The 57671-nt window shown below is 45.3% G+C and carries 32 protein-coding genes (1 of these 32 cut by a window edge); 22 read left to right on the forward strand and 10 right to left on the reverse strand.

The genetic code is table 11. The features are described from left to right. Together ppk1 and JT717_RS08440 are read right to left on the reverse strand one after the other, a co-directional pair. Positions 1-1984 carry the 5' portion of a polyphosphate kinase 1 gene (gene ppk1 / locus JT717_RS08435; RefSeq protein WP_240347889.1) on the reverse strand. The gene continues 140 nt to the left of window position 1, outside the view, so 1984 of the gene's 2124 nt are visible here — the first part of the coding sequence; its start codon is at positions 1982-1984; its stop codon lies beyond the left edge, outside the window. Between the two features lie 255 nt (positions 1985-2239). After that, a complete protein-coding gene (locus tag JT717_RS08440; protein ID WP_205509761.1) occupies positions 2240-2686 on the reverse strand; it encodes a YqgE/AlgH family protein in 447 nt (148 codons plus the stop codon). Positions 2687-3042: 356 nt separating this feature from the next. On the opposite strand from JT717_RS08440, the gene rpmB reads away from it, so the two are divergent. The 4 genes from rpmB to ftsY all read left to right on the forward strand — a co-directional run bounded on the left by rpmB (position 3043) and on the right by ftsY (position 5009). Next, on the forward strand, positions 3043-3279 hold the full coding sequence (gene rpmB, locus JT717_RS08445; protein ID WP_081155212.1) for a 50S ribosomal protein L28: 237 nt from the start codon (positions 3043-3045) through the stop codon (positions 3277-3279). A 24-nt stretch (positions 3280-3303) separates the two neighbouring features. Continuing rightward, a complete protein-coding gene (gene rpmG, locus JT717_RS08450) occupies positions 3304-3486 on the forward strand; it encodes a 50S ribosomal protein L33 (protein WP_038107717.1) in 183 nt (60 codons plus the stop codon). An 89-nt stretch (positions 3487-3575) separates the two neighbouring features. Further along, entirely contained in the window at positions 3576-3749 is a 174-nt protein-coding gene (locus JT717_RS08455; protein ID WP_205509762.1) for a DUF4295 family protein, read from the forward strand. A gap of 300 nt (positions 3750-4049) precedes the next feature. Beyond that, positions 4050-5009, forward strand: coding sequence for a signal recognition particle-docking protein FtsY (gene ftsY / locus JT717_RS08460; protein ID WP_205509763.1), 960 nt, complete (start codon positions 4050-4052; stop codon positions 5007-5009). 121 nt (positions 5010-5130) lie between these two features. Here the strand turns inward: ftsY and JT717_RS08465 are convergent, their stop codons facing one another. Then, positions 5131-5616 (reverse strand): hypothetical protein, encoded by a 486-nt coding sequence (locus JT717_RS08465; RefSeq protein WP_205509764.1) that lies wholly within the window; start codon positions 5614-5616, stop codon positions 5131-5133. Positions 5617-5936: 320 nt separating this feature from the next. Between JT717_RS08465 and rimO the strand changes: the two genes are divergently transcribed. The 7 genes from rimO (at position 5937) to JT717_RS08500 (ending at position 17932) form a co-directional block, all read left to right on the forward strand. Beyond that, positions 5937-7244 (forward strand): 30S ribosomal protein S12 methylthiotransferase RimO, encoded by a 1308-nt coding sequence (gene rimO, locus JT717_RS08470; protein ID WP_205509765.1) that lies wholly within the window; start codon positions 5937-5939, stop codon positions 7242-7244. An 809-nt stretch (positions 7245-8053) separates the two neighbouring features. Further along, entirely contained in the window at positions 8054-9535 is a 1482-nt protein-coding gene (locus JT717_RS08475; protein ID WP_205509766.1) for an aldehyde dehydrogenase (NADP(+)), read from the forward strand. A 275-nt stretch (positions 9536-9810) separates the two neighbouring features. Beyond that, entirely contained in the window at positions 9811-10812 is a 1002-nt protein-coding gene (locus JT717_RS08480) for a 4-hydroxyproline epimerase (RefSeq protein ID WP_205509767.1), read from the forward strand. Positions 10813-10988: 176 nt separating this feature from the next. Next, a complete protein-coding gene (locus JT717_RS08485; protein WP_205509768.1) occupies positions 10989-12236 on the forward strand; it encodes an NAD(P)/FAD-dependent oxidoreductase in 1248 nt (415 codons plus the stop codon). 246 nt (positions 12237-12482) lie between these two features. Beyond that, on the forward strand, positions 12483-13310 hold the full coding sequence (locus JT717_RS08490; RefSeq protein ID WP_205509769.1) for an SMP-30/gluconolactonase/LRE family protein: 828 nt from the start codon (positions 12483-12485) through the stop codon (positions 13308-13310). A 78-nt stretch (positions 13311-13388) separates the two neighbouring features. Further along, positions 13389-14984: a bacillithiol biosynthesis cysteine-adding enzyme BshC gene (gene bshC / locus JT717_RS08495; RefSeq protein ID WP_205509770.1), complete on the forward strand. Its 1596-nt coding sequence runs from the start codon at positions 13389-13391 to the stop codon at positions 14982-14984. A 524-nt stretch (positions 14985-15508) separates the two neighbouring features. Next, positions 15509-17932 (forward strand): TonB-dependent receptor, encoded by a 2424-nt coding sequence (locus JT717_RS08500; protein ID WP_205509771.1) that lies wholly within the window; start codon positions 15509-15511, stop codon positions 17930-17932. 122 nt (positions 17933-18054) lie between these two features. Here the strand turns inward: JT717_RS08500 and JT717_RS08505 are convergent, their stop codons facing one another. The 7 genes from JT717_RS08505 to JT717_RS08535 all read right to left on the reverse strand — a co-directional run bounded on the left by JT717_RS08505 (position 18055) and on the right by JT717_RS08535 (position 26880). Further along, positions 18055-18915, reverse strand: coding sequence for a DUF6929 family protein (locus JT717_RS08505; protein ID WP_205509772.1), 861 nt, complete (start codon positions 18913-18915; stop codon positions 18055-18057). A gap of 35 nt (positions 18916-18950) precedes the next feature. Continuing rightward, the gene (gene purE / locus JT717_RS08510; protein WP_255552930.1) at positions 18951-19454 is read right to left on the reverse strand and encodes a 5-(carboxyamino)imidazole ribonucleotide mutase; all 504 of its coding nucleotides are present in this window, start codon (positions 19452-19454) and stop codon (positions 18951-18953) included. Between the two features lie 38 nt (positions 19455-19492). Continuing rightward, complete coding sequence (locus JT717_RS08515) at positions 19493-19894, reverse strand: four helix bundle protein (RefSeq protein ID WP_205509773.1); 402 nt, start codon at positions 19892-19894, stop codon at positions 19493-19495. 98 nt (positions 19895-19992) lie between these two features. Continuing rightward, positions 19993-21321, reverse strand: coding sequence for a TolC family protein (locus JT717_RS08520; RefSeq protein WP_205509774.1), 1329 nt, complete (start codon positions 21319-21321; stop codon positions 19993-19995). An 88-nt stretch (positions 21322-21409) separates the two neighbouring features. Next, entirely contained in the window at positions 21410-24502 is a 3093-nt protein-coding gene (locus tag JT717_RS08525; protein ID WP_205509775.1) for an efflux RND transporter permease subunit, read from the reverse strand. Positions 24503-24510: 8 nt separating this feature from the next. Next, positions 24511-25563 carry an efflux RND transporter periplasmic adaptor subunit gene (locus JT717_RS08530; protein ID WP_205509776.1) on the reverse strand — a complete coding sequence of 351 codons (1053 nt, stop codon included), beginning with the start codon at positions 25561-25563 and terminating at the stop codon, positions 24511-24513. Positions 25564-25758: 195 nt separating this feature from the next. Beyond that, positions 25759-26880: a 5-(carboxyamino)imidazole ribonucleotide synthase gene (locus JT717_RS08535; RefSeq protein ID WP_205509777.1), complete on the reverse strand. Its 1122-nt coding sequence runs from the start codon at positions 26878-26880 to the stop codon at positions 25759-25761. Between the two features lie 424 nt (positions 26881-27304). Between JT717_RS08535 and hppD the strand changes: the two genes are divergently transcribed. The 11 genes from hppD to JT717_RS08590 all read left to right on the forward strand — a co-directional run bounded on the left by hppD (position 27305) and on the right by JT717_RS08590 (position 57578). Then, the gene (hppD, locus tag JT717_RS08540; RefSeq protein WP_205509778.1) at positions 27305-28432 is read left to right on the forward strand and encodes a 4-hydroxyphenylpyruvate dioxygenase; all 1128 of its coding nucleotides are present in this window, start codon (positions 27305-27307) and stop codon (positions 28430-28432) included. A gap of 636 nt (positions 28433-29068) precedes the next feature. Continuing rightward, positions 29069-30253: a L,D-transpeptidase family protein gene (locus JT717_RS08545; RefSeq protein WP_205509779.1), complete on the forward strand. Its 1185-nt coding sequence runs from the start codon at positions 29069-29071 to the stop codon at positions 30251-30253. Between the two features lie 523 nt (positions 30254-30776). Then, positions 30777-33467 carry a 4-alpha-glucanotransferase gene (locus JT717_RS08550; RefSeq protein ID WP_205509780.1) on the forward strand — a complete coding sequence of 897 codons (2691 nt, stop codon included), beginning with the start codon at positions 30777-30779 and terminating at the stop codon, positions 33465-33467. Positions 33468-33608: 141 nt separating this feature from the next. Beyond that, positions 33609-34637, forward strand: coding sequence for a dipeptide epimerase (locus JT717_RS08555; protein ID WP_205509781.1), 1029 nt, complete (start codon positions 33609-33611; stop codon positions 34635-34637). Positions 34638-35023: 386 nt separating this feature from the next. Beyond that, complete coding sequence (locus tag JT717_RS08560) at positions 35024-37630, forward strand: hypothetical protein (RefSeq protein ID WP_205509782.1); 2607 nt, start codon at positions 35024-35026, stop codon at positions 37628-37630. A 7-nt stretch (positions 37631-37637) separates the two neighbouring features. Beyond that, positions 37638-38732, forward strand: coding sequence for a hypothetical protein (locus tag JT717_RS08565; RefSeq protein WP_205509783.1), 1095 nt, complete (start codon positions 37638-37640; stop codon positions 38730-38732). Beyond that, the gene (locus JT717_RS08570; RefSeq protein ID WP_205509784.1) at positions 38729-39280 is read left to right on the forward strand and encodes a hypothetical protein; all 552 of its coding nucleotides are present in this window, start codon (positions 38729-38731) and stop codon (positions 39278-39280) included. The genes JT717_RS08565 and JT717_RS08570 overlap by 4 nt, the downstream gene beginning before the upstream one ends. Further along, on the forward strand, positions 39270-46283 hold the full coding sequence (locus JT717_RS08575) for a carbohydrate binding domain-containing protein (RefSeq protein WP_205509785.1): 7014 nt from the start codon (positions 39270-39272) through the stop codon (positions 46281-46283). The genes JT717_RS08570 and JT717_RS08575 overlap by 11 nt, the downstream gene beginning before the upstream one ends. A gap of 39 nt (positions 46284-46322) precedes the next feature. Continuing rightward, positions 46323-47120, forward strand: a complete 798-nt coding sequence (locus tag JT717_RS08580; protein ID WP_205509786.1) for a hypothetical protein — start codon at positions 46323-46325, stop codon at positions 47118-47120. Between the two features lie 41 nt (positions 47121-47161). Beyond that, on the forward strand, positions 47162-57259 hold the full coding sequence (locus tag JT717_RS08585; protein ID WP_205509787.1) for a LamG-like jellyroll fold domain-containing protein: 10098 nt from the start codon (positions 47162-47164) through the stop codon (positions 57257-57259). Beyond that, positions 57237-57578 carry a hypothetical protein gene (locus tag JT717_RS08590; RefSeq protein WP_205509788.1) on the forward strand — a complete coding sequence of 114 codons (342 nt, stop codon included), beginning with the start codon at positions 57237-57239 and terminating at the stop codon, positions 57576-57578. The genes JT717_RS08585 and JT717_RS08590 overlap by 23 nt, the downstream gene beginning before the upstream one ends. The last annotated feature ends 93 nt before the right edge of the window (positions 57579-57671 follow it).

The raw sequence follows: 57671 nt of genomic DNA on the forward strand, positions 1-57671 counted from the left end.
GCGCATACCGGTTACTCAATTCATTGTCCAAAATTCTGGCTTTTACATTATCACTGAGTTGTATTTCCAGGATATTTTTCAACACTTTCTTAATATTCTCGTCAAAAACCGGGCAGGTAGCTTCTACACGATGGTCCAGATTGCGCACCATCCAATCAGCCGAAGATATATATACCTTTTCAGCTCCATTATTATGAAAAATAAATACCCGGGCATGTTCGAGATACTCATCAATGATGCTGATCGCCTTCACGGGTTTCACGAATTTTTTATTTTCCGAATACATACAGAAGATCCCCCTGATGATGAGTTTTAATTCCACCCCAGATCTGGCGGCTTCGTAGAGTTTCTCAATGAGGGTTTCATCAGACAGGGAATTCATCTTTAATGTAATACCCGCCGGCTTTTTTTCTTTGGCATGTTTAATTTCCCGGTTGATCAGCTTCACCAGTTCTTTGCGCAGATCGGTAGGGCAGGGGATGATCGTTTTGCAAGCCTTTAAAAAATGCATGCCCTCTTTCGGCTTTTCCAGGAAGTTGAAGATCCGGTTCACATCGGCCATAATATGCCGGTCGGAAGTAAGCAGGCAGTGATCGCCATATACAGTAGCGGTCTTTTCGTTCAGGTTGCCGGTGCTTATAAACCCGTAATGAATGGTATGATTATTCAACCGCTTTTTAATAAGACAGGCTTTGGCATGCACTTTCAGATCAGGTATACTGATCAATACTTTTACGCCTTCTTCTTCCAGCCTTTCTTTCCATTCCAGGTTGGCTTCTTCATCAAAGCGCGCCCGCAGCTCAAGCATCACAGTTACCTGCTTGCCATTGCGCACAGCATTGATGAGGGCATTGATCACTTTTGAGTTGCTGGCCAGCCGGTAGGCCGTTATTTTGATGACCGTAACGTCGGGGTCAATAGCAGCTTCCCGCAAGAGGTCAATGATGGCATGAAAAGAGTGATACGGGAAATTGAGCATGATATCCGTTTGCAGCACTACATCCGTAACCCGCAGGGCGCTTTTCAGCATGGGATGTACGAATGGCCGCTTGCGGTGGCCTTTCTTCTCAAATACGTCGGGAAAATCCATAAAGTGCCGGAAATTATGGATGCGGCCGCCGGGTATGAGGCTGTCTTTCCGCGAGAGATTCAGTTTGCGGATCAGGTAATCGAGCAGACCCGGATCCATATTTTTATCAAAAACAAAACGCACGGGTTTGCCCTTACGCCGGTTCTTGACCCCTTTTTCTATTTTTTGGATCAGGGTCGTGGAGATATCGCTATCCATATCGATCTCGGCATCCTTGGTCACTTTAAATACCCAGGAAGCATAGCGATCGTAGCCGAAATAGGAGAAAATGCTTTTCAGATTGAACCGCAGTACATCTTCCAGCAATATAATATGATGTTCACCCGCAGGGGAGGGCAATTGGATGAAGCGGCCATTGGCTTTGGCTGGAATTTCAATAATCGCGTATTTTCTTTTCAGGGAGCCATCTTTCCGCGACAGCACCACCCCCAGGTAAATTGATTTTTCGCGCAGGTAAGGGAAATGCGGAATACTTTCGATCATGAGCGGAATGGTATTGCTGCGCACTTCTTCTTCAAAAAAGCTTTGAACAAACTTCTGCTGTTCTTTATTCAATGATCTTTCAGTGATCAAAAAGATCTTTTCTTTTTCCAGTTCACGGTGCACGCCTTCCCAGATGCGGCTGAACTCGGTCTGTTGTTCCAGTACGATCTGCTGAATTTCATCGAGGATCTTGCCGGGCGCCACTTCCATGTGCATATTCTTCTTTCCTACCAGGGTCATCCGTTTGAGCGTGGCCACCCGAACGCGGAAAAATTCATCGAGATTATTGGAGAAAATGCCCAAAAACTTGATCCGTTCACGCAAAGGCACACTGGGGTCAGCGGCTTCTTGTAATACCCTTGCATTAAAAGATAACCAACTTATATCCCGGGCTATTGTTTTACGTTTCATCTGGTTGATCATATTTGTTTTGGCAGGAATCCCCTGATTCTCGGTTTAAACGTTAAATAATATATTTAATTTCTATGCCTGGATCATTTCTTCATACTACTGGGTATGAAGATGTTCTGCCAAAGGTGAGAAGCTTGTAAATTAAAATTAAATTAAGGAATTATTAAATCGAATGCTGACCTGCCTTTGTAAAAGGGCTGAAAGGTACCCGGTTTACCAGGCGGGTAGGTAAGGATCGTTTCCGTGATGATTCTGCTAAATAGAAAAAGGGTCACCGGCTTCCAGCACTTCCCAGCTGCCTTCAGCAATTTCTTGCTCCAGTTCCCGCGGGTCCCAGCCACAGTAACCGAGCAGGATCCTGATGTCTTTTTGAGTAATTGTATGGTTATCAATATATTTAACAGCCGATGTAAAATTTCCGCCAAGGTAGATCGCGCCGTCCACCTGTTCGCCGCCATCAATCAGGTCGGGGCGCTGATGAATAAAGAACAGGTGCTCCTGGTCAACCGGCCCGCCCAGATACAAGGGAAAAGGGGGAACATTTTTAAACTCCTCGAGCTCGTTGAGCCTCCTGGGATATTTTTGATTAATGATAAAACCCATGGCGCCCTTTTCGTTGTATTCGGTTATAAATATCACCGCATTTTCGAAAAAGGTATCGTTCAGCAGGGAGGTGCTTTTAATAAACAGTCCGGGTTTCATATAACGAAGATATTTACTTTAGGGCTGCGCCCATAACAAAGATCAGGCAGTTGCGTACAGCCCGGGCTCATGGGCGAACAAAAGCGGTAAGCAGCCTCGGCAGGTGAGGGGCAATGCGGGGCTTAGCTCAAATAACCGATGATAGTTCGGCTAAAATGCCGGTACGGGAGATTTTTACGGTGCCCGGGAAGCAACTTGGGCGATCGAAATGTGTATAACTCGCCCAATTTTAATAAATTGCAGATTTCCAAGCCTTACATATCCACACATGTTGAAAAAACGGCAAAAAAAGTTTGGTAAGAGTTTGTGAATTCCATAGATTTTCCGACCTTTGCCGTCCTAAATTTTTATGCGTCATGGCAAGAGTATGTCAGGTGACAGGTAAAGTTCCAGTAACAGGACACAAAGTTTCGCATTCCAACATTAAAACCAAACGTAGGTTTTTACCGAATTTGCAAACAAAGCGTTTTTACCTGGCCGAAGAAGATAAATGGATCACCCTGAAGTTATCAACTGAAGGTATTCGTACGATCAACAAAAGAGGTTTGATGCCCGTAGTTAAAGAACTGCGCGCCAAGGGTGAAAAAATCTAATTAACTTTTTAAAGAGTAATAACAATGGCAAAGAAAGGTAACCGAGTTCAGGTAATATTGGAATGTACTGAGCACAAAAACAGCGGACAGCCTGGTACCAGCCGGTATATTTCTACCAAGAACAAAAAGAACACTCCTGAGCGTCTGGAGTTGAAAAAATACAACCCGATCCTGAAAAAGGTAACGGTTCACAAAGAAATTAAATAAATAGCCAATTTGCTGGTGTGCTGATGTATAACAATACCGTTATTTCATTATCACATTATCGAATTATCACATTATCAAATTAGCAAGTCATGGCAAAAGCAGCTTCGAAAAACGCGAAAACCAAGGATGCTAAAGCAGCAGCCGAGGCAAAAAACTGGACTAAAGTAATCCGTGCTGTACGTAGCGAGAAAACAGGTGCATACACCTTTAAAGAAGCTATCGTGCACAAAGACAAGGTTAAAGATTACATGGCCGGAAAATAATCCCGGTTCAACAAGATATTATTTAGGTTAGTATAAGTACCTGATTTTTTAAGAAGCTTTCCGATCGTGATCGGAAGGCTTTTTTGCTTTGCTGTATAGGAACTGCAGGTTTCAAGTTTCAGGTTGCAGGAACAGGGCAGCAATTACCATCTGTACGCCCAAAAACCGTCGGCAAGCGCAGCAGATGTAACCTTCCGCATTAAGGGCCTGGCAACCGCTAACCGGAGTCCCGTAACAACACCTTGACCGTTTGATGTTTCGCGACCACAAAACATTTATCTTAGCCTTAAAATCAGGAAAATGAGTTTTTTCGGGAAGTTGTTTGGCAAAAAAGAAAAGGAATCGCTCGATCAGGGATTACAGAAAACCAAGGAGGGATTTCTTTCAAAGATCACCAAAGCCATTGCCGGCAAAAGCACCGTTGACGAAGAGGTTCTCGATAACCTCGAAGATGCCTTGGTGAGTGCCGATGTAGGCATCGACACCACGGTACAGATCATTGAAAGGATCGAACAACGCGTTGCCAAGGACAAATACCTCAATACCAGCGAGCTGAACCGGTTATTGCAGCAGGAAATAGAAGCCGTGCTTGTAGATGCTCAGGAAAATAAGAGCTACAATTTTAATACTGAACTGCCCGCCAAGCCATTCGTGATGCTGGTGGTAGGCGTGAATGGAGTGGGCAAAACCACTACCATTGGTAAACTGGCCTATAACTTCAAGAAGGCCGGTAAATCAGTATTACTCGGCGCCGCCGATACCTTCCGGGCCGCTGCGGTTGACCAGCTCACCATCTGGAGCGAGCGGGTAGGAGTTCCCATCGTAAAACAGGCCATGGGTTCTGACCCTGCTTCTGTGGCCTTTGATACCGTTCAAAGCGGTTTGGCCAAAGGGGTAGATGTGATCATTATAGATACAGCCGGCCGCTTACACAACAAAGCCCACCTGATGGATGAACTCGGCAAGATCCGCCGGGTGGTTCAGAAACTGATCCCGCAAGCGCCGCACGAAGTAATGCTGGTGCTGGATGGTTCCACCGGTCAAAACGCCCTGGAACAGGCGAAACACTTCACTGCCACCACCGATGTATCGGCGCTCACCATTACAAAACTCGATGGAACTGCCAAAGGCGGCGTGGTGCTGGCCATTGCCAACCAGTTTAAAATACCCGTGAAGTTTATTGGCGTAGGAGAAAAGATGGAAGACCTGCTGGTGTTCGACAAACACGAATTCGTTGACAGCTTGTTTAAGTTGGGATAAGGCAAAATAACAATTAGCTGATGTGCTGATTTGCTGATGTGCTAATAGAAGTAACTTATATAAACAGAAAGCGTCCAACCGGTTAGCCGATGGACGCTTTTTTAATTCGTTTTCAGGTCTCTTAGAACGTAAACTTAAAGCCGATACCACCCCAGGCGCCTACATACGCACCATTGAGGAATTCGATGTATGGGTTAACATCCAGGCTGATGGCAATAGGAGCGCCGTTGATCTTATAGTCAAGGCCCAACACGCCGTCAACCCCGAAAGAAGCATCTCCATCATCATAATAATCATCACCATGACGATGCCAGCGTTCGTTGTAAACACCAAAGTGAGCACCCGGACCGGCATACCATTTTAAACCGGGAGCGCCATTAATATCGCCATGAAACTCATATAAACCGGTAAAACGGAAACCATGATCCCAAAAAGAAAAGATACCTTCCAGCGCCCGGTCGTCACGGATAAAATGTTTTACAGTTAAAGCACCGGGCCAGAATTTAACACCAATTGCGGTACGATAATCAGATCCCATGGACTGAGCCTGGGTTCGGGTAACGGTCAAAACGGCCAGTAAACTTAGTAGAGCAACGATTCTTTTCATAATATCTGTGTTTGGTCGTAAACAATTTTAAAAACTATGCCAAAACACACCAGCCATACAACAAGTCTAACGCCCTCAGTGTCAGCAACTTTTTTTCAAAAAGCCACGCAATATTACAGCTAAACAGGTAAACCACAAAAGCATTAACAATTATTACCATACCTGCAAACGATCACAAATTTCAAATAACACGTACCAGCGGTTGTGAATAAGGGAATTGGTACGTTAAACGAAGCACAGGGAATTTTTTGGGGCTTTTGGCTTCTTTGTCCATTGCCACTTGCCCATTGCCCGTTGAAATAGTACCTTTGCGCCCTTATATGAAAGTTAGATCCCATAAAAAAGACAAGGTTAATATCATTACGCTGGGCTGCAGCAAGAACATGGTCGACAGTGAAGTATTGAGCGGCCAGCTCCAGGCGAATGATATCGAGGTGATACATGAGAATCAAAGATCAGATCACAATATTGTAATTGTTAATACCTGCGGCTTTATTGACAAGGCCAAGGAAGAATCAATCAATACCATTCTCGACCAGGTTGAACTGAAACGCCGCGGTAAACTCGATAAAGTATATGTTACCGGTTGTTTGAGCGAACGCTATAAGAATAACCTGGAACAGGAGATTCCCGAAGTGGATGCCTTTTTCGGTACCATGGAACTGCCCCTGATCCTGAAAGCATTTGAAGCGGATTATAAAGCGGAATTGCTGGGCGAGCGCTTACTGGCCACACCCACCCATTATGCTTACCTGAAGATTTCTGAAGGCTGTAACCGTACCTGCTCTTTCTGCGCCATTCCATTGATGCGCGGCCAGCATATCAGTAAACCCATTGAAGAGCTGGTGAAAGAAGCCGAAGGCCTGGTAAAAAAAGGCGTAAAAGAAGTGATGCTGATCGCCCAGGAACTGACTTACTATGGCCTCGACATTTACAAAAAACGCATGCTGGCCGATCTGATGAACCGCCTGGCCGATGTAAAAGGCCTGGAATGGATCCGGCTGCATTATGCTTACCCCTCAAAATTTCCATTGGAAATACTGGACGTAATGCGGGAGCGGGATAATATTTGCAATTATCTGGATATGCCATTGCAGCACGCCAGCGATAATATGCTCAGGGCCATGAAACGGCAGATCACCCAGGCAGAAATGAATGAACTGATCAGCGCCATCCGTGAAAAAGTACCTGGAATTGGTTTGCGCACCACCCTCATCGCCGGTTTCCCCGGCGAAACGCGAGACGATGTGGAGTCGTTAAAAGCATTCCTGCAACAACACCGCTTCGACCGGGCGGGGATCTTCACCTATTCGCACGAAGAAAATACCACAGCTTACGCACTGGAAGACAATATTCCGCAGGAAGAAAAAGAAGCGCGGGCACAGGAGATCATGGAAGTGCAGCAGGAGATCAATTTTGAAAAGAACCAGGAGAAGATCGGTAAAGTATTTAAAACCCTCATCGATAAAAAAGAATCGGGCCGTTACCTGGGCCGCACAGAGTTCGACAGCGTGGAAGTAGATAATGAGGTGATCATAAACAGCACCAGGAAGCTGGCGATTGGTGAATTTGTAAACGTTAAGATCACCAAAGCATACGATTTCGATCTGGAAGGGGAAGTCGTCTAATGTGATAATTTGATAATGTGATAATTCGATAATGAAATACAGTGCTTACGTTTAAAGCCCTGTACCCTGAAACTTCCTCCCTGCAACCGGTAACTGTAACCGGCTACCAGCAACCGAATTACCACAAAGTTGTATTGCCGCCCCTTTTAATACGCCCTACCTTCGCATTGACAATTGGATATTGAACAATCAATCGTGCGATCTGTACGGCCTTATCTTTCTCAATCCTTATCAGCATCTATTTTTCTGACATTTATAATCGACTCAATGGGAGCAATGGCAGATGCCGGCAGTTTGGGCAACCAGGCTGTACGGTATCATCGTGGATAATCAGGTAGTGCGACTATGATTTACTGAAGACTATCCACACTGGCAGGCATACAACCTCTTGTGCCTGCCATTTTATTTAACAGGTGTTTTAGCGGTGCTAAATCCGTTTGCAGTCCTAATTAATTAAACAAATGTGACATACCATTAACAAAAAAATATAATAAATAGCTATGTAAAATGTACAAAATCGATTAATAAGCCATTAAATTTGAAATAGGTTAATACGCTTTGTTCAGTATTAGTAGCAGCTCTCGATCAAGAGGGTTTAGGTTCTGATTACCATATGCTGTCAGCAGCATATCCGGAGTTCATTAACAGGGAAAGAAAGCTTCACTTTCTTTCCCGTTAAATCCGGACCGCCGGCCAATCTTCCGATTAACAATTATTACCAATTTAGTTTCAATATTTCACGCAGGTATATCGGTTAAAGGAATGTATAATACCTTTGTAACCCGATACAACGGTAAAACACTTGATATATGTTTAAAGACGCAACCATACAGGAGATAGACCAGGTGCTGATCAATGCATGGCAGGCCTTTCGTCAATACCGGAAGTATTCATTAAAGGAGCGGGCCCGATTCATGCGCACCATTGCTACGGAACTGGAAAATGCAGGTGATGAGCTCATCCAGACCGCCATGCGGGAAACGAACCTGCCTGAGGCGCGTTTACGCAACGAAAGAGCCCGTACCATGTATCAGCTGACCAGTTATGCCGATGCCTGTGAAAGAGGCGAATGGCTCGAAGCAAGGATCGATACGGCAAATCCGAATAAAACGCCCCCCAAACCCGATATCCGTAAAATGCTGATCCCGCTGGGTCCCGTAGTAGTGTTTGGCGCCAGTAATTTTCCATTTGCTTATTCCACTGCAGGAGGTGATACGGCCTGTGCTTTGGCAGCCGGTTGCCCGGTGATTGTAAAAGCACATCCCGCGCATGCCCAAACATCTGAACTGGTGGCCCAGGCTATACTCAGAGCAGCAGAAAAATCAGCGCTTCCCAAAGGCGTTTTCGCACATGTGCACGGCGCCTCCCAGGAAGTAGGGAAAGCACTTGTTACGCATCCATATACGAAAGCCGTTGGCTTTACCGGTTCTTATTTAGGCGGCAAAGCTTTGTTCGACTGGGCCAACCAGCGCAAAGAACCCATACCGGTATTTGCTGAAATGGGCAGTGTGAATCCCGTGTTCCTGTTACCTGAGAAGTTAAAACAATCCGCGGCTGAGATAGCGAAATTATATGCAGGTTCAATTACATTAGGCGTTGGGCAATTCTGCACCAACCCGGGTTTGATCTTTGGTATAGAAAGCGCAGAACTGCAGGAATTCATAACAACCCTCGGCAACGAAATAAAAGCGGTTAGTCCGGGCACCATGTTACATCCCGGCATTTCAAAGAACTATTCGGAGAACAGAGCGCGCGCCCTCTCGCAACAAAAGGTAGAGACGGTAGCCGTAAGTGATGCCCAGCCTGCCGAGAACCAGGGCATACCTACCATCGCCTCGGCCAGTGGTGAAGCGTTCCTGAACAATCCCATTCTGCACCAGGAAGTGTTTGGTCCATATTCCCTGGTTATCCGCTGCAAAGACCAGCAGGAATTACTGGAAGTGGTTCGTCACCTCGAAGGCCAGTTGACCGCCACCCTGATGGCTACCGAAAATGATATCGTGCAGCATGATGAACTGGTAGAAGCCGTAAAAGATATCTGTGGCCGCTTTGTCGTAAATGGCGTGCCTACCGGTGTTGAAGTATGTTTAAGCATGCACCATGGCGGTCCATTCCCCGCTACCACCGATTCGCGCTTTACTTCGGTTGGGGCAGACGGTATTAAACGTTTTGCAAGGCCGATCGCTTACCAGAACTGGTCAGACAATCTATTGCCGGATGAATTAAAGAACAGCAATCCTTTGGGGATCTGGAGAACGGTGAATGATGAAGTAACGAAAAGGGGTTTTTAGTTTATAGTTTCTTGTTTATAGTTTATTGTTCTTCCATTTCAAACTCTCAGGCGAAAACTGTTGCAACCTAAAATTTAAGGCTGATGGTTTCGCGGAGATTTGAAAGCGCGGCAGCAACCATAAACAATAAACTATGAACCGTAAACAAGTATTGCCGTTTTTTGCGGCCAACAAAAATATTTCCGCGATCAATTTTTTATTACTTTGATGCGTGTCCAGCGAATGTGCTTAGGAGTAAGTCATTCAGGATGAACGCATGACAAACTGTGGGCTTCATGAAAAAAACGTTTTTCTGTATCGATGCGCATACCTGCGGCAACCCGGTTCGCCTGGTAGCCGGTGGAGGGCCTGTACTCGAGGGTAAGAATATGAGCGAAAAGCGCCAGCACTTCCTGAATGAATATGACTGGATCCGCAAGGGATTGATGTTTGAGCCCCGCGGCCATGATATGATGAGCGGCAGTATCCTGTACGCGGCCCATGATCCGCAAAATGATATGGCCGTGCTCTTCATTGAAACAAGTGGTTGCCTGCCGATGTGCGGTCATGGCACCATTGGCACCATCACCATTGCCATAGAAGAAGGATTGATCACACCCAAAGTACCCGGCACCGTTCGCTTAGAAACACCGGCCGGACTGGTTTTGATCAATTACAAACAGGAAGGAAAAAAGGTGAAAAGCGTTAAGCTGACCAATGTGCCCGCTTACCTCGCAGCAGAAGGATTGAAGGTGGTGAGTCCTGATCTGGGTGAACTGACCATCGATGTAGCTTATGGCGGTAATTTTTATGCGATCGTAGACGTACAGCCGAATTTTAAAGGACTGGAACACTATGGGGCCGACCAGTTGATCGCCTGGGCCCGTGAATTACGCAAACGAATAAACGCACAATACCAATTTGTACACCCGGAGAACCCGACCATTAACGGCTGCTCGCATATTTTATGGACCGGCGCCGTTATTGACCAGCATGCAACGGCGCGAAATGCGGTGTTTTACGGCGACAAGGCCATTGACCGTTCTCCCTGCGGAACCGGTACATCGGCCCGGATGGCGCAATGGTATGCCAAAGGACAATTGAAGAAAGGGGATGCCTTTATACATGAAAGTATTATTGGCTCGCAATTCGTGGGGCGCATAGAAGAGGAAACGACGGTAGACGGCAAAGCAGCCATTCGCCCCAGTATAGAAGGCTGGGCCAAAGTATACGGCTACAATACGATTACTATTGACCCCGAGGATGATCCGTATGCGTATGGGTTTCAGGTTATTTAAGAATCTGTTGAAGTATTAATGGATGGCGTTCAATATATGCAGTAAGTTACCGGTCTCCGCAACTGAGTTATAAGCAGATGGATGAGAGGTTTATCCGCATTAAGGGGCCTGGCAACCGGTAACGCACCATCTGTTATTTTATCATTCACTCTATACTTGATCACTAAATACTTCACATGAGCAAACAGGTTACTATTATTGGCGGCGGCGTTATAGGTCTTTGCTGTGCTTATTACCTGCAAAAAGAAGGTTATGAAATAACCCTCATTGAAAGAGGTGATATTACCGATGGCACTTCATTCGGGAACGCAGGTTATGTATCACCCAGCCATTTCATTCCCCTCGCTTCACCCGGTATTGTAGCCCAGGGCTTACGCTGGATGCTCAGTTCAACCAGTCCGTTTTACATTAAGCCCCGCCTGAATCTCGACCTCATCAGGTGGTTGATGACCTTCTGGAAACAGGCGAACGCCCAAACGGTAGCTAAAAATATTCCCCCGTTAAATGATATTCTGCAATTAAGCCGCGAGCTCACCAGTGATATTAAAAATGAATTGGGCAATCGTTTCCGCATGCAGGAAGTGGGCTGTTTCATGCTGTACAAATCGGCCGCTATAGAAAAACATGAAATAGAGCTGGCCAAACAGGCATCGCAGCTGCAAATTGAAACCAAAATATTGAATGCACAGGAAGTGCAGGCCATGGAGCCGGATGTACAGGTAGATGTAAAGGGCGGCGTGTTATATCCTATCGACTGCCATCTGCACCCGGGTGATCTCATGCGCACGCTGAAAGAGCATCTGCTGCGGGCAGGTGTAAAACTGCAGTTGAACACTACCGTGACCGGCTTTGAAAAAAAAGGGAATTCGGTTACAGCCGTCATTACAAATAAAGGGAAGTTCGAATGTTCTCAGCTGGTGCTGGCCAGCGGATCATGGCTGCCCGTGGTAAGTGAAAAACTGGGCGTTTCTATTCTGTTACAGGCGGGCAAAGGATACAGTATGACGTATGAGAACATGCAGCGGAACCTGCGCTATCCGGCTATCCTGGTAGATAAAAGAGTGGCGATGACCCCAATGGGCGCCGACCTGCGGATGGGTGGCACCATGGAGATCAGCGGGCTCAATTCTCCCTTACTTGAAAAACGCGCACAGGCCATTTATAACGGCGCCAAAGCCTATTATCCGGATCTTCCGGTTGCCCTGATGCCGAAAGAAAAGATCTGGTACGGATTACGTCCACTTACACCCGACGGATTACCCTATATAGGACCACATAGTAAATACACTAATCTGGTGATCGCCGGCGGACATGCCATGCTTGGTCTCTCCCTGGCCGCCGCTACCGGTAAACTGGTAGAAGAACTCGTTGCTAAAAAGAAAACCACCATAGATGTAGCTGCTTTCAGACCGGAAAGGTTTTAAGAAAAGACAACGAGGCATAAAGGCAAGAAGGCAAAGAGTTAAAAGCCCAAAGGCGTACAGGCCTTAATCAAAAGGCAACGAGGCATCGAGGCAATAAGGCAGGATGCATAAAGTTATTTCCATGGGCAGAAAGGTTACAATGCATAATGTCAAAAAGCAAGTGCCAGCTACTATCGCCTTTAATTACAAACGTTTTTAACCTATCAACTTTTCAACTAACTTTATGCCCCTTAAAACAAGCCTCATATGAAAAGATACTTTCTTGCAGCTGCATTCCTTGTTACCGCAACCATCAGCCATGCCCAGGAACATCAACTGGTTAAAATATGGGAGACAGACACCCTGCTGAAAGTGCCGGAGGCCGTATTATACGATGCAGCCAATAAAGTGCTTTATGTAACGAATATCGACGGCCAGCCCTGGGACAGGGACAACAAAGGTTCTGTTGGTAAAGTAGGGCTCGATGGAAAGATCATTACCGTTGATTGGGTAACTGGTTTTTCGGCGCCCAAGGGTATGGGTTTGTATAAAAATAACCTGTATGTGGCAGATGTAGATAAAGTAGCGGTGATCGACATAAAAAAAGGAGTGGTTTCCCAAACCATTCCGGTGGAAGGCGCCCAGGGCTTAAATGACATTACCATTGACAAAAAAGGGGTTATCTACGTATCCGATTCCAAGAATAAAAAAGTACATCGTATCGAGAACGGGCAGGTAAGCACCTGGCTCGATAATCTGAAAGGGCCCAACGGCCTGCTCTTCAATAACAATGATCTGTTCGTACTGGATGCGGGTGGTTTGTACAAAGTGGAAAAAGACAAATCCTTAACCAAACTCGCTGACGGTATGGAAGGCGGTACGGATGGAGTGGAACATGTAAAAGGAAAAGATTATATCGTCAGCTGCTGGGCCGGCACTATCTGGTATGTAAATGGCGATGGAACCAAGCAAAATCTCCTGGATACCCGCGACAAAAAGATCAATACGGCCGATATAGGCTATGATGCTAAAAACAGGATCATATATGTTCCTACCTTCTTCAAAAATAACATAGTGGCCTATGAACTAAAGTAGCAATGGAACGTTAAAATTGACGATCAGTTATGGCAATCGTGCCGTTGATAGTACTTTTATGTTCGCATTCGCTTATTTATGGATTGTAACTCTACTAATTTACCATTCGAGCAGACCGGTTTTTTTTCAAAGATCATCATTGATTATCTTAACCAGTCGTCAACTTTACAGCCTTTTTACAAGTACCCGGCTTCTGTGGAAGGAATTGCAATGGCCATACAGGCCCGGCAATCAGTACAGCCCGACCGCAAACTGCTGGTAACCGAATTGCAAAAACAATATACAGGGCTCAATACTACGGCCCTGGTGCAGCAAAATATTCAACAGTTATTACAACCCAACACCTTTACCATTACCACGGCGCATCAGCCGGCCATTTTTACCGGTAACCTGTATTTTATTTATAAGATCGTACATGTTATCAGGCTGGCCGAAAGACTGAAAAAGGAATTTCCGGCCAACCATTTTGTGCCGGTATTCTGGATGGGCAGTGAAGATGCCGACCTCGATGAGTTGGGTCATGTATACATGGGTGGTGAAAAACTGGTTTGGGAAACAAAACAAAAAGGCGCAGTTGGCCGCATGAATACCAGGGGGCTCGATAACCTGATCCACCGGATCGAAGGAGAGTTATCTGTGCAGCCTTATGGTAAAGAACTGATCCAACTGCTGCGCAGCTGCTATCTGGAAAGTGCCGATATACAAACAGCCACCTTCAAACTGATAAACGCCTTATTTGCTGAATATGGTTTGATCGTTGTGTTGCCCGATAATGCCAACCTGAAAAGGGTGATGGAAAATGTGTTCCGCGAAGACCTGCTGCAACAAAAACCGGCCAGTATAGTAGGGAAGACCATTGATAAGTTATCAGAAGAATATAAAGCGCAGGCCCACCCTCGTGATATTAATTTGTTTTACCTGAAGGATGATATTCGCGAACTGATCGAATATAAGCAGGAAAAATACGAAGTAAGAAATACGGAGCTCAGCTTTACCAAAGATGAGATCATGGCCGAGCTGGTCAATCATCCGGAAAGGTTTAGTCCGAACGTGATCCTGCGTGGCCTGTACCAGGAAATGGTGCTGCCCAATATTGCCTTTGTTGGCGGTGGCGGTGAAACAGCCTACTGGCTTGAATTGAAAGAGCTCTTCGAACATTATCAAACGCCATTCCCGGTACTGATCGTACGCAATTCTTTTTTGATCGTAGAGAAGAAATGGCAGGAAAAGATGCAGAAGCTGCAGCTGCAGCCCAAAGATCTTTTTCAGCATTCACAGCAGTTGCTGACCATGCTGGTAAGCAGGCATAAGAATGGAGAACTGAAATTGAAGAAGGAAGTAGAAGCTGCGATCCATGTTTATGAGCAGTTAAAGAACAAAGCTGCGGCTATTGACCAGTCATTGACACAGCATGTAGAAGCTTTACAGGCCAGAACGCTGAAGCCTTTACAGGAGCTGGAAAAGAAATTACTGCGGGCGGAAAAGAAAAAATACGAAGCCGAGCAACGGCAGATAGAAGCGCTGCGGTCGGCCTTATTCCCCCGCAACGGATTACAGGAACGTATCGACAATTTTATGCCCTGGTATGCACGCTGGGGCCGGGACTTCATTAAAATAATCTACGAACATTCGCTCACGGTAGAGCAACAGTTCACTATTTTGGAAGAAAGCTAAGATCAGTTGCCGGTAACCAGTTACCAGTTACCGGTTACCAGTTACCGGTAACCGGCAACGCCTCTCTAAAACCATGAAACTTCCACTTTATCGTTAGTGTAATTTCCTGGTAACCGGTACCCGGTAACCGGCAACGCCTCCCTAAAACCAGGAAACATCCCCCTTATCGTTAGCGTAATTTCCTGGTACCCGGCAACCGGTAACCGGCAACGCCTCTCTAAAACCATGAAACTTCCACTTTATCGTTAGTGTAATTTCCTGGTAACCGGTACCCGGTAACCGGCAACGCCTCCCTAAAACCAGGAAACATCCCCCTTATCGTTAGCGTAATTTCCTGGTACCCGGCAACCGGTAACCGGCAACGCCTTCCTTAAACCATGAAACTTCCACTTTATCGTTAGCATAGTTTCCGGCAACCGGCAACCACAAACAATTTTCTCTTTGCGTAAACAGTTTTCCCGATTCTGCAAAACAAACGCCAGGAGCGCCTGTAATTTTGCGCCCACAAAAGCGTGTACTCCTTTATGAAGCAGTTTTTTTTATTGGTATTTGGTATTATAGTAGCGATCACAAACAGTTTTGCCCAGAAAAGCACCGGTTCCATCAAAGGAACGGTAACCACCTCAGATGGCAAACCCGCAGAAGCCGTTTCCGTACAAATAAAAGGTAAACGCCGCGGCGATATTACCAACGAAAAAGGTGTTTTCGAGATCCTCAAACTGCAACCAGGCAGTTATACCCTTACTATTTCCTTTACCGGTCACCAGGACCTGGAACAACAGGTAGAAGTGGCAGCCAGTCAAACCGCCACCGTTTCTTTCCGGCTGACAGCCTCCAATAAGGAATTACAGGAAGTGGTAGTCACTTCCGGTCAAAACAAATTCGCTAAAAGATCAAGCGGTTATGTAGCCCGCCTGCCGCTGGGCAACCTCGAGAATCCCCAGGTATATAATGTAGTGCCTAAAGAACTCTTACAGGAACAAATGATCGTTAGCTTTGATGATGCCATTAAAAATGCACCCGGTGTTGACAGATTATGGACATCTACAGGCCGGGCAGGCGATGGCGCCGGTTATTTCTCCATGCGTGGTTTCAGCGTTCAACCCACTATGATCAACGGGATTGCCGGTTTAACCAATGGTGGCCTCGATCCGGCCAATATGGAACGGATAGAGACGATCAAAGGCCCCTCCGGCACTTTGTTCGGCAGCAGCCTTATCTCTTTTGGCGGACTGATCAACATTGTTACGAAAAAGCCCTACGACTCAACCGGCGGCGAAGTATCTTACACCGGCGGCAGCTATGGTTTGAGCCGTTTTACAGTAGATTATAACACGCCGCTCAATAAAAGCAATACCGTTCAATTCAGGGTCAATGGCGCTTACCATTATGAAGGCAGCTTCCAGGATGCCGGCTTTAAAAGATCGGTATTTGTAGCTCCCTCCATTGCTTACCAGGCGAACGACCGGCTTTCATTCCTGTTCAATACAGAATTCTTTACATCGGAAGGCACCAACCCGCTGATGGTATTCCTGAACCGTACGCGGCAACTGGAATACAGGACACCGCAGGAGCTGGGCATGGATTACAAGCGCAGCTTCACCAGCAACGATATCACTATTAAAAACCCAACCCTGAACCTGTATGGACAAATGAATTACAAGTTGAGTGATCAATGGGTTTCACAAACCAGTGTATCGCGCAGTGTACGCCAGTCAGACGGCTATTATCAATATGTAATGTTCAATACACCTGCCGGTGGCGACACCCTGCTGAACCGCTTTATCAGCAATCAGAACGGTGTGGGTACTTCTACAGATATCCAACAGAACTTTATCGGTGATTTCAGGATAGGCAAATTACGCAACAGGGTAGTGGCTGGTATCGATTTCTTCAGCGTACAAACCCAGAACAACAGCACGGCCTATATCACTTTCGACCAGGTACATTCAACCCGCCTGAGTGATGCTCGGTACGGTCAGTTAACCCGGGCGGCAGTAGATGCCAAACTGGGACAAAACACCGCACCTACCAAATCATGGACCAATGCACAAACCTACAGCGCTTATATTTCCGACGTTTTGAATATCACCGAACAGCTCGCAGCTATGGCCAGTGTGCGCATCGATTATTTCGACAACAAGGGTTCCTTTAACGCAAGCAACGGCAGCACGCCTTTGCCCAATTCAAAATATGATCAAACATCCGTATCGCCGAAACTGGGTTTGAGTTACCAGGTAATACGCGACAAGGTCTCTCTTTTTGCCAATTATATGAATGGATTCCGCAACGTAGCGCCGGTTACCCAACCACTGGAAGAATATTCAGGCACCTTTAAACCACAACAGGCCAACCAGCTGGAAGGTGGTGTAAAGCTCGATCTGTTCAGTCATAAACTAAGCCTGAGCGCCAGCTATTACGAGATCACGGTGGATAATATGACCCGCAGCGAAGCGGTGATTAAAGAGGGTATTTCTTATAATGTAACCGTACAGGATGGATCACAGGAGAGCAAGGGGATCGAGTTGGATGCGATTGCCAATCCATTTCCCGGCTTAAATATCGTGGCTGGTTACTCTTATAACGACAGCCGGAACAAAAAGACCGATATCAATATCGTTGACCGGCGTCCAAACAGCGCAGGCCCCCGGAACCTGGCCAATGCCTGGATCAGCTATACCCTGCTGAAAGGCAGTATCAAAGGTCTGGGACTGGGCTTTGGCGGTAACTATGCCAGTGAGAATATCATTACCAACAGCCTGCTCACCGGACAATTTGTAATTCCTGAATACACGATATTAAACGCCACTGTATTCTACAATGCAAAAGCATTCAGAGTGGGCGTGAAGGTTGACAATCTTACCAACGAGCAATATTACAGAGGTTGGTCAACCGTTGAGCCGCAAATGCCCAGAAGGGTATCGGCCAGTGTTGCATTCAAATTCTAGATTTAGTTCTTACGTATAAAAAAAGCAGCATCCCGTTCCGGTTCGGCCAGGACGGGATTTTTTTATTACACAAAAAAGCCGTCCCAATAACAGGAACGGCTTACTATTTACATATAGAAGTATTATTCTTTTACCCGCACAACAAAGATCCCATTGCTGCCACGTTTGTCGGCTAAGAGGTATAACTTAACCCGCCTGCTTTTTTCAGACCGGATACATACCGACTGCATATTGTAACCCGAAAAACCATCGTTTGTTTCATTTAAATGGAACAGTGCATTCACCTTCATTTTTTTGCGCACCACTTTCCGGGAAGCGTTCTCAATAACGGCCAGATAACTGTCACCGGTTGTTTGATGTTCTTTGTCGGTGCTTTCCGAAAGCAGCGTTACTACCAGCCAGTCATTTTTGTAAGAATAGGAGAGACCCGATAAGCCTACCACCTGGTTAGGCGTTTGCGGCAGATCGAAACTGATGGTGGAGATCTCCGCTTTCTCCTGGTTCTTCCAGAATTCAGCATCGGTAACAATGATATGATTTTCCGGCGAAGTTTTGTGATCGCGGTTACAGAGCACCAGTTTACCCAGCACAATAGCTGCAGATTCGATATTGATAATACCTACCGTTTCTTTCAACCGCTTGTAGAATACAGAGATATCGTACTCTTCTTTGGTGTAATCATCGAGGTTCACCAGGATGGCTTTGTGATGATTGTCCTTTATATCGAAACCCAGTACCAGCAGCCGGGGAATGCTATTCACCTCAATGATGGTAGTTGCTTCGAAATCGGATTTGCTGCCCGGAAGGATCTTGGGATCATTGTATGTCAGCAGTTGATGCTTCGCCTGGGTTTGCCATTTTTTGATGGCGATCATTTCACTGGCATCATCATTAACCAGGTAGAGGATATCATTAAAATATTCGACATTTGAGCCATTGGGCAAATCCTGTATTTCTCTATAATCGAGCAATTTGAGTTTCATACCGTGCGCAAATTACAAGGATGAATCATAAATCCCTAATCAAATTTATTTTCCCAACCTTGTTTTTTCAGATTTTCTATCTTAATCAATACTTCTTCTTCCAGTTTCTTTTTATAGGCTGCTACCTGATTTCCAATCGTTTCATCGAATGAACCAATGATGGAAGCAGCAAGGATACCTGCATTTTTAGCAGCATTCAGGGCTACTGTTGCAACAGGTATGCCATTTGGCATTTGTAGTATCGATAATACTGAATCCCAGCCATCTATTGAATTAGATGATTTAATGGGCACCCCGATCACAGGCAATGGGGTCAATGAGGCTACCATTCCCGGTAAATGGGCGGCGCCGCCGGCTCCGGCAATGATCACTTTCAATCCTCTTTCACGGGCTTTTGTAGCATATTCCATCATCCGCATAGGTGTACGATGCGCTGAAACCACTGTCAACTCAAAAGAAATTCCCAAACTCTTCAGTACATCCGCTGCCGCCTGCATAACAGGCAGATCGCTATCGCTGCCCATGATTATACCAACCAAGATGGTTTGTGGTTTATGGTTTATTGTTTCTGGTTCTTTCACTTCTGTCTGTCTTTAAATTTTAAACCTTTTGTTTCGCATGAGTTTAAATACATAATAAAGGCCGCAATCTTTTTTGTAAGGAGGTCTGTTTCTTTATAGAGATCAGAAAATTCTTTTTCGCTGATGTACTTGTCATCAAAACACCGGTAAAGCTGTGACTTTAATTCGCCGCACTCTCCTTTGGAAATACTTTGAGCATTTATAAACTCCAATCGGCTGCTGCGCTCAAACCCTTCAGCTATATTATCCATAATGGAACCAGCTGCTGCCTTCATCTGCTCCGCAAATCTGAACTCTCGTTTCAGCCTCAATCGTTCTGCTATCAGCGATATATTTGAATATAATTTTCTGGCTAATTGCCAGATCTCGAGATCTTCAAACCTGTTAACAGTAGCCATGTACTCAATGATTTAGGTATAAAATGCCAGGCCTAAACCATTTTCAGTCCCGAAAATAGCGCAGTAAGAACAATAAACCAAAAACCATAAACCATAAACTAGCGAAGCAAATCCCCCCTTAACCGTAACAATTCTGTTTCCGCCAGTTTGGTATTATACTGCGCGGCATACAGCCGGTTACGGGCGTCTTGTAAACTGAATTGTGCTTCGCGCAATTCCAGGTAGGTAGATACACCTTGTTTGAATCGTTCGAGGGCAATGGCCACATTTTCTTCGGCCAGTACTATATTATCATCTTCGAGATCGAGCAGTTTCTTTTGCAACTCATAATCTTTATACGCATTGCTCAAACCCACATCAACCAGTGAACGTTGCTTTTCATAATTGATGGTCTGGTATTGCACATCGAGCTGCGCCTGTTTAATAAGCCTGCGGGTATTGAATCCATTCAGAATGGGAACGGTTAAGCCAAATCCGTAATTAAGCCCTTTGTTCTGGTTGAACTTGGGTTGGTTCTGGTTCACCACAACGCTGTTATTAAGAGAGTTGAAATTGTAGGCAGAATTGAACGAGAGGGTAGGCCACAAGCCGGCTCTTTGTTCTTTAACCATGATGTTTGCAATATCAATACTTTTTTTCGCCGCCAGCAGGGAAGGGTTCGTTTGCTCAAACTGCTGGGCAAATTCACCATACTGTAACGACATATTGATGGGTATGCTATCGGCTACTTCATACACAGAACCTGTTTTAAAACCGATCAGCTGGCTCAGATTATCACGCAGCTGTGCAATGGTCGTGAGCTGCGTTAACTGGGCCGCCTTTTGCGCATTATAGTCAACCCGCGCCTGCAGCAATTCCGGTTTGCTGCCCAGTCCCACCGACAATTTCCGATCGGCCAGTTTAACCCGTTCTTCGTTCAGTGACATTTGTTCTTCAACCGCTTTCAATTGCAGTTTCTGGCGAACGATATTGAAATAGTTGTTGATCACTGCCGCCACGCTGTTCACGATCTGCGCTTTCACCGTCAATGAACCGAACTTCTCCATTTCCATCAGGCGTTCGCGGGTGGCAAACATGCGCATACCGTCGAACAGGGTCCAGCTAAGGTTAACAGAATAGTTCATATTGGTGGTGCGAACGCCGTTGCGGGTAACCGTACTGTCTTTACCGGTGCTGCGGCTGGCAAACCGTAATTCCTGGTCATTGGTGGTCCAGATCGCGTTCGCCTGTCCGTTCAATTGCGGCAGGAAAGCGGCGAATGAATAGTAACGGTCCAGCGCATAGGATGTAGAATCGTTGCGGGTGAGTAAGATGTCGTAATTATTTTTCAGCGCAGCAGTTATTGCATCCTGTAAGGTAAGCTGCTGTTGTGCATTTGCCAGTAGGAAGCCAAACAGGCAAATGATCAGAATCGAAATATATCTCATATTTACCAAAACTGTTTGAGGTGTTGGAAGCTGTTACAGGTTACAAGTTGCAGGGATCCTATGTAACCTGAAACCTGTAACCTGTATTTTACGCCCTGTGTCCTTCCTTATCATCCATGAGCTCCAGTTCGCTTTTCTTTTTCCTGCGCGACAGGTACGAATAAATAGCCGGGATCACATACAGGGTTAAGACCAGCGAGAACATGATACCACCCACGATGACGATACCCAGCGGAATACGGCTGGTGGCCGCAGCACCCAATGACAGGGCGATCGGTAAGGCGCCCAGGGCCATGGCGAGGCTCGTCATGAGAATGGGTCGCAAACGCGCGCTTGCTGCTTCTATCACTGCATCCCGCTTAGATAAACCAGCCAGCTGTTTCTGATTGGCAAACTCCACGATCAGGATACCGTTCTTGGTCACCAGGCCTATCAGCATGATCATACCGATCTGCGAAAAGATATTCAGGGTTTGACCGAAGAGCCATAGAGACAGTACGGCGCCGGCGATCGCCAGCGGTACAGTTACCATGATCACCAGCGGATCGATAAAACTTTCGAACTGGGCCGCCAGTACCAGGAAGATCAATGCCAGCGCCAGCATAAAGGCGAACATGGTATTACCTGAGCTTTCTGCAAAGTCGCGGCTGTTACCAGCCAGGGAAGTGGCAAAAGATTCATCGAGCAATTTACCCGCTATATTCTGCATGACCTGGATGCCTTCACCCAGGGTATGCCCCGGGGCCAGGCCCGCAGAAACGGTGGCCGATTTATACCGGTTAAAGTGATAGAGGGTAGGCGGGGTGGTTTGCTCCCGCATACTAACCAGGTTGTCGAGCGAAATGATCTCGCCCCGGTTATTACGTACATAAATATTCTTCAGGTCGGTAGGGTCGTCCCGTTCATTACGCGCCACCTGGCCGATTACGGTATACTGTTTACCGGCGCGATAGAAATAGCCTAACTGCAGGTTACTGAGCGCCAATTGCAGGGTTTGCGAAACGTCGGCCACACTAACCCCCAGCTGACTGGCTTTAATGCGGTCGATCTCGATGCTTACCTCCGGTTTGTTGAATTTCAGGTCAACATCCACCCCCTGGAAGACCGGGCTCTTATTGGCCTCTTCCATGAATTTAGGCAGCACTTCGGCGATCTTATTAAAGTCATTATTCTGAATGACGAACTGTACTGGCAGCCCGCCCCGGCGGTTTACTGAAATCGTCTGCTCCTGAATGGCAAATGCTTTGCCTTCGGAGAATTTACCCAGGTTCCGGTTGATCATATCCACGATCTGTTGCTGCGACCGCTCCCGTTCGGTAGGTTCAGAAAGGGTGGCTCTTACAAAACCGGTATTGGTGGCGCCCGAACCGCTGAAACCGGGGGCTGTAACGGTAAGCACGGTTTGGGCTTCGGGTACGGAATCCATCACAAACTGCGCCAGCCGGTCAACATATGAATCCATATAGTCGAAAGAGGTACCTTCCGGTGCAGTCACCTGTAAACGGAACTGGCTGCGGTCTTCCATGGGCGCCAGCTCTGACTGTAAGCCACCGCCTATGAATACGATGATGGATCCGCAGATGGCTACAATTACCCAGGCGATCCAGCGAAAGCGCATAAATCTTTTCAGCGAATTGAAATAGCCATTCTCCATCCAGCGGAAGAAGGGTTCTGTTTTATGGTAGAACCATCCATGTTTATGCACATTGCGGGTGAGCTTTACGTTCAATACCGGCGTTAAGGTAAGTGATACCACGGCGGAGATTAATACTGCACCGGCCACCACAATACCGAACTCGCGGAACAGCCGGCCCACGAAGCCCTGCAGGAAAACGATGGGTAAGAAGATAATGGCCAGGGTAATGGAGGTGGCTATGACCGCAAAGTAAATTTCTTTTGACCCTTCCCGCGCAGCCTGGTATTTGTTCATTCCTTCTTCCATCTTTTTAAAGATGTTTTCCGTGACCACAATACCATCATCCACCACCAGACCGGTTGCCAGCACAATACCCAGCAGCGACAATACATTTATCGTAAAACCGCTCAGGTACATGATAAAGAAGGCGCCGATCAATGACACGGGGATATCGATCAGAGGACGGAAGGCGATGAGCCAGCTGCGGAAGAATAAATAAATGATCAATACCACCAGTATCAGTGAGATGATCAGGGTTTCTTCCACCTCGGAGATCGACTTCTTGATGAACTTGGTTTGATCGAGGGCAATACCCAGCTTGATATCTTCAGGTACTTCTTTTTTCAACTGCTCGAGCCGGCGGTAGAACTCGTTTGAAATGGCTACGTAGTTGGAACCGGGCTGAGGGATCAGCGCCAGCGCGATCATGGGAATACGGCTTTCCTTCAATATCGTTTCTTCATTCTCGGGCCCTAAAACGGCTTCAGCCACATCCTTTAACCGGATGTCGCTGCCATTGACGTTCTTTATGATAACATTATTGAAATCTTCTTCTGTGAACAGGCGGCCGAATGTGCGAATGGTGAGCTCTGTCTTGTTACCGGAAATTTTACCCGAAGGCAATTCAACGTTCTCGCGGTTCAAGGCAGTCTGCACATCTCCCGGCGTTAATCCGTAAGCGCTTAATTTGGCCGGGTTGAACCAGATACGCATGGCGTATCGCTTCTCGCCCCAGATCTGTATGGCACTTACGCCCGGAATCGTTTGCAGCCGTTCTACCAGCACATTGGTGCCGTATTCAGTAATCTCCAACTGGTTTCGGGTATTACTTTGCACGGTCATGGAAATGATGGCATCTGAACTCGCATCTGCTTTGGCCACTACGGGCGGACTGGGAAGGTCATCCGGCAAAGAACGCTGTGCCTGTGACACTTTATCCCGCACGTCATTGGCAGCTGCTTCAAGGTCAACGCTGAGATCGAACTCCACGTTAATGCTGCTTACCCCCTGGCTGTTGGTAGAAGTGATATTTCTAACACCCGCAATACCGTTGATGGCTTTTTCGAGTGGTTCTGTTATCTGTGATTCTACTATCTCTGCATTGGCGCCGGGATAGCTCGTACGTACACTTACGTTAGGCGGGTCAATGGCCGGGTAATCACGAACCCCCAGGAAGGTAAAACCGATCACCCCAAACAACACAATCATGATGTTCAGTACCGTTGCCAACACTGGTCGCCGTAAACTCAGTTCTGAAATGTTCATGAAAACGCTTATTGTACTTTGGTTAATTTAATGTTGCTTTCAGGACGTATTGCCAACAAAGCCGTGGTTATTACTGTATCTCCTTCCTTCACGCCATCTAACACCTGTACATATGAAGAATCGCGAATGCCTGTGGTAACTACTGTAAAATCGGGCTTACCACCCTTATAAACGATCACCCTTTTGTTGCGCGCCTGTGGTATTACCGCCTGCGAAGGAACAATGAGTGAATGATCGTTCTTGCCTAATTGCAAAGATACTTTAGCAAAAGCACCTGGCACCAGCAGGCTGTGTTTACCCTGTACTACCGCCCGCACTTTTAAAGTACGGGTATTTGCCTCGATGTTCGATTCAGTAGCAAGGATGGAAGCGGTGAACTTATTGTCACTGCCTCCTACGGTAAAATTGACCAGCCTGCCTCTGCGCATGGCTTCGCTGTATTTCTCCGGCACGGAAAATTCCATCTTCAACTGGCTTACCTGGCTGATGGTGGTAAGCAGGGTAGTGGGAGTAATATAAGCGCCATTGCTGATATTCTTCAAACCAATGCGGCCGGCAAAAGGGGCACGCACCTCGGTTTTATTGATGTTCACCTGGGTCAGTTCTATATCCGCTTTCAGATTGCTTACTTCCAGTTCGCTCAGATCATACTCCTGCCGGCTGATCCCCTGGATATCTAACAGGCCTTTCTGGCGTTCCGCCGTTTTTTGTGCGATCTGCAGCTGCACCTGCAGCTTTTTAAGCTGGGCCTGCAGGTCGCCATCAAACAGCTTTACCAGCAAAGTTCCTTTTTGTACATAACTTCCTTCGGGAATGTTTAACCATACCACACGGCCCGAGATCTCAGGACGGATCTCCGTTACTTCAAAAGGGAGCAGGGTACCGGGAATTTCAAGGTTTTCACTCAGGGATTTGGTTTTAACGATAAATGCTTCTGCCTGGATGGGACGGTCGCCTCCGGGGCGGCCTGCAGCAGGCGCATTACCTTTTTTCTCATTTTTGCAGGAAATAAAAATGAAAGACAAAAGAATTCCAATTACAATCCGGCTTTTACGGTTCATCTGGTAGTTATAAAAGTTTAGTTGGTGTAAAACGATAAACGGCAAACGTGAAAAAAGATCCTATCAATCAGTAAGCCGTTAACAGGAAAGCATTCTTTCACTATTGCCGTCAGTGGCTATGTTTCACGCCCGCAAAATTACTCTTTTACTGAAGGTTCAATATTAAAAAGAGATGAATGGCAGGCAGAACGGATCTTAACTTACTACTTTTAATATGTTTTTAATCCTGTTCGCTTTATACGTCAAATCCTGTTTATCCTTACTGACGATAGTTACATGCCCCATCTTGCGGCCAGGTTTGGTTAGTTTTTTACCATAGAGATGAACGAATACATTATCCATTTGCAAAACCTCTTCCAGCCCCTCGTATTTTGCCTCGCCTTCAAAACCGTCGGCGCCTACCAGGTTTACGATGGCAGCCGGTAAAATATGGTCTGCATTGCCTAAGGGGTACTGCAACATAACGCGCCACAACATATCAAATTGTGAACTGTAATTGGCTTCTATAGTGTGATGGCCACTGTTATGAACCCGGGGCGCTGTTTCGTTCACAAATACATCGCCCTGTTTGTCGACAAATAATTCAACCGCAAAAATACCCGGGCTTTTGAGGCCTTTTACTACAGCTAATGATATAGCTTCTACCTTCCAGAGTGTTTTTTCAGTGAGTTCGGCCGGGCTTAACTGGTAATCGAGCAGGTTGAGGCGATTATCAACAATCATATCAACCGGTGGGTATAAAGCGGTTTCCCCTTTATCGTTCACTGCAATGATCTGTGATATTTCGCGGTGAATGGTGACCATTTTTTCCAGTACTGCCGGTGTATCGAAACCTTTGTTGAGGTCATCAGCCGTTTTCAGCAATTGAACCCCGCGGCCGTCATAACCGCCAATGCCCACCTTATGAACTGCCGGCAGGAAAGCGGCATGGCTTCTCAGTTCAGCCAGGTTCTGGGTGATAACAAAAGAAGAAGTGGGGATCTGGGCTTCTTTATAGAACTCTTTTTGTAGAATTTTATTCTTAATAGTGCGAAGGGCCGCAGCGCGGGGATACACCCGAACCCCTTCCTGTTCCAGTTTTTCCAGGGCTTCGTCGTTTACCGATTCAATTTCAATGGTAATAGCATCCAGTCCTTTCCCGAAATTGTACACATCATCAAAATTGCGGATATCCCCTTTTACGAAATGATGGCATAAATGGGCTGCGGGACAATATTCGTCATTTTCGAGCACAAATGTTTCTACGGGATAGTTGGCTGCGGCCTGTAAAAGCATTCTGCCTAATTGACCGCCGCCCAGGATACCAATTTTTTGCATGCTTAGAATTTAGTTAAGCGGCAAAGATAAGGAAGTCACGAGGAGGTTTCAGGTTCCGGGTTGCAGGTTACGGGAATACAAAGGTACCGGTTACCAGTTGCCGGTTGCCAGGCCATTTATTGCAAAATGCCTGTCTGTATTCAGGCTGCAATTACATTGAACCCCGGTATCCGGTACCTGGAAACAGGTAACCAATCTTTCCCAATTTCCCTATCTTTGCCTAATACTCAATGCAGTATAATTCTGATGCAACCCGACTACCCGCATAAGATTTTTAATGACAAACGCATGGGCTATTGCCTGCTGATGGAAGCATTGGCGATGGACAGTCATTTATAGGTTACCCCCACTTACAGCTCTATTCCCTGCTGCAATTGCTGAAATTGTACGGCTGGTTTTATTCTACCAATTAAACTAAAATACCATGTCAAAGACATTGACGGCGGCTGCGCCGAACACGCAAACCGATTTTTTACCACTCGAAGGAACCGATTATGTAGAATTTTACGTCGGCAATGCCAAACAGGCTGCCCATTTCTATAAAACCGCTTTTGGCTTTCAATCCCTGGCCTATGCTGGTCCCGAAACCGGCGTAAAAGACCGCGCCAGTTATGCCATCAGGCAAAACAAGCTCACTTTTGTATTGACCACCCCGCTCCGTGCCGGCAATCCCATCGCCGACCATATTTACAAACATGGCGACGGGGTAAAGGTACTGGCCCTGCGGGTTCCAGACGCCACCAAAGCCTGGCAGGAAACTACCAGCCGGGGCGGCAAAACTTATATGGAGCCCACCCGCCTTACCGACGAGTTTGGCGAGGTGGTGTTAAGCGGAATACATACCTATGGCGAAACAGTGCATGTATTTGTAGAAAGGAAGAATTATACGGGCGCCTTTATGCCCGGCTTCAAAGAATGGAAAACGGTATACAACCCCACGGAAACCGGCCTGCAGTATGTTGACCACTGCGTTGGCAATGTAGGCTGGAACCAGATGAACAAATGGGTAAGTTTTTATGAAGAAGTGCTGGGTTTCCGCAATATCCTGAGTTTCGACGATAAGGATATTTCAACCGAATATTCAGCCCTGATGAGTAAGGTAATGAGCAATGGCAATGGCTTTGTGAAATTCCCCATCAATGAGCCGGCCGAAGGGCGCAAAAAATCGCAGGTAGAAGAATACCTGGAATTTTATGATGGTGAAGGCTGCCAGCATGTGGCCCTGGCAACCAATAATATTGTTGAAACCGTTTCTGCATTGCGCGACCGCGGGGTAGAGTTCCTGAAAGTGCCCACCACATATTACGATGATCTGCTCGACCGCGTAGGTCATATCGACGAAGACCTGGAACCCCTGAAAGAACTGGGCATCCTGGTCGACCGCGACGATGAAGGCTATCTCTTACAGATCTTTACCCGCCCTGTGGAAGACCGGCCCACTTTATTCTTTGAAATCATTCAACGCAAAGGCGCTAAAAGCTTTGGAAAAGGAAACTTCAAAGCCCTGTTCGAAGCCATTGAAAGGGAACAGGAACTGAGAGGGAACTTATAATTATTATTGAGAAAATCTGCAAATAGGGAAGTCCGGAAGAAGACGACAAAAACATCTTTGTTCCGGGCTTTCGTTTTAAAAACGCTGTTACCGGTTACCAGGCACCAGTTGCCGGTGCTTAAATCAATGACAGCTCGATCGCTGTGGGCTATGCCCACATTAAGGTCCCGGTAACCGGGACGCCTGAAACCTGTAACTTGAAACCTGTAACATTATTTAACAGCAATTCCTGTATTTCCCTGGTAACCGGTAACTGGCAACCCTATTTAACAGCAATTCCTGTATTTCCCTGGTGACCGGTAACCGGTAACTGGCAACCCTATTTAACAGCATTTCCTGTATTCCCGGGTAACCGGAAACCGGTAACGAGTAAGCTTCGTTTCGCATGAACATTAATCATTATTTCTTGTTGAAATGGCTGAGTTTTAAACCATGATCATGGCTAAATTATTATTAAAAAAGCAGATCAGGATGATCTTCGGCTTGGCGAGGACGTACAAAGACTTATGTATTTTCCACAATGTGAATAAGCTAAAATGCTTTTTGGTGCCTGGTTTGTAGTAATTTTAACAGCGATTCGCAATAATGCAGTAAATAATCATAACCTATTTTTCGTTTTAATTCCAGTTACCTTACATGAGATACTCGTATATACTATTACTGGCGGCCATTGGCCTCGTAAAAACTGCATCAGCGCAAACCGTTGCTGCCAGTATTAATTTTATCGAATACCAGCGTTCTTTTCCGCGGATGAACGATGCGCTCAGGCATAAGGAAGACACCCTGATGAAGCAATTTGAGGAAAAGAGACTGGCCTGGCCTGCGAAATACATTTATTTGCGGTCATTCAAATACGACAGCCAGCTGGAAGTTTGGGTAAAGCAGGACCTGAACGAAAACTTTAAACTGTTTAAGACCTATCGGGTATGCGCCATGGCTGGTTCTTTAGGTCCGAAGCGGATGCAGGGCGATTACCAGGTGCCGGAAGGTTTTTACTATATCAACGAATTCAACCCAAAAAGCCAGTATCATTTGTCCCTCGGCCTGAATTATCCCAATGCATCGGACCGCATCCTCAGCGATTCCCTGATGCCTGGAGGTGATATCTATATTCATGGCAGCTGTGTTACTACTGGCTGTATCCCGGTGAATAATGAACAAATAGAGGAATTATATATTCTGGCAGCGCATGCCCGCAATGCCGGACAGGATTTCATTCCAGTGCATATTTTCCCTATCCGTTTCGACAATCACCGCAGCAGCGAATACCTGCGGAAATATATCAAGGATTTTCCGGAGTATAAGGTCATGGCCGATGAACTGAAGCACGCATATACCTACTTTGAGAAAACGCGCAAATTACCGGTGATCATGGTCTCAAAGAAAGGAGATTATTTAGTAGACGGCATCATTCCCAAAGAAAAAGAAGAGGTGGTAGTTAAAAAGGAACGCCGCCCGCTGAAGACCTATAACCAGGCCGATATTGCTACGGTGGTGGAACGTTTACCGGTATTCCCGGGGGGTAATGACAAGTTCCAGGCCTTTATTGATAAACTAAGCAAAGAAATGGCCGCTTACCTGCAACAGAACCAGGCAAAAACGTTCGCCATGGTTGAATTTGTGATCGACAAGGAAGGCAAAGTGATCTACGCCAATGTCATTAAAGGCGGCAATGACGATCTGAACGATAAACTCATTGAAGCGTTCGAGAACATGCCGCAATGGACACCCGCCGTAAAACATGAACAAACGGTAGCGGTAAAGTTAAAACAGACCATTTTTATAGAAAAGCCAGAAACACAGGAAATTTCAAGGCAGTAAAATGGCTGTAAGCGGTGGAAATTGTTGAATAACATCCACATAAAACATATTGAAAAATAAATGCCCCCGTCGATGGACGGGGGCATTTATTTTTATAATTAGGTCAGTTAATTTAAATGATATCCATAGCCTTTACGAAAAAAGTGCAAACAAAAGGCAGGATCAGGGTCAGATACTCCCAATGTGTAGCAATAGCAATAAGAAACGCAGCTGTTGAAACTAAGAACAGGATCCAGTACAAAAATTTTGAAGTGCCATTAGCCATATCGTAAAAATTTTGGGCAAAAATAGGGCGAAAGTTCTGAACCTGAAAGCATAGGTGTGTATTTTTTACTATCTTTCAAACCTCAAATTCCCTTCTGGTTTTGGCCTTCTGAAAATGTCCATGGAATATCCCGAGCCATTGAGGCTGTTTTGCATTATTTAACGTGCTTGCAATAATTTCGTTCTGAACGTGAATACGTTAGCTGGCTTTTAATTTGTAAAAGCCGGTACGTGTACTATAAAAACACTATAACCTATTATGACGATCCATTTTTACATAAGGTTTTATACCCGGCCAGGCGAAGCCCTTTTCGTTACCGGGAATACCGATGAGCTTGGAAACAACAAAATTGAACAGGCAGTTCCATTAACCTGGTTGAACCATGACCTGTGGACGGGCACTGTCACCATTAACAACCCGCAAACCGCCAGCATTCAATATGCTTATATTTACCAGGGGCTGGATGGCCAGCGCGTACGCGAGTGGGACGATAATAAATCGATCGATATCACCAGGAACCCGATGCAGGAGATCAGGGTACTGGATACCTGGAACCACCCGGGTGAATATGAGAACGCATTTTATACGGCCCCCTTCCAGGAGATCCTGCTGAAGGAAAATGAAACCCGCACAAAAGCCAAGGCGGTTAAACATCCCACGCACTACTTTAAGGTAAAAGCGCCCCTGCTGCAAAAAAATCAGGTGGTATGCCTGCTGGGAAGCACCAAAGCGCTGGCCGACTGGGATGAAGTGGAACCTGTGTTACTGCACCGCGAAAACAACTGGTGGACGATAAAACTGCAGCTTCCCAAAGAGTCGTTCCCCATTCAGTACAAATACGGTATATACGATACCAAAAGCAAAACCTTTGTTCGATATGAAGAAGGGGAGAACCGCTGGCTGCATGGCGATGCCCTGGTAAATACGCTCACCATTTTACACGATGGCTTTGTTCACCTGCCCAATACCACCTGGAAAGGAGCGGGCGTTGTGATCCCTGTATTCAGCTTACGCAGTAAAAACTCCTTTGGCGCCGGCGAATTCACCGACCTGAAATTATTGGTTGACTGGGCGGTGAAAACCGGGATGAAAATGATCCAGATCTTACCGGTGAACGATACGGTTGCCACCCATACCTGGGCTGATTCATACCCGTATGCGGCGATCTCCGCATTTGCTTTACATCCGCTCTACCTCAACATTAATAAAGTTGCGGGAAAGAAATACGCCAATCTCTTAAAACCCTTGAAGAAAAAGCAAGCCCAGCTGAATGAGCTGGCCGATGTAGATTATGAAGCGGTGATGCATGTAAAACTTGCAGCCATTAAAGAGCTGTATATGGTGCAGAAAGAGGATCTGGCCAATGATGCTGATTACCTCGAATTCTTTGAGAAGAATGAACACTGGCTGGTGCCTTATGCTGTTTTCTGCAGCCTTCGCGACCGCTACGGAACAGCCGATTTTACGCAGTGGAAAACGAATACGGTCTATAACCAGGAGGCCATTCAAAAACTGGCTTCGCCCAAGGGCAAACAATACGATCAGGTAGCCATACACTATTTTACCCAATACCATCTGCATGTTCAGTTACGCGAGGCGGCCGACTATGCGCATAAGAATGGGATCATCTTAAAAGGGGATATTCCCATTGGTGTATACCGCTATGGCTGTGATGCCTGGCTTGAACCGGAACTCTATCACATGGATATGCAGGCGGGTGCGCCTCCGGATGATTTCGCCGTGCGTGGGCAGAACTGGGGTTTTCCCACCTATAACTGGGACCGCATGGCGGCTGATGGTTATGAATGGTGGCATCAACGGTTTGTTCAAATGAGCAATTACTTCGATGCTTTCCGCATAGATCATATTCTCGGCTTCTTCCGCATCTGGAGCATTCCAGCGCATGCCGTAGAGGGTATTATGGGCCGTTTTGTACATGCCTTGCCCGTTTACGTAGAAGAATTTGAGCAAAGGGGCATCTGGTTTAACCACGTCAGGTACTGCCAGCCCTACATTAACGACAGCGTATTGTGGGAATTATTCGGTCCGAATAATGAAAAGTTCAAACCCTACCTTGATGCAGTTGGCAACCAGTATACATTGAAGCCGGAATTTGCCACCCAACGCCAGGTAGAAGCGCATTTTGATGCCCTGGATCGCAGTGAAGAGAATCAGCACTTACGGCAAGGCCTGTATGATCTTATTTCGAATGTAATTTTATTTGAAGAACCTGGCTCGCAGGGTAAACAATATCATTTCAGGATCAATGTGGAAAACACTACCAGTTTCCGCCACCTCGAATGGCATGAACAGGAAAAACTGAAAGACCTTTATATAAATTATTTCTATCACCGCCAGGAACATTTCTGGATGCAGGAAGGGATGCGTAAATTGCCGGCCCTTAAGCGGTCGACCAATATGCTTATATGCGGGGAAGACCTGGGTATGGTACCGCATTGCGTGCCGGAAGTGATGAAGCAATTAGGCGTATTGAGCCTGGAGATCCAGCGGATGCCTAAAAACATTCATACTGAATTCTTTCATCCCGCACAGGCGCCTTATTTGTCGGTGGTAACCCCGGCTACACACGATATGAGCACACTTCGCGGCTGGTGGGAAGAAGACCGCACAAAAACGCAACGCTTCTATAACCATATACTCGGGCAATGGGGCGATGCGCCTGCAACCTGTGAAGCATGGATCAATAAGGCCATTGTGATCCAGCATCTGGATTCGCCCGCTATGTGGGCAACCTTTCAGTTGCAGGATTTGCTGGGGATGAATGAAACATTGCGAAGGGCCAACCCGCAGGAAGAGCGCATCAATATACCGGCAATTCCCAAGCATTACTGGCGTTACCGCATGCATATTACGCTGGAACAATTGCTGAAGGAAAAAGAATTCAATACAGAGCTGGAGGAGTATATTAAGGATGCAGGGAGGAATTAATTAGCTAATTGGCTGATGTGCTGATTTGCTAATGAAATACACTTTTTAAGCAGGAACTGTTTTACTTTTGGTTTTTTATTGCGCCATGCGCAGTACAAAGCCATTAGCACATTAGCAAATCAGCACATCAGCACATTGACCATGCGAGTAGCGTATAAGACATTCAACTTTCCCTTCAGGTACCCTTTTACCATTTCAAAAGGAACCAAAACTCATCAGCCCTCCCTGATCGTTCAGCTCGAACATCGTGGGGTAGTGGGGTATGGTGAGGCGCCGGCGATCACCTATTACAATATTCCCGTTGAAAAAATGGTGGCCGACCTCGAACAAAAGAAAATCTTTGTTGAGAAGTTTGCCTTTACAGATCCCGAACGCTATTGGCATTACCTGCATCATTTATACCCGCAGAATAATTTTCTCGTTTGTGCCCTCGATATAGCGGCCTGGGATCTCTATGGAAAGATCAGGCAACAGCCGCTGTATAAACTCTGGGACCTCGATATGCAGAAAGCGCCGGCCACCGATTATACGATCGGCATCGATACCATTGACAAAATGGTAGAAAAGATGAAAGAAAAACCCTGGCCGATCTACAAGATCAAATTAGGCACCGGCCAGGATATTGAGATAGTGACCGCCTTACGTAAACATACGAACGCCGTTTTGCGTGTTGACGCCAACGCCGCCTGGACGGTTGATGAAGCGCTGGAAAAATTGCCGGCGCTGAAAGACCTGGGCGTTGAATTTGTAGAGCAGCCCCTGGCTAAAGACGACTGGCAGGGCATGAAACAATTATATGAGCAATCTCCATTACCGCTTATTGCCGATGAAAGCTGCGTAATAGAAGGGGACGTACAAAAATGCCATGGCCATTTTCATGGCATTAATATCAAGCTCACCAAATGCAGCGGTATAACACCTGCCCGCCGCATGATCGCGCAGGCCCGCTCCCTTAATATGAAGGTCATGGTTGGCAGCATGAATGAAAGTACTGTTGGTTCTGCGGCTATTGCCCACCTGAATCCCTTACTCGATTATGTTGATATGGATGGCCCCTTGTTGCTGGCCGAAGACATTGCCACCGGCTTACAGTTCGATTATGGAAAAGTGACTTGTAGTGATGCGCCTGGCCTGGGGATAACGATAACCAATGGGGCGTTTTTTTTGTAAAAAGTACATTCCCTTTACACACTTATCGGCCAAAACTGCACACTTATTGGTCAAATCTGCACGTGTATTAATCTTTTTGTTTTTGTAGTACATAAAGATTTATTTTTGTTTTGTACTGGAAACGGAGCTAAACACGCCCACCGTTTTTTTAAAAGTCAATACCAACCATCTAACCGTCTAACCATGCTTCCATCTTTTCCTAAAGGCCCTATAAGACCTCTGAATGTAAACTGCTGTACTTTTTCCATATATAAATATCTGGTATAGGACTATTCTTAAATGTCACACTAATACAGCTGACATTTCTTACTCATAACACTGCAAAAAAGCCTTCTTATTACTATTTAGCTGTTATGCCAATCTTGTTTTGGCTATAAAGACTTTATATGCCTGAAAAAAAAATATTATCACTGCGGCGAAAACTGAATATACTTCTGATAGCGGCGTTGCTGTTGTTGTTTGTCCCTGACCTGCAAGCCCAAAGGGCAGAAGAGCAATCACTAACGACACAGGACACGGCAGCCGTTTCGAATCTGAACAACAATGCACATGCGCTTATTGAAAAAAGCAGGTTTAACAACCTGGTTGACTCTCTGAATAAAAGAAAGCTATTTCAGCAGGGCGTTTCAATAGGCAAATCCCCGCTCGATACCTTGTTTATTTCCAGACTGAAAGCAAGCGCCTTTTCAGGAATAAAAGACTCGGTAATGGGTGAGTTCCTTTATTATGTAAAAAACAATTTTGGCACAGACCGGGTAAAGAAAATACTAAAGAATTTTTCCATGGCAGGTGATTCAGGTTCCCTGCAAAATTTTATTGGCGGCAAACTGAAAGGTTTTTATTCGGTGAATGGTATGGAGTCATTTAAAATTCCCTCTTTTGATAAATTGCTCAACAACCAGTTCAGCGGAGTGGAATATAATATAGCACACGACAATACCGCATTAGCCCCGTCGCCCTGGATGCACCAGCTATCAGTAAGCGATCAGGTTAAAATAATGGATATTCCTTTCCAGGTAAGTTTTTCTAATCTTTCCAATGAATATGTTCCCCTCCAATATAATAACCTGATGAAAGTAACATTCGATAAGGATGGCTTCTCACAGGGCCTGCAGCAAAAGCTGGGTAAGTATTATAATATGAAAAAGTACCTGCTGGCAGACATGGACATGCTTTCCTATGTAAAAAGCCATTTTGAAAGCGAGTTGTCGCAGCAGGTAAAAAGTTTATCTAATGAAGTGATCACCGACCCTAATGCATTGCTGCAATCAAAACTATCGAACGATGAATTGTTAAAACTGGATAATGACCAGATAAAAGAAAAACTGCTGTCGTCATCAGAAATAGGATCTATACGTGAACGGTTGCAGGGCTCACAACAATTATTAACGGAACATGGCGCAACTATGCCTGCGGCGCAAAAAGATTCCTTGCTGCAAAGCATGAAGAACCAGTCGGCCTACCTGGCCTCGCTGGAACAACTTTCCGACAAGATCAGTGCTGTAAAGAATAAAATGGCCGCCAGCGGCATCAATGCCAACCAGGTAACACGCCTGCAGCAGCACTTTGATGCAAAGGCGATTGAAAATCTGCGGCAGCCGCAGGTGATCAAAGAAGCAGCCGGTAATTTATTACCGTTAAATGGCCTGCAAAGATTTTTTACCAATGTAGGCTCGCTGAATGCCGGTACGTTTGGGAAGGAAGGAAGTGAACGTGGCATCAACACCTTGCTGCGCGGCGGTATGGAATTATCGGTTCTGAAAAAAGCAAATGTGTTCTCCGGTGGTTTGGGCCAGGTGAAAGACGGAGGCTTTTTAAAGGATGCAGGGCTGCAAAATTCCATCTTCAACTCCGCATCGTTTATGCAGTTCCTGCAGTTTGGAAAAGGGGAGGAGGGAAAAAACAATACCCGCATCACGGTCATCAACAGCAATACAACTTCACCGAACACCGCCAATTTTAACCAGCTGGCATTGCCAAGAAACATACTGGCCGGAACGATTTCAAAAACGGTCAAAGTACGCAGAGCCGGACTTGTTGAAGCGGAAATTTCAAAATCGGCCACACAATATAAGAATACCGTATCGCCCAATGCCGACCAGGTAATGGAAGCCAAGAGCGCCTTATTCAGTTACACCGATGATCTGCTGCAAACCCTGTCAGTTGGTCTGCGTTATATGGATGAATGGGAAAAAGCCGGGCTTTCGCATAATGCGCATGTATCGTATGCAGGTTTCGGGTACACCAACCCCGGCAATCCATCAGCAGCCAAAGGCTCCTGGCAGTACGATATGCAGTTGAGGAAACAGATCACCCGCCAGGGTCATATACAGGCGCGTTTTGCCAACCGCACTTACAATTATTCAACAGATGGGCAATCCAAATGGAACAACATGCAGTTCGACATCCAGGGCCGCTACCGCTTAAACCGGAAACTATCGATGGGCGCCAAACTGAACCAGTACCAGTTGCTGCGTAAAACCGATAGTACCAAAGAAAAAATGTATGTAAGCCGTAAAGTAACGGCCGACGCACAATATACCGGAAGGGTGCGAGGGCTTGCACAACGAACCATGTTTTCACTGGGATGGCAACAGTTCGATAACATAGCCGTGCAGCAGGGCGGGCAAAGCAACCTGTTGCTAATGCAATGGTCTACTACGGTTCCTGTTGGCACTACAGTGGTATCGATGAACATGTTCTATAATAAAGAAATTGCCGATCATGAATTGATGGGAGATCTGCTTACCAGTGAAATTGGCGCGGGGTATCCGGTATTTAAAACCATCATGCTCAATTCATCGCTTACTTACTTAAATAACAGTATAGCAGCACGCCAGGTAGGCATCAGGCAATCGGTAACCACTACCGCATTAAAGAACTGCACGGTAGGTTTGTTTGTCGATTGCCGTAAGAACCTTATTACACCCGTGAATGCTTATCTGTATGGCAGTTTCCGGGGCGAACTCTCTGTTCATTACCAGATCAAATGATGCAATTATGAGAAAACTATTTATAATAATTTTTTGTGCATGCCTGTCCGCTTCTGCATACGCGCAGATAGTGGTTCAGTTTGTACCGGAATTACAGGGACGCACTACCGATGGATTGCAGCTGGCGAAAATGACCAATGTATTTCCCGAAACCCAAACCGTTTCACTCGATATTATTGTCACCGAAAAAAAGACGGGCAGGGTAGTACAGATAAGCACCGCGCCATTCACGTTATTACCAGGCGTGAACAGCATTGACCGGAACGCGGTATCTGCTTCCACTATTCGCTTTGCAGACAATAATACAGCGCGCTTGTTGCGGCAAAGCGGTGTATTTCCCGAGGGAGAGTATGACTATTGTTTCCAGGTATATAAACAGAATAAAACCAGCCGGGGAGAATTACTGGCAGAACAGTGCTTTGATCACCTGGTAGAGCCTTTAACACCACTATTTTTGATTGAGCCCTATCTCAAAGATAAGATCTGCGATAAACGGCCCTCATTTACCTGGCAACCGTCCTTACCGGCTATTCCCGGTTTGCAATATCGATTAACGCTGGCAGAAATGAAAACTGGTCAGGTGGCCAGTGAAGCACTGGTATATAATCTGCCATTGATCAACCAGTCGAATATACTTTCACCGATGTTGATATTTCCACCATCGGCCAAAGAATTGGAAGAAGGAAAGACCTATGCCTGGCAGGTAACAGTTTACAAAGAAGGCATGATCCTGAACCGCTCCGAAATATGGGAGTTCTCCATAAAATGTAATGACACGCCGAAGGTAGAGCCGGTGGATGGATTCAGGGATATTGAAGACCTTGCCAAAGGCAATTACTATATAGCAAATGGCAGTGTACGGTTTGCCTTGTATAATGCATATGAAGCTACCAACCTGCAGTATTCTTTCTTCTGCCTGAATAAACCAGATCAAACATTTAAGCATTTGCCTAAAATAAAACTGAAGAGAGGCAGTAATAACATTTCGATCGACCTGTCGGAAAATGAGTCGTTCATCGATGGGTACCATTATATACTAACGGTTCGAATGCCCAATAACACACTGAAAAAACTTCGGTTCTTATATAAATCCGGACAATGAAATTAACAGGGATCTTATTTGTAGCGATAAGTATAATTACAGGGTGCAGCCAAAACTGCAAAGAGAAAATAGCCCGCATATATTCAACCAACCGGAAAGCGTTGGAAAATGAAAGAGAGGTAAACAGTTTCAGTCTGCGCCTTTCGTATATACCAACGGCAGTATTAACGCACAAGGATGGTAAAGATGCGCAAGCTGCCCCGCAGGATGCTGCTTATTATTATTTCAAGCTACAGGTAGTATGCCCGGAAGAAAACAATCCGGGAAATGGCAATACAACCCCATTATACTATGGGCTCGACAGTTTGTTTGCTACCCGGGAAACGCAACCATTCGCGAATCCGGTATCAGTGGAACCGGTAATAACGGGCAACCGGAAAAGATTTGAGTATCTGCTGGTTTTTGCTCAAAAAGATTTTCCTCCCGGTACGCCCATAAAGGTGGTTTTCTTCGACCGCCTGTTCACCAATACCAAACAGGTATTTGTATTTGACAGAAAAAAAATTGACGAAATAGAAACCTTGCAATGTTATGCAAATGAAGCATAGAGTAAAATACCAGAAACCAATAGCTGCATTCCTGTTACTTCTTATAGGAACCCAAACCCTGTTACCGGCAACAGCGCTGGCGCTTACTTCAGGTCCTTCACAACCGGAAGCGTCTTCGTTCAAACAGGCAGGGGTGTCAGATATGGTTGACCCCTTCACTGGCAACCTGAGTTATAACATTCCACTATTAGATGTAGATGGCTATCCGTTGAACCTGAACTATGGTGCAGGGTCAGGCATGGATGATGAAGCAAGCTGGGTAGGACTGGGCTGGAGTTTGAACGTGGGTGCTATTACCCGTCAGTTACGGGGTATAGCCGATGATATGAGTGGAGATGAATTTACCACCGAACATTATACAAAACCCAAAGTAACAGTGGGCGGCCGGCTTACTGCCAAAGTGGAACTGAAAGGAAAGGGAGCACTTAAAAACCTCGGCGTTAATGGCTCTTTTACCCTGGGTGTTTTCAGTGATAACTACACTGGCATTGGAGCCGAACTGGGCGCCAATGCAGGTATCTCTTATTCTTTTGCCGGAAGCGGGGCCATGACAGCAGGTATGGGTATGGGCCTTATGTCGAATACCCAAAGCGGTGTTGACGTTACCCCTTCGCTTTCGTTATCATACAAGATGCAGGTAGCGGAAAATACCACGGTATCACCCGGCTTGTCTGCATCTATAGGTTATAATACCCGCGGTGGTTTGAAAGGACTTACACTGGGTGCTTCATTTTCGGTATCAGGACAAAAGCAGGATGCAGAAACAGGCAAGGTAAAGAATGGTAGCGGCAGTTATGAATTAGGTGGATCAACCATCTCTTATAATTCAGATCCTATCTCTCCAAAGATACAGGTACCATACCGCTCAAATTATGGTTCATTCAGTTTTGACATTGGAGGAGCTGCCTGGCTGGTATTTGGCGGCGGTGGCGGAACAGGTTATAAAAGCGTACGGGAAGTAAAATCGCGGATCCTGAAAAACCCGGGGTTTGGCTACCTCTATGCGGAACGTGCAAAAAGGCTGCCCAATGCGATGATGGACTTTTTGCGGGAAAAAGAAAGTATGATCATGCCCGAGCTGCCCAACCTGGCAGCACCGGTAGCAACCCACGATATCTTTGCTTATACAAGCCAGGGTGGCAGCGGGCAATTCCGGTTGTATCGCGGCGGGTCCGGCATTTTCTTCGATAACCAGGCCGTGGATGAATCTACTACACAAACCCTCGGTTTCGATGCCGGTATTGGCGGTTATGCGCATGGCGGCGTTACTTACTATGAGCAATCGGTTACCAATAAAACCCAAAAATGGACAAAGAACAATCAATACCAGACAAGGGGCGATTTCCAGGAAGTTTCGGCAACAGATCCCAATGCAGAACATGTATTCTTTAAACAGGTAGGCGAAAGGAACCAGGAAGATATTGACATGGTTAATAAAATACAGGGAACCCAGCCTGTTGCCATCGATATCAGTGGCAAAACAGCCAATGCAAAGTTTCGCCTTCCCGGGTCGTTTCAGGATATTACTTCAACGATAGCAAAAACCCAAAAACAAAAGAAACGCACCGCCATTTCTTATCTCACTGCCCTCGAGGCAAGCCAGGCGGGGTTAGACAAGGACATTAAATCATTCGCTCCTATAAATTATACCGAAACTGGAACCTATGACTGGGGAACCTGTCACAAGCCGACTCCCAACAGCCCATCCATAGCACGTTATGAAAGCGGGGATGAGGGCATCATTTACAGAAAAAAACACCACATTTCCGAGATCACGGTAACCGATGAAGGTGGCAAAAGAAGTGTATATGGAATACCGGTATACAACGCACAGCAGAACGAATACTCTTTTGCTATAGGGCAGCCAGGTTCAACATTCGGCACCCGCGATAACGTCAATAATACATTTACCAAAGCCAATTGGGGCAGTTCGGTTACGCAGAACATGGAGCCTGATAATGATAATTATTTTCATCGCGACCAGCAACCGGGGTACGCCACCAGCTATTTGCTCACAGCCATACTTTCACCGGATTATATGGATGCTACAGGAAATGGCATTACGGATGACGATAAGGGCACAGCCATTAAATTCAATTATTCCAAATTGAACGGACTGTATAACTGGCGTTCACCCAATAAAGATAAAACAGCCACAATGAGTAAAGGGTTGCTGGCAGACCCTGATGATGATAAAGGCAGCTTTGTATATGGGAAAAAAGAATTGTGGTTCCTGCACTCTATTGAAACAAAAACCCAGATCGCTTACTTTATTACTGGCGAAAGGGAAGATGGACTGGGCGTAACAGATGTTATGGGCGCTCTTAATACCAATAAAAAGCAAAGGATCTTAAAAGAGATCCGGTTGTATTCCAAAGCAGACCTCACAAAACCAATTAAAACGGTAAAACTGGAATACGCTTACAGCCTTGGTAAAGATGTGCCAAATTCTCTGGCCAGCGGCAAGCTTACACTTAAAAAAGTGTATTTCCTGTATGGGAAAGCGCCAAAAGGAGCAGAGCATCCTTACCTGTTCACCTATAATGGCGAAACAGGCGATGGCTATATGGGAACAGATGTTAGCTACGGAAACCTGTTAACCGACCGGTGGGGCAGCTACAAATCACGCACATCCAATACCAACAGAGGGTTTTCTTTGCGGAATGATGAATTCCCCTATACAACAAATAATAAAGCAGAAGCAGATAAAGCAGCCGGTTTATGGCAATTATCGAAGATCGAATTACCATCTGGAGGAGAGATCGCCGTAAACTATGAAAGCGATGATTATGCCTATGTACAGAATAAGCAGGCCATGGAAATGGTTCAACCGCTTGCCTTGTTAAACGAACAAAACAATGTAACCAATAGCCTCACTGAAACCAGGGGTATACAACTCAATGTTACCGACAGGCAGGATGTGGGAGGAAAGATCATAGATTTTCCCGATAACCTGAATGCACTGACTCCACAGGAGCAAAAGGAATGGCTCAAAAAGGTTTGTTTGAACGGGTCGGAATACCTGTACACCAAACTGTTTGTTAACGTGGGTGGCATCGATGCAAAAAGAGATGCATTAAACGAAAAATATTATGACTTCGTTCCCTGTTATGCAAAAGTGGTTTCCGTTGCATCGGAGAGCCGTATCGGGAATGAAAGAAAGATCAGGATCGCTTTTGAAACCATTAAGGATGGCGATGTTAACATGAACCCTATGTTGTTAGCAGCCTGGCAACGCTTAAGGATGGAATATCCCCGGTATGCTTATCCCGGCTACAAAAACAGGATAAAAGACGGGGATGCAGGAAAAGCTGTAAAAGCTGCCGTCACCGCCATTGTAAACGCAGCCAAGAACCTGGATGAGTTAAGACGCAGTTTTAATGAAAGGGCCAAAGCAGAAGGATTTTGCAATAATGTTAACCTGGCAAAAAGCTTTGTTCGCATAACAAATATCACCGGTCAAAAATTGGGTGGTGGAAGCAGGGTTAAAAAGATTGTTATTTCAGACAAGTGGGATCAAATGACGAATACCAGTGGCATAGGAGCTTCCTATGGCCAGGAGTATAAATATACCACGGTCAATGAAGCGGGCGTTGAGATCAGCAGTGGGGTAGCCAGCTATGAGCCATCAGTGGGCAATGATGAAAACCCGTTGCGTCAACCCATTCCTTATGTACAGAAAATAAAGGGTGCCCTTAATAACTTTTTCAACCTCGAAGAGCCATATGGCGAAACCTTGTTCCCGGGGCCGAGTGTAGGTTACAGTAAAGTAACCGTGCGCGACCTCACAGCAACCGGCAACCCCGACCCTGATCAGAAAACCGGATATGTGGTGAACGAATTTTATACTGCCAAAGAATTCCCGGTTATCACGCAGGCCTTATCGAATAAGGTAAATCAGCATGGCCCTTCAGGCTGGTATTCAATGATCGGTTCAAACAGTATTCACGAGCTTACATTCTCACAGGGATATGCCATTACCCTGAACGATATGCATGGCAAACCAAAAGCCACCAGGGTATTCAATAAAAAAGACGAAGAGATCTCCAGCACAGAATACTATTATAATGCAGAGTCGCTGAATGCCGGAGAATTCAAATTAAAGAACGTGGTAGACCTGGTGAATGAGAAAGGAGAGATAGAAGAAGACAGAATAATTGGCCGGGAAATTGAATTGTTCACCGATATGCGTGAACAGGAAACTTCCTCTACCGGTGAAACCATCGGTATAGGAGTGGATGTATTTCCGCTGCCCTTCTTTGGTGTACCCGGCTTTTTACCCCACTGGCCCTATAAAGAAAATAATGAGTACAAATTGTTCCGTAGCGCCAGTACCATGAAGGTGATACAGTATTACGGCATTCTTGATAAAGTAGTTAAAACGGTAGATGGGTCTTCTGTGGCCACGGAAAACGTAGCCTATGACGGCCTCACCGGTGAAGTGCTGATCTCTAAAACATATAATGAGTTCGACAGGCCTGTATACACAGTTAATTTCCCGGCATACTGGATATATCCTTTAATGGGCGGTGCTTATAAAAATATTGGTACGCTTATACCTGGTTTCGACACAAACGAAAATGGCGTTATTACCAATTTTACAGTTTTCGTTTCACCAGGCGATGAATTGGTTGACATTACCAATGGCGCCACTTACTGGGTCATTGAGAGTGGGACGGATGGCGATTACAACAACAAGGTAAAGCGACTGGTAAACCGCAACGGCAACCTGGTGAGCAACTTTACACAAACCGTAAAGATCATCCGCTCAGGATACCGTAACATGCTTACACCGCCGGCAACAAGCCTTGTATGTTTAAACGATCCTATCATTTCAGCGGGTGGTGTTAAATATGTATCCTTCTCGAAAGGCGGCGACCAAACCGGCATGAAAGTGCTATCGGCTTCAGCTACCGTGTTTGATGATGATTGGGGCGTAAAAATTCCCTGCACAACCTGTCCGGAAGGGTATACGCTCAGCGAAGACAAACAAAACTGCATTGCGCCATTGGTTGAAAATACCAATTACTGCTTTAAACTTTGCCGTGGAGCAAACGACCCCGGTATGTATAGCAATTCAGGTGCAGGAATTCTCATTCCAGGGACACAGAGCGGCATCCTTTTGAAATCAAATTTTTGGGGCGGGGTACCAACCGGACAATCTACAGCCAAAGCGGCAACTGTTGATTCCGGTTACGTAAGCTCTTCAGGCATCAACAGTAACCAACCGGCGCTCACGGCTACTACATTATCCACCGCTGCCGCCGCTCCTTATGATGTTTGCTTCAGGGATGATAACACGCCCAATGTGGCTTGTTGCGGCAGGTTGATAAATGCCGGTTTATGGCTTTGCGCAGATAATTCACAGGTAGACTGGAAACCGGTTAACGAATGGATTGCATTTGAGACCTGTGTAAATATCACCCAGGGTAAAGAATACTACATAGGCTTTGCAGCAGATAATTTGATTAGGATCTATATCGATGGGCAATTATGGCAATCATTGAATAGTGATGTTACCAGCAACCATAATTATTGGTATCTCAGGCCCAAACATCTTGATAAAGGTAAACATCCTATAAGAGTTGAATTTTTAAATTTAAGAGGGCATGCAGCTGTTGGAATGGAAATATATAATCATTCCTACGAGGATTTTGTTAACGGCAGCGCAAAAGTTGCAGTAGACGATGCCCATATTATCTTTTCTACCGGGCGGGATATATTAGGAAAACCTAATGTACAGGTGTATAGGGATGCACACGGAGCAAATATTCCCCGGTTTACTTGTGCCAACGGCCAAATACCTGATGTTTGTAATCCAACCGCCTGCACTGTACCAGTTAACAGAGTTATCAATCCATATGTAACCGGGTTCAGGGGCAACTGGAGGCCATATAAAAGCGAAGCATACCAGGTAAACCGTAAGTACGAGAACCTGTTCAATACCGAACCATTGGGATTGAATGTAAAAGATGCCGGCTATCTTGAATCATTCACCCCGTTCTTTAATTACAACGGTACAAAATGGAGCCAGCCAACCGGTATCAATAAATGGGTAACAGCCAATACCGTTACCCTGTACGATAAATATGGCCAGGAGTTAGAGTATAAAGATGCCCTGTGCCGGTATAACGCTGCTACGTTTGTATTCAGGGGCGACCAGCCCGGAGCCGTTGCTTCCAATGCTAAAAGCAGGGAAATATATAGTGAGAGCTTCGAAGATTATCTCTTCAGAACAGGTTGCAGTAACCTGGAAACTGGCATTTGTGAGCCACTATTCAAAATAAACGGAAACAGCAATCTGTCAGCGCAAATACTCCGCGCCGCTTCACACTCAGGTAACTACTCTTTAAAATTACCAACAACCGGCATGGTGCTAACCACCAATATACATACTGTCAAAGTAAAAGGATCTGATAATCCCGGAGAATGTAAAGAGATAGCAGAAGCCGATGAATTTAAATACCTGACCTCAAACAGCCTCGGAGAGTTTACCACTAAACCAGGAACAGGTATCTACCCTATAGGCTTTGAACCCTCACCTGATAAAAAATATGTTTTCAGCGCCTGGGTGAAAGACAATGCACCGGCAGCTACTGACCCTGGTATTTCCCTTACCGTAAATGGTACAAACGTTACCCTTACCAAAAAGGTAGTAGTGGAAAACTGGAAACAGGTGGAAGGCATTATTGAGATCCCGGCAAACGCCAACAACAGTGCATTCACCATTCAAATAAATGCCACAGGTCCGGCGATACCTGAATACGGGGCTGTGTTATTCGATGACCTGCGTATCCATCCATTCTCATCACACATGAAAACGTATGCCTACGACGAAAAGACCTTGCGGTTGATGGCCGAAATGGACGAAAACAATTTTGCAACATTCTATGAATACAATTACGAAGGCAACCTGGTGCGGGTGAAAAAAGAAACCGAGCGGGGCATTATGACCATTAAAGAAAACAGGTCGTCGTACAGGAAAAAGTCAGCAACACCATAAGATAAGTGTGTGCCAGCAAACAAATCAAAGTGTAAAACTATGCGTACTACCAGGAAAATATATCTGCTGTTTTTTGTATCGGCTTTAACGGTAATGGTTGTTATAGCTGTAGCCAATACATCCAATGTAAAAAAATGGTGGTTCAAACTGCCGGGATCAGAAAATAAGGTTGCAGACAGTAAGCAACCCGACCCCGCGCAGGTGGCCATGATGAATGAATTAATGGCCTGGTTAAAACCATTCGACAGCACAAATACCAGTTATTACCTCAACGGATCGTTAACCGCTATTGACAGAACAGATTCAGCGCATGCTATGAATGACGTTGCTTATACGGTGTGTAAAAACGGCGAACAGTTTTACCTGCGCATAGGGCTAACAGAAACTGTTAATAGTGAGAATAACTATTTATTTGTTGATCATGCCATTAAAAAAATGCTGATCAGCAAAGCGAAAAAGGCGTTTCAGGCTCCGGGTTTACCAGTGAATGAACTGTATGAATATATAAATAGTGAAGGGTTTACATTTTCGAAAGAAAGCAGCAACAACAGGTATTCAACGATCACTTTACTGAATCCAAATCACATAAGCTGTAAAGAGTTAACTGTGCAGTACGATAGTGTGGTGAAACACGTAAAAAAGATCTTTATCCGCCAGGCTGAGGTTACCGACCCAATGAATGTAGATAAAGAGAAATGGATCACCCTGGCCGTGAAAGACTGGAACGACGATCCGGAAGCCGGTAAATACCTGGGGCTACATAAGTTTGTTCAGAAGAAAAACGATGAGTGGCGGGCAGCGCCTGGCTTTATCGATTATGAGCTCATCAACCAGTAATCAAATTAACCTAACTGATCACATTTCTAATCACCATATTCATGATCCATCAATTCAGGGTAAACAAATTCCTCTTCTTACTGCTTGCGGTGATATGCAGTTTGCCAGCATTGGCCGGTGTAGAACCTTATCAAAATCAATTGAAAGGGGCTATAAAAAAAGGTGACTCGCTGATCGTAAAAGATGAAAAATTCCGGAACGTGAATTTCGACTGGAATGAGATCACCAATCGCACCGTAAAGAACTATGTGTCGCTGCAGCTCACGTACGACACACCGATAGTATTGAATAAACCGTTTTCCTGCGAGGTGGATCTGAAAATAGAATATTATTCAACGCCCGACCAGGCGGAACCAATGGTCATCAACAGTGTAAAATTAAAGGTGAATTTTTCACCGGATACCGGCGCTACTTACAAAGCCAAAGACGTTTATTCGTTCAGCAATGGCTACCTGGTGAAGATCACGGTAAACAATATCAGCAGTCCCGAAATGGGGGAGAACATACCACCTGTATTACAGCTGACCAACCAGGTAGTGATTGACAGGCAATATAAATTTCACCCTGAGCAACCCATCGATTTTAACGGTAGTATTATTACCAATACCACAACAGAGGCGGGCAATAACATGAAGATGATGGCAGCATCGATGCCTCCCAATACCATTAACTGTTATTGGCTGTATGTCGCCTGGACTGATTTACCCGGTGCCGAAGAATACGACCTGGAATGGGCCGTTTTTGATGAGGGAACCGAGCAACAGGGCGTCCTCAACCAGGTAATGAATAATCAGGCTGTGCCGAATGAGGTGCTGAATGAACTGTTCCGCAATAATGCTACCCGCATCACTACGCATGAACAGACCTATTATGTAACCATGGCGTATAATGCGAAATACATTATGGTGCGCATCCGGCAGGTTCACTATAATACTGACGGATATCGCGATGAAGCGCCCTGGACTTACCAGGTTTCCGGCGCATACCGCTTTTGGCCCATTGACTGCTGGCACGAAGAAAAATTGAACTGGGAATATTCCGCCACTTTTGCTGAAGAAGGAAAAAAGAAAGAAATACTGAGCTATTTTGATGGTTCATTACGTAACCGTCAACTGGTAACTATTAATAATAGTGATCAGGTAGCGGTTGTACAGGAAAAAGTATATGATGAGTTTGGCCGGGCGGCAGCCGATATTTTACCAGCGCCTACAGATGATGATAAATTTCATTTCTTTCCCAATTTTAACCGAAACATAAACAATACTACATACGATTACCGGAATTTAAACCAACCAGGTACAGGTTGTGAAACTATTCCGGCCCCACTGAACGAGAATAGCGGTGCGGCGCGTTATTATTCTGCGCAAAACCCTTTTCTTCCATTAAGTTCACCTTCTCCTGACGATCCCTGGGCTACTGCACGCCGGAAATATAATAACTACATCCCAAAGGCCGAAGGATATCCAATATCTGTTACTCAATTTACCAATGACAATACCGGTCGCATTCGCGTACAGGGTGGGGTAGGTCCCAAATTTCAACCGGGCGCAACTGATCGTCATGTAACCAAATATTATTATGGCAAACCCGAAACCTGGGAACTGGACCGCTTGTTTGGGAACGATGTAGGTTATGCCAATCACTATCAGAAAAATATGGTGGTGGATCCCAACGGACAGATCAGTGTAAGCTATATCAATGCTGCTGGAAAAACCATTGCCACCGCCCTCACAGGGAAGGCAGCAGACGGGATGGATGCTTTGCCATCGAACCCCGGCAAGAAACAGGAAACTTTCACCATCCTGCGCCCGCAACAATTTGTATTTGACGCTACAGCATTAAGCCTGAAGGCAAAAACAACTTACCTGTCATCGGTAGAAAACGCCACTGCTGTTTTTAATTATAATATTCAGGAGCTGGTATATACCTATCAGGGCACCAGCAAACAAGGCGCCGCTTTCCAGGTGTGCAGCAATTGTTTCTACGAAATGAATATTCGAATAACGGATGATTGCGGAACGCCTGTTTATTCCATTACCACGCCCATCAAAATAGGAACAGAAACGGGCAATTGTAACTACACCCCGCAAACCTATCAACCATTCAGCTGTGATTTCAAGAACATAGGCGAATACTATATCAGTTTTGAACTCACACTGAGTAGAAAAGTAATTGAGGATTATACCAACGCTTATATCCGACAAAGGAATGATAATCATTCGCTGAAGACTGAAATGGACTTTATTTTCGATTATCTGAAAGACCTGGATATCAATGGTTGTTTTAATGAATGTAATACCTGCGAAGGCGCTCTGGGCACTGAAGCGCAATTCACCCAGGCAGTTGTAACCACATTCGGGAAATATGGTTATGAGCCAGCGCAGATATCACCGGAAATATATACCTACATCTCCGGCTTATACAATACTTTACGCAGCAACTGCCTGGCATTGAGAGCTACCTGTATGGTATCTTCCTGTTCTAAATATGAGAAGGCGATGCTGGAAGATGTATCACCCGGTGGGCAGTATGCGCTCTTCAGCTTTGAACCCTTTACAACACTTGAACCGAATACAAACGTAATTGCTCAAAACTGGCGGCCAACGCCCCAAACAGGCATCTTTCCGGCAAGAGTTCCGGGAACTACAGAATATGAAGCAGAAAAATTTACCGATGAAAATGGCAATACCACTTCGCCATACGATGGTAATTTTACACTGGAAATGCTGATCAGATACTGGAAAGATGAATGGGCGACCAAATTCCTCCAGTTCCACCCAGAGAAGTGTAAACTTGATTTTTGTAATGCCAACAGCAATTACATAATGTGGGACGACCAGGTGCAGCAGTTTATTAATAAAGCAGCCGACATTCCCAATATACCAGGCACCAGCGGATTAGCCTATTCATATACAAATGGGGCCTGGTTACTGGCCCAGGATCCGTTCTTCAGGAACGGCGCGCCCGGTGCTGCGTACAGAAGCCAGATGGAAGCTGATCTGAACTATTTCAGCACTAATATAATGAATGTGACCGCAGCTGGCGCCAATGTAAAAGGCCTTACAGCGGTAATTGATTACCTGATGTATTGTGCCGACGTGGATGGAAGCACCAACTCAAACCCTGCAGGTAATAGCTGGAATGACTGTTCGCCGGTGGCCAATTGCCGTGTACCCGATAAAGAATGGAACCAGTATAAAGACATGTATTTCCAGCTGAAACAAAAATATTACCAGATCGTAAGGAACAATACCTCCTGCGCCGGTAAATGCTGTGAATACCGGTTACAAAACCTTGCCCAAAAATTATCCGCCAACAAGTTCTCAGACGTAAGCGCTTCCGGTACTGAAACTATATATACCATCGTACCCGGACAAGAAAATCAGCCGCCGGCCGACGCTGCTTATTGTACGAACGGAACTATAACCATTAAAGAATTCCATAAATGTTACAGGATCTTCATGCCTGGTTCCAATACGCCCTATGAATACTATAACGTTTGGGTAATTGGTTGTTCACGCGACTTCTGCGCGAATGCGCCGGTATACACGATGGAAAGCCAGTTAAGCCCCTATAAGTTTTATGCGAATGGCAGATACTATTATGTAACGCTTAGAAATGGCGGTGGTACTGCTCCTGAATGCGAATATAGCCCCGATTATAAACCCTGTATCAAAGTAGCTGTTGGTGGTAATACATTAACATTCGTTGACGCCAGTATTAATTCCTGCAGCATTTGTGCATGGGGCGAACAAAATATTTATGCAAAATCTCAACTGGCTACCAATGTATATGAGTTGTACAATACAGCCGTGTACCAGGTTTTTCCCAATACGCCATCAAATTACAATCCTGGAGGAAGCAGTTATTGTTCAAATCCTGTACGCGACTGGTTTCCCTGCTTCAATGTAACAGTGAACGGAACTACGCAGACTTTTTACAATGCTACGGTACTGTATTGTCCGCCGGGTTCTACCTGCAACGGCGTTCAGGGTTTTGCGGTAAGCTCAGGAGGTGGAGGCTATTATTCCTGGACTGACGGAATGGAGCTTTATGAATATCATGTATCACCTTATGATCCCAACTATCCACCCCCTTATCCTTGTGGGCCGGACGTTAACTCAGCAGGATATATGGCTTTTACCGGAGATCAGTGTGCCTGGTTTTATTTTAATAACGGACAACCACATGAATACTGGAAAAATGTGTACGTCTATGAGTGCCAAACAATTTTTTCGACTATGCAATCAGGTCAATCTGATTTAACTGTACTTCGAAAACAATATGAGACCGCCGAAACACATGTAATAAAAGACTATAACGACCATTCAATATACCTCGTAAAGAAAACCAGTGAAAAAGACAAGGCAACGTGGCAGAAGGGAAGGGGAACCGATAGTGGCATGACCAGACCGGCCAGGGTAAAAGATTTTGGCATATATCGTTACAGGCGAATTTTTTCTCTTACTACAGGCAAAAATGTATACAGCCATTTCCGTGATGTATGGGTAGCCACCTATATGCCAAAGGCTGTTGCAAAACCAGAGAACAAGCGTACAGGCAAAAATTTGCAACCCCTTAGCGCCTCCTCATCTGATGCGGCAATAACAACTCTGTCGGCCACCTGCCCCAATGAATTTAAAATTAAAAAATCACGCTTCCCTGAATTTAATTATAACTATAACCAGGATCTGCAGGCTATACAGGATGAGAACAACGCCCTCATCAGCGGGCAGATACAAACCAGTTGCGAAGCGCAGGCCGACAAATGGATACAGCAACTTGAAAAATGTTTGCTCCTGTATCCCGGCCAGGAAAATGCCTTAAGAACCAAACTGATTCAGGTATGTATGAACGGAGGGGATATAGATCATCCATATGGTTCCAGCACGATTCGTCCCGGCGCTACCGGCACCGCCTCCTTTAAACAGGCGATCATAGAGGTACTGGGTTTAAGTGCACTTACGATGACGTGTAACCCCTGGTTGATAGATGAACCGCATCCATATGCCCCCAAACAACAATCGGTATCAAAAACGCTTGGCAATACCAATGCCTCATTGTGCACCCGTTTGCAACAACTGATTACAGATGCCGGAGGCAGTAACCTCCTGTACAACTACCTGAAGAATAAATACGGTGATGCCATGAACCTCACAAGCACTCAGTTGAATATGCTTGTGAAATCATGTAACAATTGCCGGTACATCCTGGAAGAAGATATACCGTTACCCGTGTTCATGGAGCCGGGAACAGTTGGGTGCATTACCAAAGCAGATTATGATAATGCAAAAGCCGAATTGGCCACCGAAATGGGAGGTAACCTCGATGTAAACCATGAGAACTATCCGGATCTATTGACCAATTTCCTGAATCACCGCTGGGGCTTCTCTATGGCATACCACCGGTACCTTGACTATGAAACCAAATTACAATCAAATCAGTCGGCCATTCTGTGTAATAATGTACCGTACACTGAAGTGGCAGTAGACCAGTATGTATGTTTGAAATCGCTCGTTGAATCAGCTATCATCAATGGACAGCGTGATTATGTTGTGTATATTGAAGAAGAGAAACGTAAATTCAGAGTTGAATACATTAAGGTGTGCTCACAAACACAGGGAAGCGCACAAATAACAACGGAACAGCAAACCTATCATTACACGTTATATTATTATGATCAGGCAGGCAATCTCATCCGTACGGTTTCACCGGAAGGTGTACGGCCCCTGACCGAGCAGGAACTACCGCTGGTAGATGAATACCGGAAGCAGGGAAATGTAGTTGATTGCAGTGCGTTTAATAGCGCAGCTACAGAAACTAAATCAATAGCCCTGAGCAGGATCAGCACAGCCCTGCAAAGCGGCAATGGCAAATCGCTCGAGCTGTGGCTCAATGGCAGTGGCCCTACCCGTCATGTACGGTTTGTAACTCCTGATAACAGGTTTTTTTACCAGGCAGCTATTGCTGATAATAAGCTGTGGGTTGAGTTATATTCCCTGCAACCAGGAACCAATGGAGATATTAGCATTACGCTTTCCAATAATGCAGTAGCAGATATAAGTACGATTCAGGTACAGCGCTGGTCGCACCTGGTGGTAGAACAGGCTACTGATTTCGCCGGTGGACAGTGGACCTTATATCTCGACAACCATAAATTGACTTTATTACCCGGCTCAACACTGCCTCCTTACCCGTTTGAATGGGAAATCTCAAGTGGCCCCACCGTACCAGCTGATGTGGTAAGTGAGCTCAAACATATTCGTTTGTATGACCGGTTATTAACCGACCCGGAGATAAGCGCCGATTTTTATAATCAATGCCAGGCGCCGGAAGGACAGTTGTCGGTTAGTACCAGTCCGCTAATAGTATGGGGGCGGTTTAACCTGCCCAGCATGTGTAACAACACCGCCAATACCCGTCAGGTAGGTAATCGCGGCGCATTAAACGCGCGTGGTAATTTGAATGGAAGCCAAACCAATTCATTCAGCAGTATTACCAATACATTTACCGTGGAAATGTGGGTAAACCCGGATGCGCCCCATGAAATTGATGCAGAATCGCAAACCGGTACAGCAGGTATGTCGGGGCAGAAATACGCTATTTACCCAACTCAATATTCGGCAGCCAGCGGAACAGCAGGCATGGGTATATCAGTTGGTACAAATGGCGTAAGCGTATATGAAAATGCAGATTCCTATATGCCGCCATTGCTGGTATGGCAGGGAACAATTACCGGCTGGAAACATATTGCAGTAGTGTACAATAATAAAGTACCCTCGTTATACATCGATGGACAGTTTGTAAAATCCGGGGTGGAAAGTACAAAAAGCACGATAAATCCCAGCTATAATTTCTGCACGGGACCATATGGTACTATGACCGGAGGACTCGATGAAGTACGGATCTGGAATATTGCCCGTACCCAGGCTGAGATCAATGCCGACTATCGCCGTAGTATAGCACCATCTACGAATGGCCTGGTTGCTTACTGGCCCATGAGCCGGGAAGATGGAAGCGATGTGTATGATGTAACCTGCGCGCATATACCGGTTCACCTGTCAGCAAACTATACCTGGACAACCACTCCGGCAGCGCCTGTTGCGGACGTAGTACCGCTCGATTATGCAGTACAGGGTATTTATCCAAGGCATCGGTTGACGACGAGTTATGCGTTTAACAGTTCCAATAATTTCGTTCAGATAAAATCTCCTGATGGAGGGGCAAGTTACTTCTGGTACGACAGGTTGAGCCGGCTGATCGCATCACAAAATGAAGAACAAAGAACGCCTCATAACAATATCAATCCTAACAGGTATATGTATACGGAATATGACAAATTAGGTCAAATAACAGAAGTAGGAGAAAAGGTAAATGGGGAAGCATTGTCGGCTCCTGGCTACCTTGAACAATTAACAATTGATGAGTTCCAGGCAAGTGGAACCAATACCCAGATCACTTCCACCATATATGATCAGGTACCAACAGGTAATGGCGTACAAACAGCTTTACTACAGGACAATTTACGCAAGCGGATCAGTGCCAGTTTATTTAAAGAATTAGAAACCGGTCCGGTTGTACAGGCGTCCTATTACAGTTATGATCTTACGGGAAATGTTAAAACTTTGTGGCAACAGGTAGAAGGGCTCGATCTCAAACGGCTTGACTATGAATATGACCTGGTAAATTCAAAACCGAATTTTATTTCATATCAAAATGGCAAAAATGATCAGTTCTATTACTCATTTAAATATGACGCCAACAACCAATTAACGGAGGCATTCTCTGGTGTTGCGGCAATGGTAAAACCACATGGAGGCAGTTACCTTTTAGATGGCCGGTTAGATGCGTTCTATCAATATTATCTTCATGGGCCGCAGGCACGTATTGAGTTAGGACATAACAAGGTGCAGGGATTGGATTATGCGTATACCCTGCAGGGCTGGACGAAAGGTATCAACGGCGATAAATTAAATGCAATGAATGAAATGGGTAATGATGACAACCCAGTTGCCCGGGATGTGATGGCGTATTCGCTTGGCTATTATAACAATGATTACAAGCCAATCGGAACAGGTGCAAATGCATTCTCTTTGAACTACAACGCACAACTTAGTGATGCAAGCGGTAATGAATTGTTCAACGGAAATATAAGTAATACAACAGTTGCCCTGAGTAAATTCAGGAACGGAGATCCAATTGGATATTCATACCGTTACGACCAGTTGAACAGGCTAAAAGCAACGCATTATCATCCATTGCTGGCTTCTACAACTACCTGGCACAATAATACAAAGGCAACCGATAATACGTACGGAGAAAATATCACATACGATGCTAATGGCAACATTACAGCTTATAAACGAAATGGGATTATCAACCCTGGCAATACAGATGCCTTAATGGATAATTTGACCTATGTTTACCCGGAATTGATTGATCCGGTAAATAATCTGGGGTATAAGGTCAATAACCAGTTGCACCAGGTTGGCGATAATGTTCCGGAGAACAAGTTTACACAGGCACTTAATGGAATCGAGGACATTGACAATCAAACAAACTACCAGTATGACAAAATTGGCAACTTAGTTAAGGACCAGGTTGCAAATGCCACTACCGATATCACATGGACTGTATATGGAAAAATAAAGAGCATTACAAAAACAGAAACCAATAAAATTACCACTATTACGTATTCATATGATCCTGCAGGGAACCGGGTCAGGAAAACTGTTTCGGTGAATGAGGGAGGGAATACCACAACCAATACCACCTGGTATACCCGCGATGCCCAGGGCAACAGTTTGGGAATTTACAGTGACATGCAGAATAACCAGGCAGGAATATGGTGGAAAGAACAGCATTTATATGGCAACAAACGCCTTGGCATGTGGGCCCCCGGTATCAACATTAACACTACCGATGGCTCAGGCGAATGGACTATATTTGGGAAAACAACCTATGAATTAAGCAATCATTTAGGCAATATTCTAGCCACTGTTACAGACAAGAGAATTGCAGTGCCTTCTTCGGAAAACAGTTCTGTGGCAGACCATTATGAAGCTGATGTTACAACTACACAGGATTATTATTCGTCGGGCATGTTAATGCCAGGCAGAAAATGGAGTATGAGTAATTACCGGTATGGATTCAATGGAAAAGAAAATGACAATGAAATGAAGGGCGAAGGCAACAGTATTGATTTTGGCGACAGAGTATACGATCCAAGAATTGGGAAACTGTTAAGTGTTGATTACAAATCATCGTCCTATCCATCACATAGCCCATATAGTTATGCGGCAGGAAATCCAATACTCTACATCGATCCTGATGGAAATTCTGTAGAGCCATCCAATATCATTGTTACCAAAGAAAGGGGCACTTCTAAATTTAAGGTTACAGGGGATATAGTCGTCAAGATCCAGGTCATAAACCTGTCGGCAAAAGCAACTAAGGATTTATATATTTACGACTATATAAGTAAAGTTAAAGGTGGATTATCTGACATTTTAAATACACCGGCAACTTATTCCGTAACAACTGATGTAGACATGCGTGTTGGAGGCAAGGGAACAGCATCGAATAAGTTGATCCATACCGGCAAACCTCGTGAAGCCCAATGGACTTATGACTTTAATGTGACTGTACAAATTGAATTGATCGACAGTAAAGAAAAAATACGGGATGATGCACATGTGCTTGCAATTGTTGATGGTTATACGCCAAGGCCTTCGGTAGATATTGAAGGTCATCCCATGATAACACCCATTGGAGTATCAAATGGCAATAGAATTGCTACCGTAGGTGTAGAAGAAATCGCTAACATGAAAGTTGATGCTCAGCTTCATACAGCCTTGCATGAACTTGCGCACTCATTAGGGGTTTCACATTTCTGGAACAAAAAGCCAGGCGACTATGGCACCCCAAATCTGATGGACTACAAGTATATTAACAATTCGCTGACCGATAAACAGCTGATTACTGATCTTTGGTTTAGTAATTTATTAACTCCTAACTTCTTGCTACAAAAACTTAATAATCCCAAACCCTGGTCACAGGAAAAAGAGAAGTTTTCGACAAGTAGTAAGGATGAATTAGAAAAAACAATAAGTAAAAATGGAATTCAAACAAGCAGGTAAGCAAATTTTGCCATACGTTATTAGTTTAATTTTAACGTCTTGTACAAATGACCAGTCATCTGATCTAAAAGAAGCAGGTAAAAATTATTATGATAAGGCTTGCTTAACCTGTCATCTTACAGGTGATAATACTTTGCATCAGCCTTCCTTAGAGAGGATGAGCAAATATGATAGAAGGGATTTATTAAAAATTTTTAATAAACTAAGGAAGGAAGATTATCATTCACAAATATTACCAAATGATTACAAGATCGATTCTTTACTGTCTTATATTAAATCGTATAAGAAATATGATGCAATACCACAAACCGGTAATTGACGAACGCGCCCTGGCCTTATCTTTATGATGGCATTACGGCAGATAACACTTCGGGTGTTATATGAATGTTTACGGGTGGCAATACTACCGGTA

Origin of the sequence: Longitalea arenae (assembly GCF_016924755.1) — a bacterium.
Taxonomy (GTDB): domain Bacteria; phylum Bacteroidota; class Bacteroidia; order Chitinophagales; family Chitinophagaceae; genus Niastella; species Niastella arenae.

Excerpts from the sequence above, each read along its gene's own strand:
- JT717_RS08440 (WP_205509761.1), bottom strand. The coding sequence starts at position 2,686 with ATGAAACCCGGACTGTTTATTAAAAGCACCTCCCTGCTGAACGATACC.
- rpmB (WP_081155212.1), top strand. The coding sequence starts at position 3,043 with ATGGCAAGAGTATGTCAGGTGACAGGTAAAGTTCCAGTAACAGGACAC.
- rpmG (WP_038107717.1), top strand. The coding sequence starts at position 3,304 with ATGGCAAAGAAAGGTAACCGAGTTCAGGTAATATTGGAATGTACTGAG.
- JT717_RS08455 (WP_205509762.1), top strand. The coding sequence starts at position 3,576 with ATGGCAAAAGCAGCTTCGAAAAACGCGAAAACCAAGGATGCTAAAGCA.
- ftsY (WP_205509763.1), top strand. The coding sequence starts at position 4,050 with ATGAGTTTTTTCGGGAAGTTGTTTGGCAAAAAAGAAAAGGAATCGCTC.
- JT717_RS08465 (WP_205509764.1), bottom strand. The coding sequence starts at position 5,616 with ATGAAAAGAATCGTTGCTCTACTAAGTTTACTGGCCGTTTTGACCGTT.
- rimO (WP_205509765.1), top strand. The coding sequence starts at position 5,937 with ATGAAAGTTAGATCCCATAAAAAAGACAAGGTTAATATCATTACGCTG.
- JT717_RS08475 (WP_205509766.1), top strand. The coding sequence starts at position 8,054 with ATGTTTAAAGACGCAACCATACAGGAGATAGACCAGGTGCTGATCAAT.
- JT717_RS08480 (WP_205509767.1), top strand. The coding sequence starts at position 9,811 with ATGAAAAAAACGTTTTTCTGTATCGATGCGCATACCTGCGGCAACCCG.
- JT717_RS08485 (WP_205509768.1), top strand. The coding sequence starts at position 10,989 with ATGAGCAAACAGGTTACTATTATTGGCGGCGGCGTTATAGGTCTTTGC.
- JT717_RS08490 (WP_205509769.1), top strand. The coding sequence starts at position 12,483 with ATGAAAAGATACTTTCTTGCAGCTGCATTCCTTGTTACCGCAACCATC.
- bshC (WP_205509770.1), top strand. The coding sequence starts at position 13,389 with ATGGATTGTAACTCTACTAATTTACCATTCGAGCAGACCGGTTTTTTT.
- JT717_RS08500 (WP_205509771.1), top strand. The coding sequence starts at position 15,509 with ATGAAGCAGTTTTTTTTATTGGTATTTGGTATTATAGTAGCGATCACA.
- JT717_RS08505 (WP_205509772.1), bottom strand. The coding sequence starts at position 18,915 with ATGAAACTCAAATTGCTCGATTATAGAGAAATACAGGATTTGCCCAAT.
- JT717_RS08515 (WP_205509773.1), bottom strand. The coding sequence starts at position 19,894 with ATGGCTACTGTTAACAGGTTTGAAGATCTCGAGATCTGGCAATTAGCC.
- JT717_RS08520 (WP_205509774.1), bottom strand. The coding sequence starts at position 21,321 with ATGAGATATATTTCGATTCTGATCATTTGCCTGTTTGGCTTCCTACTG.
- JT717_RS08525 (WP_205509775.1), bottom strand. The coding sequence starts at position 24,502 with ATGAACATTTCAGAACTGAGTTTACGGCGACCAGTGTTGGCAACGGTA.
- JT717_RS08530 (WP_205509776.1), bottom strand. The coding sequence starts at position 25,563 with ATGAACCGTAAAAGCCGGATTGTAATTGGAATTCTTTTGTCTTTCATT.
- JT717_RS08535 (WP_205509777.1), bottom strand. The coding sequence starts at position 26,880 with ATGCAAAAAATTGGTATCCTGGGCGGCGGTCAATTAGGCAGAATGCTT.
- hppD (WP_205509778.1), top strand. The coding sequence starts at position 27,305 with ATGTCAAAGACATTGACGGCGGCTGCGCCGAACACGCAAACCGATTTT.
- JT717_RS08545 (WP_205509779.1), top strand. The coding sequence starts at position 29,069 with ATGAGATACTCGTATATACTATTACTGGCGGCCATTGGCCTCGTAAAA.
- JT717_RS08550 (WP_205509780.1), top strand. The coding sequence starts at position 30,777 with ATGACGATCCATTTTTACATAAGGTTTTATACCCGGCCAGGCGAAGCC.
- JT717_RS08555 (WP_205509781.1), top strand. The coding sequence starts at position 33,609 with ATGCGAGTAGCGTATAAGACATTCAACTTTCCCTTCAGGTACCCTTTT.
- JT717_RS08560 (WP_205509782.1), top strand. The coding sequence starts at position 35,024 with ATGCCTGAAAAAAAAATATTATCACTGCGGCGAAAACTGAATATACTT.
- JT717_RS08565 (WP_205509783.1), top strand. The coding sequence starts at position 37,638 with ATGAGAAAACTATTTATAATAATTTTTTGTGCATGCCTGTCCGCTTCT.
- JT717_RS08570 (WP_205509784.1), top strand. The coding sequence starts at position 38,729 with ATGAAATTAACAGGGATCTTATTTGTAGCGATAAGTATAATTACAGGG.
- JT717_RS08575 (WP_205509785.1), top strand. The coding sequence starts at position 39,270 with ATGAAGCATAGAGTAAAATACCAGAAACCAATAGCTGCATTCCTGTTA.
- JT717_RS08580 (WP_205509786.1), top strand. The coding sequence starts at position 46,323 with ATGCGTACTACCAGGAAAATATATCTGCTGTTTTTTGTATCGGCTTTA.
- JT717_RS08585 (WP_205509787.1), top strand. The coding sequence starts at position 47,162 with ATGATCCATCAATTCAGGGTAAACAAATTCCTCTTCTTACTGCTTGCG.
- JT717_RS08590 (WP_205509788.1), top strand. The coding sequence starts at position 57,237 with ATGGAATTCAAACAAGCAGGTAAGCAAATTTTGCCATACGTTATTAGT.